A 56,300-nucleotide genomic window follows, 5' to 3' on the forward strand; every position below is an offset into this window, starting at 1 on the left:
CGTGAGCGTTCCTATAGCCGCCTCTTAGCAGAGGAAGCCGCACGCATCATTGAAGAATTTGGGGCAGAGGTGAAGTTTTTCGACTCGCGTGAACTCCCAATCTACGGCAGCGTACCTGACACCCACCCAAAGGTGCAGGAGTTGCGCGAATTAAGCCTGTGGTCAGAAGGGCAAGTCTGGTCTAGCCCAGAGTTGCACGGTCAGATTTCTGGTATAATGAAAAATCAGATCGATTGGATTCCCCTCACTATGGGAGCGATGCGACCGACTCAAGGCAGAACTTTGGCTATCATGCAAGTGAGCGGTGGATCGCAGTCTTTCAACGCCCTCAACACATTAAGAATTCTTGGGCGCTGGATGCGAATGTTCGCTATCCCCAACCAATCCTCAGTGGCTAAAGCATATCAGGAGTTTAACGAAGACGGCACTATGAAGGATTCGCCCTACCGCGATCGCGTCATCGATGTTATGGAAGAACTTTACAAGTTTACCTTGCTACTGCGTGACAAAGTTGATTATCTCACAGACCGCTACAGTGAACGTAAGGAAAAAGCTGCTAAAGAGACAATCATGATCAAAAAATAACCTCCTGGCTGCTTGAACCAGGGGTATAAAAACAAATGGATTCATCTTTACAAGCGTTGTAGCAGACTCAAGCCGTGAGTATCAGTACCACAGGTATTGAGAAGAAAGTATTCATCAGCTAACTTTTGCACTTGTTCTGATTCCAAGATGCTGGGTTTCCAAGGGGTAGGGTTATTGTAGGCGTAGAAAGTTTCCACACCATCGATACCCTTTTGGGACGCAGCTGGAATTAAGTCAAAATGCGATCGCTTGTAACGAGCTGGATGAGCCAAAACTGCCAATCCCCCAGCTTCATGAATAGCGGCAATCACGTTACTTGCCTGATATTGTTGGCCTATAGTCGGCCTTCTTTGCAGATAGGGTTTCATACTAGGGTGTTCTGTTCCAAAAGCGTAAGCCAAAATGTGAACTTCTATATCCAAAAGGTTGGCATTGATTTCCACCCCACTCCACAGGTGAGGAATGATTGCACTAGGATTACTCCACTTCCAGTCTTCTAACCAAGCAAGTGATGCTTGATAGCCGATAATACCATGATGATCGGTGATCGCTAACCCTTTTAACCCAATAGCGATCGCCTGCTCCATCAATCCACTCGGCTGCAACCTTCCATCAGAGTAGACAGTGTGCATGTGAAAGTTGAATAACCTTGGACAACTATGTGCATCAATGTTATGGAATACTTGCTTCAAAAGTTCTGCCGAAGCAGTAGTCTGAGCCAAATTTACAGCCATAACCCCCTCTGAATAAAAATATATATTCTCAACACACTAAAACGCCACATCTACAGATGAGAAAGACCTAGCACTAAAAATTAGTGTTGGCTGCTACTTTCTCAGCTTGATCAGCAAATTTTTCAATATGTTAAGACTACGTTAGCAAATCTTAATCTCAGTAGTCATGGGTGTTTTAGACTACTTTTGTTTTCGGTAGTAACAAATATTGCATCCAAAATTTCATCAATGCGCCTCTAGTATCTGTGCTAAATTACTTAGAGAGTAAAGCTTTAGTAGAGTAATTATCTCTAATCAGCCGGAAATGAAACTTTATATGGTGTGTAAAAAATATTATTTATCTCAATATTTACACTGATTTTATCTAACAGTAATGACTTGTGCGTAGGCGTAGCCTACCGCAGGTCTTACCCTGAGCCTGCGCCGTTCGCGCAGCGTCTGGTAGAGAAGGGCATCGCAAAACTAAGAGTATCCTGTAATTTTAAATGGATAATTGTCTAGAATAGCTTCCAGAAAACTGGCGATCGCTCCTAAATCACTATACCCCTCGCGCAATTCCAAAAGAATCCCCCTTCAAGGTGACTCCAAGCGGTTCTACCACCACCTCGCGGCTAAGGGACGCTTCAACCCTTCCTGCAATCACAGCCGAAAGCTGATGTTCTCTTGCGAGCATCACGATTCTCTCTGCATCCTGCTGCGAGTCTGTATAAAATGCAAATCCTGCACCGTAGTTGAACACGGAAAGCATCGTCTGAACCCCGCCCTCAAGATGACCCTCGACAAACGTAAATATCTCCGGCACTGGCAGCATTGTTTCGATGACATACCGGAGTGGCTTCACCGACCGCATCAGCTTTTGCCAGCCATGGCCAGTGATATTTTCCATTGCCGTGGGACGAATTCCCTCGCCAAGCACCGCCTGGACAAGCGGCGTATAGAGATGCGACGCAGCATTCATCGCTGACCAGAACTCCTGCCCACTCGGAAGTTTTGTTCTGTAGCCATCAGGGAGCGACTGGGCGAGCTTTCGCAGTGGGGTAAAGCCGTTCTCATGGGGTCCCGAACTTTCGACCAGAACAATGGTATTTCCGGCATCCAGACGCGAGCTATCAATGGGAGCGACACCAGCCGGCATGACCCCAAAAACCGAGCCTGCGATGTCGAGCCGGCCTGGAATCATCTTAGTTTTTAATTGAGGAGTTTCCCCTGAGAGATATACGCAGCCCACTCGTTTGCATCCCTCAACTACTCCATCTAGAAACCCATCAAGGAAAGCGGGAGTAAAGATCGTTTCAGGAGTACTCGACGGCAGATAAAGACCGAGAAGTATAGTCTGCATACCTGAGGTTGCCGCGTCGTTCGTCAGACATGAGATGATCTTGATACCGATATTCCACCAGAATCGTCGAAGCTCCTCTTCACAGAGATCGTCAGGCCGGGTATCGTCTGCGGTGCCCAGTCCTTCGGGTACAAGTGTCATCGAAAGTTCCCTAGCCCCCGCCTCTAGAAACGGAGCCAGGTTAAAACTAAAAGCGTTAGCGCTAGCTCCGAGACCGGATGCAGGCACGGTGCCATAAGCGCTTGCAAAGCCAAGTGTGCGTTTGGCGGCATCAATGAAGCGTCGTTTTGCAGCATCGAGAGTATCGTAATCGACTTGATCGAGAGCTTGAGGCATCAGGTTGCGTTTTAAGTTAAAAGTGAGGAGTTAGGAGTTAAGAGTTAGGAAAACTCATAGCTGATAACTCATCACTTTAAAATACCTCATCTTCAATACCATGCCACCATTCCCCCAAATTCATCAAGTCTTGGTAAATATCTTCTAATTCTTTGGTATAGACATCGTTTGTAAGGGTGGCTCGACGCTCTTGCAATTTCTTGAGGCGCAGTTGTACCAATAGCCAAGGTTTGGTAATGCTATTCGTTGCTTCGATGTATTGCGCTAATTCTTTACTATCCATATATTATTTTTTATCATCCATTAGAAATCAGATTAATATCCTTTGTGTTAACTGTGGAGAATTGCTATCTTTTAACTCAGACAGTAAAATCTCTGGTTGCGTTCACGAATTGGCGGCTTCCGCATCGCCTCAGATGTCCTTTAGCTGGCATAATCGTAGATACACTCTTTCTACGGTTACGATTATATGCATATTTAGATGTGAAATAGCTGATCTCACCCTAAATCCAACTACTTTATCCACTAAACAGCTTTGTAGCTAGCTAAGACTAGATTTACTTCCATCTGGCTAAATTTTAGAGTACTGACTCTTTAACTTTTGGTGAATTCTCAAGCTTGTTTGGATTCACCCAACGATTGACAAATTCCTTGTTATGTTTGTATACCTTGATTTGCACTTGCTTGGAACTTAACTTGACTACTTCGGCAGTGATTCTTTGGACATCGTTAGAATCCGCACGGGGCTTGTAAAGCCAAATGACTTTTTGTCCTACTTGAAAGTAGTTAGGATTGCTAGTTAAAGAAGGCGCACTTTCTGCCCAAGAGGGGAATACAATTGCTAAGTTGATCAAAAGTACTAAGACCACTAGAGTTATTTGGAAAAGTTTCATAATCATTGCACTTGTCTTGGGTCTGGTGGGGTAATCAATCTGCTGCTCTAGCATTTAGCTATTGTCCTTCTTTGCTTTTTGAAAGTTGATGTTGCTGGCTAATGATTTTGCCGGATTGATGTAGCACCTCTTTTTCACCTAAGTTTGATAGCTATAGAGATTTGGATAGTTAATTACTTAGCCTTTAGCTGTATCGCAAGCCAAGTCTGTATTTGTTCAAAGTTCAAATCTCTACTGCAAGACTGACGCAAACAATAGCCCAAAAGAATGATTTTTAGGTAGGGGCAATACCTTGCGGTCAGCTAAAGCTACATGAATTGCCCCGGAGGGCGTATAGTTTTGCGTAAGTCCTCTACTGAATTTCAGGATAAAGCGACTTTGAGAATAAAATCAAATAGTCTTGTTTGTTAAAACGATAAATTAAAATTATGACGAAAGTTGTGATGCTCTGACTTAAGATCACAATCTCTATCTCAGGAATACTAGGCGCAAAAGAACACTCTGTTGTCAAAATTGATAATATATAGTGCTTGATGTTTCTAAGAGTTTTGGAGAATAAAGAACACTTTTAAAATATCCTCTAAAACAGAAGATTATTTATTGAATTTGTGGAAAGCTTTTGTTCTTGATTTAGGCTAGATTCATTCTTAAGTAATATATATTTAATCTTAATTAATCCATCTGAAAGTTCTTGCTGCACTGACTAATTTTTGCTTTTATTTTATGATTTTCAATTGTTAATATAACTACTCGTTAATTTGCCTTATTGTAGAAAAGCTATCGGCAATTATTTGACCAGTTAATATCAAGCTTAGGATATGTTGGGAAATCACCTGATCAGCTAAAATATTCAGTTTGCCGAACTCATCAAATCTTCATCTATTTGAAGTATAGTTTATCTTTTATCGGATAAACAGTGGGAATAATAAACTAAATCGCATTAAGCAAATTAGTTAGCTATGAGTCAAACATGTCGCATCTCCAAAACCTGTGCTTGTCGCAATGTTGCACGCTGCCGGACTGAGGAGCCAGGTAAGCTCTTTCTCTGGTTCCCCGTTCCACATACTCTGCAAAAAGTTACCTCCTACCTACAGCAGTTTGCCCTTAAGTATGAACTGATGCACGAGCGACCAGGTTTAAGTTTGGACTGTAAACCCGGACAGTCGCTAAAAATTGCGCGTAACCTAGCCGAACTACTTGCACCGAGAGAATTAAAAGAGACGCAAGTCCTTTTCATTCGAGGCGCTATGCAACCTCAAATTCAGGATTTTAGTGACATAGCTTCATTACAACGCTTCATTAAGTTGAACCAATCTGACTGGCTGATTGGAATGCTAGCAATGGAGCGATTCACCACTTACTTACAACCAATTGTCTCAATTAAGGATACATCGCAGATTTTTGGATATGAATCGCTCTTGCGGGGACTGGATGAACAAGGCAATATATTGCTACCGAAACCAATTCTGGAGTTAGCAACGGAAGCCGGACTCCTACCACAACTCGACCAAGTTGCTCGCTTCAGCGCAATTACTCAAGTCAGTCGCTATCAAGTAAGTGGGCACATCTTCATCAATTTTGCACTAACGTCACTTTATGACCCAGCTTTTTGCCTACGTAGTACGGTAGAGGCAATCGATGCTGCCGGCATTTCCCATGATCGGGTTGTTTTTGAAGTCGTGGAGTCAGACAATCCTCAAGATTTAGACCATCTCAAGACGGTGCTGCAATACTACCGGGATGCTGGGTTTTTAGTTGCCCTTGATGATCTGGGTTCTGGCTATTCCAGCCTAAACTTGCTACATCAGTTACGTCCAGACTTTATCAAGCTGGACATGGAGTTAATTCGAGATGTGCATCAAGACCTTTACAAAGCTTCGATTACCGAGAAACTTCTTGAGATTACTCAAAAGTTAAATATCCAGACTGTTGCTGAAGGAATTGAGTGCATTGAGGAACTGAACTGGCTGCGAGAACGAGGTGCAAATCTTGCTCAAGGCTATTTGATTGCTAAACCCAGTGCAGTGCCTGTGACTATAACCCCTCAGTTTGATCCGATCGCATTAACTGTAGCATCAGCAAATTCTCAGGTAGTTAAGCAGCAGGTTCAACACCAAAGCGAGTCTGAGCGAATTGTCGCGGCTGTGACACAGCGCATTCGAGAATCGTTAGAGTTAGACGAGATTTTGCAAACCACAGCAGCCGAAGTACGACAACTGTTTGAGATAGACCGAGTACTGATTTATCAGTTTAAGCCAGACTGGAGTGGTTTAGTTGCTGTAGAATCCTTAGCAGAAGGCTGCATGTCCATTCTGGGATTTCACGTCATGGATACGTGCTTTAAATCAACCTGTGCAACTTACTACCAACAAGGCAATACTAAAGCGATTGAAGACATTCAAACTGCGGGACTATCGCCGTGTCATTTTGACCTGCTTCAAAGTTTGCAAATCCGGTCAAACCTGATCGTGCCCATTTTGCACCAAGAGCGTTTGTGGGGACTATTGATCGCTCACCAATGCCGTCACCCCAGACAATGGCAGCAATCTGAGGTTAATTTGTTTAAGCAGTTAGCAGGTCAAGCTGCGATCGCTATTCAGCAATCAGAACTTTACCAGCAATTACAACAAGCAAACCAGGAATTACAGCGCCTTGCCTCTTCGGATGGTCTAACCCAAGTGGCAAATCGACGCTGCTTTGATGACACGTTCAACGCAGAGTGGCAACGGTTGGCACAAGAGCAAGGCTCACTATCTTTGATTTTGTGTGATGTCGATTACTTTAAGCTTTACAACGATACGCATGGACATTTGGCAGGAGATGATGCACTCAGACAGGTTGCCAAGGCAATCTCTCAGACAGTTAAACACCCCGTTGATTTAGTTGCTCGTTATGGTGGAGAAGAGTTTGCAGTCATTTTGCCGAATACTCATATTCAAGGGGCGATTGCAGTTGCAAGAGATATTCAGACCAATGTTAGTGCATTACAAATGCCTCATCCGCATTCTGATGTCAATGAATTCATCACCTTAAGTTTTGGTGTGTCAACTATCACTCCTCATAGCCAATTATCTCCTGCAACCTTAATTGCTGCTGCTGACCAGGGACTCTACCAGGCAAAAGCACAAGGAAGAAATTGTGTGGTACAGATGGACTGTGAGGATGCTGATGTGAGATATCTCCTTTAGCACCAGTCTCCATTTTCTCTGCCAATTATCGTGAATACAGATCACAAATTTAATGTTGATGGCATTTTAACTGTTGGAGAGATATTTTGCGTAAGTCCTAATTGTATTGGATACCAGTCATCCAGATTTTGCTGCCAGTGGGTTAAATAAACCATCGACTATTAGGCTGGATCATTTGATCACAGTTCCGAAATCGCTGATTCAGCGTGAACTGGGTACATTATCATCGGATATGCAAGATTTGATTGCTAAAATGCTGTGCAAGTTATTAACATAGCGGTTCTCTCTTTGATGCAACACGCGTTAGGGAATATTGCTGTACGCCTACCAATGGTACGCTGGTTTGCTCAAGTCTCTTAACCCACCCATGCGATTTGCTCTTGTATTACACCCAACTAAAAACACAACAGCGATGACTCACTACATTTTAAAAGCCTCAAAAGAAACCGTGCATTTAGGCGGTTTCTCTCATCTGCTAGAACCAGCACTCATTATCGACTCTGGCGATACCGTTGACGTAGAAACTTATACTGGTTACTACGTTTATGACAAAGCACCACCAGAGTTTCTCACACCAGAATTTATCGACATCTGCCAAAATCTTTTACCAGAACGCAAAATTGCTGGGGGGCCGCATTTACTCACAGGGCCGATTTATGTGCGCGATGCCCAACCAGGGGATGTTTTAGAAGTACAATTGGATGCGATCGCACCTCGTTTAACTGTCGGCTTCAATGCCATTCGTACAGGTTGGGGAGCTTTACCAGATCAGTTTACTCAACCTGCTTTGAGATTCATTCCGCTAGATTTAGTAAACAATATCGCGGAATTTCCGGCGGGTGCTGGTATAAAAATTCCTCTCAAACCCTTTTTTGGGATTCTTGGTGTCGCTACTCCAGAAAACTCTCGAACTTCTGTCCCACCAGGTTCTTACGGCGGTAATATCGACAATCGGGAATTACAAGCTGGTTCTCGTTTATTTTTGCCGATTTTCGTACCAGGCGCATTATTTTCTATTGGTGATGGACATTCGGCACAGGGAGATGGTGAAGTAAATGTCACCGCCATTGAAACTTCCATGAATGGTAGAATTACTCTTAAACTTCGCAAGGATTTACAACTGACAACACCAATTGCTGAAACTCCAACTGATATCATCACAATGGGTTTTGCTCAAACCTTAGATGAAGCATTGGAACTGGCTTTAAAAAACATGATTATTTTTCTGAAACGCTTCATAAATTTGTCGCCAGAAGATGCTTATGTATTATGTAGTTTAGCTGTGAATTTTCACATTACTCAAGTTGTGAACAGTCCCCAAAAAGGTGTGCATGGAATGCTCCCAAAATCCATCTTTTCCCAGAGAATTAATTTATAATTGCCAATCTAGTAACCATTTTTTATGTCTAATGTCTTTATCCAACTGTTGTTAATCGGTTTATTTCCTGGCATTGCTGGCGGAATGTTTGGTATCGGTGGTGGCGCAATTATGATTCCGGCAATGGTGTTAATAATTAATTTAAATTAGAAGTTAGCTACAGGAACTTCTGTGGCTGCTCAAATTTTGCCAATCGGCATTTTAGCAGCTTTAGTTTACCAGCGCAGCGGTAATCTTAATATCAAATATGCCCTGATTATTGCAGTTGGTTTAATTGTGGGTAACTTCTTCGGGGCATTGTTTGCAAATCAGCCGTTTATTAGCAGTCAGTTAATGAAAAAGCTGTATGGTATCTTTGTGTTAATGATCGGTATTCGTTATTTACTGTCAAATTGAAGAGTTTAATTAAGCTTCAGCTTTTTCTTAAAGGAGGAGTGGAAAAAGTTGATGGCAGTATGGTCAAATACCTCCACCATTTCTTGAGCCAACTTTTAGCAAGTGTTCGCTAAACACGTACAATAATGGTCGGTTGTTACCCACACCAGTCTGATTGTTATTAGTCAGAATGTAGTGGTGCAATATATTGCACTCTTACAAAAGCTAAATACAGAGGTAGACTATGTTTCCTTTTTGGGGTAATACCTGTTATGGAAGCGAACCCATTTCGCACAAAGCTAGCTTAGAGCGGAAATTAAAATTCTTGATTTGGATGCGAGATGATTTAGAGTCCAAACTTGCTGGTATTAATGCTTCTATTGATACCATTCGGCAGCAGATAGAACGCTCAGATTCAGCTGTTTAGAACTTAGTTCTTGCAGACATTTGTAACTCTTTTGTGACTGGGCGCTGTAAATGGGCTGCATCAGTGTTGTAGGCTGTGTGCAGCGCTCTGTCACCAAGTGGCGTATAAAAAAAAAGAGGCAGTCTTGAAAAACGAAGCCCAGCCTTTTGTGCTGGGGACTGGTAGAACTAACCCTTAATATTTAACTCCAGACAGAGGGAAAGTAAGCAGAGTTGATTAATACCTTGAAGTTAGAGCCTTAATCGTCTGAAAGCGCCAAAACTTATAGAAATGAAAAATATTATCTCGATTGGTTGGAATAGCTGGTTAAAAGGCCACAAAGAATCTATTTTACTATTTGACTCAATTGCTGCCGCTAGTGAGATTGCCCTTATGCTTAACGGTCAGTGGGATGGCTGCAATGGTGTGATCATCGCTAAATGTGATGAGATAGCTGTTAACACTGCGTCCTTACTATTGGAAGCTACATGGTGTTATCAAGGCGCTTCAAAAGCTATTTTAGACAGAGTAACAACTGATGAAGTTTTACGCCGTTATGCAATCGGAGAAAGAAATTTTGTTAATGCTAATTTGAGGTGTGCAGTACTTGCATCAGTGAATCTGAGTGGAATTAACCTAAGTTATGCAAAGCTGAGTTGGGCAGACCTAAGTCAAGCCAATCTCAGTAAAGCTGATTTCATAGCAGCAGACCTAAGCCAAGCTAATTTAAGTGGAGCCGACCTGATTTCGGCATACCTAATGAGGACAAACCTAAAAGGGGCAGACCTGCAACAAGTTTCACTGAGGGGGGCTAACCTAAGTAGCGCATGTTTAAGTGAAGTTAACCTGACTCATGCAGATTTAACAGGAGCCAATTTAGCACTAGCAGACCTAAGAGGGGCAAATTTTCACGAATGCAATTTGAGAGGGGCTAACCTAACAGGTGCCAAGTTAATTGAGAGTGACTTGGCTTTTGCTCTCCAATGATCTCGGCTGGAAGCGAGGATAGCGGCGGGCTGTGACGCTCATAAGAGTTGCGTTAGCGCCTATAAGAATCTATACCGGTGCTAGTGGTAAAAGCAAGGATTTTGGTGTAGATGCCATAGTTAGAGGTTGAATGGGAAGAATTCGCCTATTGAGCTAGCTGCATTATCCTGTTTTCAGGCGATCGCTATTTGCTACCTTTAGATTTTCTTTACAAACTTTCTCTAAAGATTATGGCGAATTGGTCAGATTCTTATCTCGGCAAGTTACGACAAGTTTTAGGTGAGCGCCTACTTCTATTATTTGGCGCACGCGTAATTATCGAGGATAACTTGGGGCGCGTTTTGTTGCAAAAGCGAAGTGATTTCAAAGTTTGGGGGCTACCTGGTGGCTGTCCAGAGGTAGGTGAATCTGCCGAAGAATGTTCAGCACGAGAAGTTTTTGAAGAAACTGGTTTAACGGTTAAGCGTTTTGCACCTGTGGGGTTTTCTTCCAACCCAGCCTTTGAAACTGTAACCTATCCTAATGGCGATCGCGTGCAAAATTTCATTTTGATTTTGCGAGCTGTTGAATGGTCAGGCAGTCTCGCTTGCTTAGATGGAGAATCCCTGGCGCTGGAATTTTTTGATTTGGCAAACTTACCTACATTAATGCCAAACGAGCGCCCTGTTTTGGAAAAGTTTCAGGAATACAAGAGAAGCGGCGAATTTCTGATGTTCTAAAGCATTTTTTTCAAGAACTGCTTGGCGCGATCGCACTTAGGATTAGGGAATGTCTGGAATAATCCTGGTAAAGTCGAGATTCAATCCGCCTTTGGTAGGAGTTGAGGATGCAGGATTGGCGGTAGTGTTCTGTGAAAACCACTTCGCTACAAGTTTAGCTAATGTGCCATTCTCCTTCATTTGTTGAAGAACTTTGTTAAACGGTTCTGCTAAAGAAGAACCTTTGGGAAAAGCGATCGCTGATCCACTTACCTCCTCTGAGGGAATAATATTAAACTCTAAATCTGGGTTAGCTTCGGCGAATCCCTTAGCAGACAGTATCCTCAACAATTGCTGCATCAATTGCCCAGATTTGATTTTTGAAATGCACGTAGTAGACCCTCTAGGCTAAAATAGTGGATTAGACGTAGGTTGGGTGGAGCGGAGCGCAACCCAACTGATTATCAGGATGTTGGGTTACGCAAAGCCTCCACCCAACCTACAATTTTTTTGCAACTTGATAATTATATAATTTACATTCCGCACCTGAAACTGTCACATCAATCGAGCAGATAATACCTGTGAAATGCAGCAGCGAAAAATTCTAATATCCATTTTTATTAGGTAATACCATTTCACACAAACCCTGATACATATAGATTTCTCGTAGAAGCACAGCAATGCTCATTGGTGTCAACTTAACGTAGAAGTTAGGCAAGGCATGCTTTCGAGGTTTCACCCTCACCCCCAACCCCTCTCTCAATTTTGGGAGAGGGGAGCAAATTCTCTAGTTCCCCGAATCCCAACTTGGGATTCGGGGTTAGGGGATGAGGGCAAAACGTCTTCTCAAAGCAGATTTTTTCTGAAGTTGACACCAATGAGCTTTTTCTGTGCCCCTACCAACGTATTTGTATCATTATTAAAGTGAAAGGGTATAACGCGATGTGCGACTTATTCTTGGAACCCCGCTTCCATTCCTCTCCCCGTTGGCGTCAGCCTGCCGTTAGGCAAGGGTCGAGAGGCTTTTATTTTTGCTCCCCTTCCCTACAAGGGAAGGGGTTGGGGGTTAGGTTTCAGAGAAAGTCACAGATGGCGTTAGGTAAGATGTCTGCCTAATCCCATAAAAACTTAGGAACTGTCAAATTCTTACTTTAGTGGCTTCCAGCAACTTAACACTGGCATAAATAGCATCAATATAAGGTGTGGGAATTTGAGTAAGTTTTCCCAATTCTGCCACCGCACCCACAATCGCGTCTATCTCCGTGGGGCGTCCAGCTTCAATATCTTGTAGCATGGAAGTTTTATGGGCACCAACATTTTCTGCCCCATTAATTCGCTGTTCCAAAGTGATGCCAAACTTTATACCCAAATTTTCCGCGATCGCTTGAGTTTCAGTCATCATTTGCCGCGCTAATTCACGAGTCAGGGGATAGCGACAAATACTTTCTAGAGTAGCACCAGTCAGCGCACTAATGGGATTAAACGCCACATTCCCCCACAACTTGATCCAAATTTCCGTGCGAATTTGATTGCGGATTGGTGCTTTGAATCCTGCCTGTTTTAAAGTCTGTGCTAATAATTGGATGCGTTCTGTTTTAGTGCCGTCGATTTCACCGAGAGTAAAGCGATCGCCTTCAATATGTTTGATTACACCTGGTTCAATTATCTCAGTTGCCGGGTAAACAACACAACCGATGGCGCGTTCAGCACCAATATTAGCTTCAATAATCCCATCTGGGTCAACAGATTGAATGCGTGTACCTTCATACTCACCGCCATGCTGACGAAAGTACCACCAAGGAACACCATTTTGGGCTGTCACTACCATCGTCTGAGCATCGTAGAGTGCAGGCAGAAAAGGTGCGATCGCCGGGACACTGTGAGCCTTAACAGTTAAAATTACTACATCTTGTCGCCCCGCTTTCTGGATCTCGCTAGTTGCTAAAGATGGAGTAGCAATTTGGCTAGAACCGTCTGCCATAAGCAACTTCAGCCCATTTCTTTGAATTGCTTCCAAATGAGAACCACGCGCAATCACCGTCACTGCTTCACCTGCCAGTGCCAGTTTTGCCCCTAAATATCCACCAATCGCACCTGCGCCAACAATACAGATTTTCATTTTCTCAAAACAAAATGAAGGAGTTAATGTAAGTTTTTATTGATGGTTTTAGGAACCTTTTTCGACCTTCTTGTGAGTGAATTTGGATAGCTTGTGACGTTTGAGTGCTGAAGGTGCGCCGAGGGTGCCGAGGATGAGTAAACTAAGGATAGAAGTGGGTTCAGGGACGGTGATTATCGTTGCAGAAAAACTAATGGGTAATTCACTATCTTCCAATCCCAAATTTTCATAACCTGGTATGATTGGCGGCGCAGAAAAAACCTCTAAATAACCTGGTGTCGGCAAAAAACTAGCGAAAAATGTACTAGAATAACCTCCTCCCGAAGTGGAATACCCAAAACCGTCACCTGTTAACTGCTGAGTATTAAGACTAATTAAATTATCAACATCAAAAGGTTCGTTTCCTGGTATTGGAGTCCCGGCGGCTTGCAGACCAGTAATTGTTTCGCCATTTCGTGTACCAGTAATTCCAGAAATCAGGTAAAAACCCAAATCGTTAGGGGTGTCATTAGTGGTGAAAGTACCGTTCGCCGCTACGCCAGTACCAGAATAATTCCAGTTCCAACTTAAAGCAGAGGCGGTTTCCATTGTCCCGAAAACTAATCCAGATGTGGTGGCGAGGATTATGGCAGATACTAGAGCTACATTTTTCATGAAAGTCCTTAGTGCGATCGCGGATCTTGTCGAGGGTTCCCGTGTATTATAGAAATTGGGCAATAATAATTTAACAAGCATAAAAGGTTTGTAGTCAGGGCTTCAGCCTTTATAATAGGGCTAAAGCCCTTGCTACGAGCCAATTTAATTAATTTTACATTGAGTAATATAGTTTGATTAATTCTTGCCTACTTACTTAGCAGCGAGCAAATAGCCATGCCAAAGCACCATCAACATTCGTAACCTGCTCCCCTGGCGGTATGGCTGGACGATTTACCATAATAACCTTCAGTCCCAGTTCTTGCGCTGCAATAATCTTGGGCTTTGTGGCATCGCCACCGCTATTTTTACTAACGATGGTATCAATGTTGTTGTGAATCAGGATTTGCCTTTCATTATTCAGGGTAAAGGGACCGCGATCGCACAATATCATTCCCGGTGGCACTAAAGCATCATCGCTAGGAGGGTCAATCATCCGCATCAGAAACCAAATTTTCTCTAAATGAGCAAAAGCAGCGAGTTCTTGCCTCCCAACTGTCAAAAATACCCGTTGTGGCTGATTTGCTACAGATGCTGCTGCGGCTTCAACGCTGTCAACTTCAATCCAGCGATCGCCACTTACTTTTTCCCAAGGCGGACGGATTAACATCAGACGGGGTACTCCGACTTCAGTTGCAGCATCTGCCGCATTAAAAGAAATCTGACTAGCAAAAGGATGGGTTGCATCAATTAATAAGTCGATTTGCTCCCCTCGCAGATAGCTAGCCAATCCAGCCACACCACCGAAGCCTCCAACCCGGAAATCGCCCAAGGGAACTGATGGTTTCCGAGTGCGACCCGCTAGAGACGTGATTGCTTCTAACCCTTGGATATTCGCCACTCTGGCAGCTAGTTCTGCGGCATCTCCCGTCCCACCCAGAATCAAAACGCGGATCATTGAGATAAAGGTGGAATCTTTGCCAAAATGCCCTTTTTCAGTGCTTCTGGACGCTCTGACCAAGGTAATAAACCATCAGCTTTGACATAGTATTTACTAGCACATTCTAGTACCGCAGATGCACTACCATCAACGGCTAAATCACCAAATAAATATGTTAATTTGCCTTTGGCAGCAAAGGCGACTACACAAGAACGATTGCAAGCACTCATACATTCAACTTCCTGAATTGGGAATTCATCTCGTAAGTCCCAATCTTGTGCAAGCTGCTGAAGTTGATGTAGAAGTTTTTCACCACCACTTTCACCTAAGCGTTTTCCATCTTGCCAAACGCTAGCGCAAGTTTTGCAAACAAATAAAGTATGTTCAACAATACCCAAAGGACTAGTTGGGGAAATATTGACAGTAGTAGTCATCTGTACCTCGCAGATATGTGGGACTGATAAATCTATTTCGGCGGGCATCCTGACTCACTCAATTTAGAATTTTCGATTACATCTCAAATTGGTTCACAGTTGCTCCCAAGCGCCGGATTTGCACCGAACTTTAAGAGTTACCTCTGGTAGCTGACTCCCACCAGAACCGAATAACCTTATAGATCATACACTAGGGTCATCTAGGAAAAGGATATTACCAATGTTAGAAACGCGGTTTTTGCCACAGGTGCAAGATGTCAAATTATCGAGTTCGCCTGATTTGGGTATTTATCTTGCCTGTTCACAGAAGTATATGCTATAGTTGATAATCGTGTGGTTAAGGACGTATAGCTCAGTTGGTTAGAGCGCTACGTTGACATCGTAGAGGTCACTGGTTCGAATCCAGTTACGTCCATTTTATGTAGAGTGACTAATTAACTCTCCTCAGGACAGATTCAGTCTAGGCATTGTAATACTGGATGGTCGTGTGATTTGACCTCAGCCATCTGGTTTTTATCAAGGAAAATACCTGCATTTTGGAATTGGGGATTTTTATTTAAGCCGAGCAAAAAGTTTTTAAAGCTGGCTGCTTTTTCTCGTGTATCGGGAAGGTCATCTAGATAAAGCCTAACTCTTATTCTTTCCTGTTCTGAGTTAGAGTGTTGCAATCCGAAAGCATGTTTAATAAAGTAAAAAATACTCGTTATGATCCTGCTCAGTACTGAAATTGTTAGGAATATTACAATTTTGAGTAAACATAACTCTGATTTTGACGATATCGGCTTCGATGAAGTCAAAAAATACTTCGATCAAATCAATATATTTATCTAAATATTGATATGTTACTTTTGACCATTTAACCTCGTTGTGCAAATTTAAATCATTTTTCTTCGCGATTAAAACTTTCTGGACTTCGTGCAAGTCCTGAGAACGTACTAACGCACCACCATAAAAGTGAGAAAAGAAACGTCCTTTGTCAATCGATTCGTCACAATAAATTATATATTCTAAGGAGAGGGATTGAGGGTGAGGTAATCCAGGGACATAAATTGTATCTTATTTAATTCTTATTCCTTACAGTTGGGACACTTGGAAAGCAAAGGCAAGGGGAAGCAGTCGGCGACAAGGGAGAATCATTGAATAACGTTTCTTCCTTGTCTCTTGCCAATGCCCAATATTATTCAATTCTTCAGTATCCAGCTTGTTTGTCTACGACATTCCGCAAGGGCTGACCAGTTTGGTAACGTTTGAGATTGTCGATAAATAGTTGTGCTATGCGCTCTTTCAGTGGTGGCGAAAGGGCTGAACAATGGGGTGTGATAAAGGCGTTTGGCAACGACCATAAGGGACTTTCCTCTGGCAGAGGTTCTGTAGCCACTGTATCTAATCCAGCACCCGCAATCCATCCCTCACGTAGTGCGGTGAGCAATGCAACTTCATCTACTATTGCACCACGAGCAATATTAATTAGGTAAGCAGATTGACGCATAGAGCGCAATGCAACTTCATCGATCAAGCCTTTAGTTTCTGGAGTTAATGGTGTAGCAATAACTACATAGTCAGCTGTCGGGAGGAGCGATCGCCACTCATCGGCACCCACAACTTTGTCAAAATTCGGTAGGGGTTCAGGATGGCGGCGACTACCCCAAACTGTAACTCCAAAGGCTTTGGCACGAGATGCGATCGCTTGACCGATATTTCCTGTACCAAGAATTAATAAAGTCGCGTCTGCCAACTCTTCGAGAAACACTCCTCTTACCCAAGTGTGTTCATCCTGCAAAGTTTGCAATTTCCGTAGATTCTTGGCGTGATAGAGCATGAATGCCAGTACAAATTCTGAAATCGGAATTGCGTGAACTCCTGCGGCATTAGTGAGGATAATGTCCTTTTCCAAAAAAGTTGGCGTGAGGATGTGATTCACGCCAGCACTCGGCGACTGTTGCCAACGCAGCGCGGGTGCTGCCGTCAATACTTTGTCAAGGGTAGAAGTTTTCAGGTAAAATCCGTTGAGATAAACTTCTGCATCACTAGCATCACCATCAAGATTACCTTCACTATCCACCTTTACAACATCTATATCAGATAGTAGGTGTGGCTCAATATCAGCAATCAGATGATCGGCTAAAATTAGTTTCACAATTTGCTACTCCCTTATTCCATTTTGGATTTTCAATTTTGGATTTTAAGCTGAAAAACATCTAATTTGGAAGTTTTTACGGATAAGGTTGTCTAAATATGCTTTTCAATCAGAAGGTGTCAGGATTTTCGATAAACGCTTAGGAGATAGAACCCCAACTTCTGGTAAGAAGTCGGGGTTGTCGATACTATATTTGAGCATTTCCAGGTTCTATCTGGAAACTAGATTTTCAAAGTGTTTTGGCTTAAATTAACACCAATGTTGTTACAGAACCTGCAACAGTTGTTTAATTTTGCTGTCTTGGCGTTCCTTGAATTTTTCTGGAAAAATTAACTCGATCGCAATCTTGCCATTTGCCTGTTCTTCTACTGCATAAATTTCGGCAACAAATCGGTTAGATGAGAGATTTTCGGCATCCTGATTTAACAGTAAACCAACCAGTGGTTTAACAGTTCGCATCGTATGCAAATCCTGTTGTCCGATCATTTTGTGAGAAGACATGGCTTTTTTATCCTCTATTTCCAAGCGCAAACCCGTTGTTCCTAGTTCTGTGGCTACTCCAAAGAAGAAGTTACCATCCCAGTAGAGTTGACTATTCGTGTTTACCTGCTTGCGTACCTTTTTACGACTAGTTTGGTTGAGGTCACGCAAGGCCCGAGTCAAACTCGTGGCTAGAAATCCCAGGGAAGCTAGGGGCTTATCTACGTACTGGGCTTTCTGAGAATACCACTCCCGGACATCAGAATATAAAACTAGAGTTAAAGCATCACTTTGGGCACTGTTGAGCTTCACAAAATCAACACCCAAAAGCGTTTGTGTGTCATTTATAGGGGAGACTCGGACAATCTGCCCCGTTAAAGAGGCACTAGCAGTATAATCTCCCATCACCTCAACTTTTACTTCATCCACCAGTAAATTGGGCCAGGTTTCCAAAGAAATTAATGCACCAGTTTCGGAAATATTCACCGTTTTGCCCATGATTGTTTGACCGTTACTGGTAATTAAAATGGGGAGACGACGCTGTAAACGGTGGGCAGTACGTATTTGCGGTTGTTCAAAGCCAACCAGCAAAGCAGCTGAGAGCAAAACCAGATTAAAAATAGACCAGATGGTGTTAACTAGGACCGCCTGCCAATCTTCAGGACGTAGCAGCAGCCAATAGGGAACAGCCAGTAAGGAAGAGACTACAAATCCTGTCACCACCAAAAGACCACGCATTGATTCCCAATCAAAGATGCGTTTGTTAATAGATGTCCCCTTGTCGGTAACGTTAAATGAACCCAGCTTGGGGTTAAATAGCGCCAACATCGTTACCCACCCAGCCTGGAAAGCCATCGCAAATTCAAAAATTTCATTCCAGAAGGAGAACCGGACGTTTTTGTAAATGATGTAGTTAGTAAAAAGCGAGAGGAGAATATGGGGTAGGGCATAAGCTAGAGTTTCTAAACCCAAACCTTGAACAGAGTTAACGCCAAATAATAAAAATAGCGGCGGTGCGATCGCATATATTAGTCGAGGATAGCCATACAAAAAGTGCGAAGTCGCGCTAAAATAACAAATCCTTTGGGCAAATGTCAGGTTCAACTTCCGATTAAAAACGGGGTTTTCCAATCGCAGAATTTGCGCCATCCCCCTTGCCCAGCGCACTTGTTGCCCCACATAAGAAGAAAACGTTTCTGGTGCTAAACCAGCCACCATAATTTTGTCGTAGTAGACAGACTTGTAACCCAGCGAATGCAATCGCAAGGCAGTATGACAATCTTCTGTCACTGTTTCCACCGCAATTCCCCCAACTTCTAAAGCGTGGGATTTACGGATTAATGCTGCCGAACCGCAGAAAAAGGCGGCATTCCAAAAATCGTTACCTTTTTGCAGTACCTTGTAAAACAGTTGATTGCCTGCGGGGATTCTACCTTTTGTGAGTAAATTACGCTCGAAGGGATCGGGGTTATAGAACCAGTGGGGAGTTTGGACAAAGGATACTTTGGGATCGAAGAAAAAACCCATTGTATGCAGGAGAATTTGCCGCGATGGGATGTGGTCACAGTCCAAAATCAACACTAAATCGCCGTCGGTTTTTTCAAAGGCGGTATTGATATTACCAGCTTTAGCGTGATCATTACTATCCCGTGTCATGTGTATACAGCCGAGTTCTTCGCACATTTGCCGTAGCTTTTCCCGTCTGGCGCTAAACTGTTCTCGGCGGGGGTCGTTTTCTTTATACTTTTCTGGACGACCATCATCAAGAACATAAACGGTTTTTTTATCAGCAGCATAATCACAAGCTAAGGCTGCGACGGTAGTCTTACGCACAATCTCCACGTCTTCGTTGTAAGTGGGGATGTAGATATCGACTTTGAACCATTCTTGTTCAGGAATGTTTGTGAGATTAACTGGTTGGCGTTCTTGAATTTTCAGAGTTTGAAAGTATGCCAATACTAAGGTGAGGATGGCATAGAGTTCGGCGAGGAACAACAACGTACAAGCGATGCTGTTGATCCAACCATCAAAGTTGAGGGTATAACTGGTGCGGTAGAATAAATAACGCAGCGTTGTTACCATACTCAGCCAGACCAAAAATAAGTGGTAATACTGGCTGATTTCTGGAGAGTCCTCTTGAAACTCTGCGTGGATCACCAGTTGACCGAGTAGCACCAGAAATACTGCGACCAATCCTTGCTGCCAAACTTCTATCGGAGTAACAATCAGTGGCACTGATAGCACTAATAGGAGCAGGATTAACCACTTAAACTGTTTTACACCTACCTTTTGGAGAGTGCGGTCAAAAAATCGGGGAGTAATATCAATCAGCCAATTGCTCAATTTTAAGCGCTGGCGATCGCGTGATTTCCGGGGCAATGTGTCGGGGGAAGAAGACATTTTGGATCTCAATTTTGAAATTTAAATTTAAGATTGGCGATACCTGACCGAAAGTATCTACTTTTTGTCAGCAGTTAAGCGCTTGAGATACAACTGAACAATCCCGTAAAGAATTAGGGAAACACTCAAAATGCCTACAGGTACCAATAGCCAATTTTCTTGTAAAAAGCGTGATGCTTTACTGAGGAGAGTAGTATTTTCCCAGCGACGAGTGTTCGGGGCACTTTCAAAAAACTGTAGTTGATAGGCATCAGCATCGTAGGAAACTGAGTCTTTTTGATCACTACTAATTAGCACCGTATCCTTTTTAAGCTGGAAGAACCACGGGTCTTGATTAAGAACTTGTCGCACTCGCTCTAAACCAGTTTCGGTTTGAGATGTTAAAGCTAAAAGGACGCGATCGCTATTCCAAGGAGAGATAATTTGTTTAATCATCCCTTGTGTATCCTGTGGAGTCTGAACCACAGCATAGGCAGAGGAGCGAGAAAATGCTTGGTTTAAGTTAAAGCCACTGGAATTAAAGACTTCCGGGAAAGGAAACTCTTCTCGCGTTCCAATTCCTACCAAATGGTCATTTTTACGGGCTTTTGTTGGCAAAGCATCTGGTGTATAAACATTTAGTTTGACGGTATCTGCTTGACTGAGCCTGCCTAAGCGTTCGCTAAAAGCTAACAAAGTCAAAATATCTGTCTTCGAGGGTATTTGGGGCAAGACAATCGCCGTCTGAGACAAATCCTGTGGTGCGGCAAAGGGAAAACCGAATTTCAGCAGGTTCAAATCTGGTAGTTGTGTAGATATCTCCCGCTTCAGATCGAAGTTAGTATCAGAATGCACCGTACCTGTCAGTTGTTGATCTGGTGGCTGAAGACAGTTCTGTTTATCAAACGGTTCTCTGGGAGTCATCCGAAAGAAAACTTGCAGTTTCGAGTTAGGTTTAATCAAGTTTTCCGGCAAATTGACTTTCAGGTTTTTGTGAGTTTCTCCCGACTCAGAATCAAGACGTGCCCCACCGATGAAAACTCCATCCAGTAAAACTTCCAGCGCAGAAGTTCGGGGATTAAGTTGTGGCCCATAGCTGTACATCAGATTCATCGAACTACCCCGGAGAAATCGATCATCCGGTAAAGCGCGAAAATCAACTTCAATTGGTGGTGCCCCCATCCCACGTACAGTTACATCATTAAACGGCTCACCATTTACCTGAGTTTTGATGTCGCTGAGTTTAAAAGAATTTTGCTCTGGCAAATAACGAGGCCACTGGCGCAGTCCTGGTGTCGAGCCTTCCTTGAGGGTATTGACAAAAACTACCTGACCAGTCCCCATTTTGCGTAAGTCTGGCTGTGATAAAAATTCGGTGGCCTTTTCCACAGCTTTTGTGCTGTTGCCAGTGGCAATTAAAACTGGAACCCCAGTCTTTTCAGTTTTTGTGATCATCAACACCCCAGTTTCATCGGGTACGGGGTTGTTATCACGATCCAGAATTTGATTGCTGAGGACTTTCAGGGGCAAATTCTTCCAAGTATTTAGGGCTGGTTGCTCGGTGGGAGTGCCAATGATCACCAAGCGATCGCTTGCCTTCACATTTGCGACATCAGACACCAAGCTCGTCTGAATCGGGCGAAAATCTGCGATTCTTCCCAATCCTGCTTGGAAGCGAGCTGCTGCTGTCAGCCAGGATTGATCAATTTGACTCGGTTGCAAGTAAGCAATTTGGTTAGTTTCTAAGCCGAGTTCGTCAAAGAAAGGATAAGGATAGCGGCTGAAATTCAGGGGAATTGACTGCCGTTCATAGTTCAAAATTAATTTGGAATCTGGCAGAATCTCTGTCCACAAGTCGGGACTACTGGGGTCGCTACATTCGAGAGTGTTATTCTGCTGTGCCACCAATACGAGTTCGTTGTAGTCTTGAAGCAGCTTTGGTGGGATATTGAATAGTACTTGACCTACTTGGGACTCTTTGCGATTGAGTGGTACGCTACCAACACTGGTGCCATTGACTAACACGGTCAGGTTGGAGCGATTGGCATACAGTGATGGTGAGTGTTGAAAGCGGATTAAAGCTTGCACCTTACCCCGATCTAATTTCCACCCACGGGGACGGGTAAAAGCAAGACGACCTTCTGAGTAAACCCCGCGCAAGCGCATCCGGTTGCCCACAATCGGACTACGATTAAATTCTAGGATGTAAGTTGCCAGTTTTTTGGCGTTAGCAGTTTCTAAGTCTGCTTTACTACTACTTTCTGATGTCGTTGCTTGAGCTAATGAAGTTACTTTGGTTTGAGCTTGAGCGCTCAATAATGAACTAGGGAACAAAAAAAAGCAAGAACTAACAATAATTGCTTTTTTACTAACTTGGGAAAGATGAAACAACTGCTTCATGGTTGAGCGTGATTTTAGTGTTAATTTACTTAAGCTTTTTACGTAAAAATCAGAACTAATTCGTTACTTTGAGAACTGAAAAATCAATCCGGTTTAGTTAAGGCTTAACTCTTTGTCAAAATCAATTTTTTTAACGTAGACCCGGAGTGGCTTGCCGCAGGCTATCGGATGCTCCTACGGAGAAGCAAGCTACGTGCAGCATCTCGTTAGAGAAGGACGCAAAGGAACAAAAGGAAGAATTGCTTAACTAATCAGGAGTTTGGCAAGCCTGTACTCTAATTCAGCATCGGAGGATGTCATTTGCCTGTAAGCAGTCGTTGGGGTATTGTCTTTGGAGGTAGCAATCCTAACCAAGCCAAGTTCTGGGTGTAATAAGCCGATTCATCTCCCCAAACTCCCTGCTTGTATTGAGGCAGTATTTTTTTCACAAGCAGTTCTTGAGCTGTTGCTGGTTCTACTAATTGCATAGCGGCATACAACATGGCGTATTGGGATGTAGCTTCGTAATTCACTAATGCTTTTCCTTGGAGATCAATGCGGGCTGGTAAACTCGATTGTTTACTCCACAGTTTTTGCAGATGCTGAGTGGATGTCACTAGATAGCGCCGCGCTTGGGGTGAATTAAACCAGGCACCATCCAACGACAAACGCCACCACACTCGATAGGCGTCAAAGCTATACAAACTCTTCAGAGTACTAGATGCTGGTAGGGTTTGGCATTGTCCAGTTTTGGTATTTAGAGCTACCCAGTCACTAGGTAAACCCACGCTAGAAAGTTTTGCGGAATTTTCTAGCACTTGATAGCTGCTGTCTACCAAACTCAACCAATGATGTTGGGGGTCAACTTGTGCAAAGATCCGAAAAGCATAGGGAGCAAAATAAGAGGGATTGAGGTAATAGGTAGATTCATTCGGGACAAATGCAGCCACTGGTCCTGGTAACAGGTAGCGCTTACCTTGGGGTTCTGAGATGGTGGAGAGGTTCCACAAATCTTGCAATTTAAGTTTTGCCAGTTCCAAGTATTCGGGTCGATTCCAGCGCCGTGATGCCAAAATCAAGGCAGTAATCGCATCTATATCTCCATCACTGGCAAAGTTGGTGTCGATGATACCCCAGTTACCATCTTCCTTTCGTCCCCATTTCCAAGCCCACAAACTATCTGTACGTTTACCCCCTACTCGGTGCTGGAGGTTATTTTCCGACCAGTGTAAAGTGAGGGCAAAAGTTGCCGGATCATTGATCAGTACTGCTCGTAGTAAAGCATAGGCTTGACCTTCACTAGTTGAGCGATCGCTTGCTTGGTAATCAATCACCCGCCCATCTGACTGAATAAATCTTTGGCGGTAGCTATCCCAGCTTTGGGCTAGTAATTCCCGGTTAGGGGTGGATTCAGGAAGATCCGCTAAAAATTTAGGGAGATTTTGACTACTACCTTCAGTGGGGAGATTTGCCACCGGAGTTCGATTATCCGGTGTTTGGGGTTTTGCTGCCCAGTAACTAGAGTCACAGGTAGATAAACCAATCAGGCTGGCAAGAGCTGCCACTTTTGGGAAGTGCCACATCCTAAAAACAGTTTGATTTGTAAAACATTAGTTGATGGTGAGAGTGCCATCTCCTTGCCCTTATTGTTCCCTTGTAGTTGTTGAAAATTAACTTTCATGAAGAAATTTAAGCGATCGCTAATTCCTGCTACGACGTTCATAATCTTCCCAAGGGGGTTGAAATCCTCGTCGTAGCAGAAAGTCTGTTTGGATTTGCTGTATTTGCCGAGACGCATCACGATCAATTCCTCCTTCCTCGGCTGCTTCTAATTCCAATTGTTCTAGCTGCGCCAGCGCCGTCAAAGGCTGATCTAAAATCGCATTCAATCCAGCGAGGGCCTGGCGTGTGCCTTTGTCTTCTGGTTTTTGTGCTAACACTTGAGTATAAATCTCCTGTGCCGATTCAAAGCGGCGCTGTTCAAAGCGAATTCCGCCCAAACCAGCTAAAGCATCAATGTTATCTGGTTGCTGCGCCAAAATATTCTCATAGCTACTGCTAGCTAAATTCAAGTCACCTACAGATCGAGCCAACTCTGCCTGCAACTGGTATGAGTCAGAAGTCTTGGGAATGCGAGCAATCAACTGCTTCATCCGCGCTCGTGCTTGGGCTGGATTACGTTTTGCGATCACCTGTAATAGGCGCAATTGTAATGGTATGGAACTAGGATCAGCTTCTAGCAGGTAACTATATAAAGCTTCTCTTTGCGGATCTGTAGGCAGCGCTCCTAGCAAACTGTATAGTTCTGGAGGAGTATTGGTTGCGGGTTGTGTAGCTAACCAATTGTTTAAAACTGCCTCTGCTTCTGGTTGGGAGATTCGTTTGGCTTGATAGGCGATACTAGCACGCCCCAGTTGAATCGATAAATTTTGAGGATTGCGAGCTATTAGCTGGTCATAAATTGTTACAGCCTGATCAAAACGCTTTTGTTGCAGTCGCACTCCCGCGAGTCCGCCCAAAGCAGCATCAATAATATCGTTACTATTTGGCTTGCTAGCAAGCACAGCTTCGTAACGCTGGGCACTAGCTTCGATACTACCCTCACGACGCTCAATTTCTGCTGCTAGTAACTGCGGTGCCAGGTCTTTAGCACCTGCGGGCGTGGCTGTGTAAGCTGCCAATGCTTGCCTTGCAGCATTCAAGTCTTGACGCTGCACATACATTTGCGCCACCCGGAAATTCAAAAACGGTACGTTGACCCCTGTTTGCAAAATATTTTGGTACACAGGTAAAAATTCTGGGTCGGGAGCATCAATGTTGACTAAGGCATTAGCTAGCTGTTGTAACTGCACGCGATCGCTCGGTAGTGATTGGATTGCAGTCCCCAAACGCTGTTTCAAGTCATTTTTACCGAGTAAACCTAGCTGATTTTCCAAAGCTAATTGCTGCACCAGCAAACTTTGATCGTTGGGAAATTCTAACGCCACCCGCCGATATAGTTGCAGTGCTGTTTGTCGTCCTTCGGGGAACCCACTAAAGACATCAGCGACTTCGCGCAGCAATTTGGGGGAAGGGTTGGGATCGGTTTGGAGAGCTTGACGATAGAGATTGAAAACTTGCTGGGTGAGGGTGGGGTTATTGGTGTACTTGCGAATTTCATTGAGCGATCGCGCTAAGGGCAAAATCGCATCTGGTCTTCCCTGTAATACATCTAAGACCGCCAATGCTTGGGCTGGTTGTTGATTTACAAGGTATGCCACAGCCAGTTCTTTACGAGTTTCAATCGCTATGTTGTCAAGGCTCCTGGAGCGCTGCAACTGCGCTTCTAACACCTGTACTGCCCCCGCCGGATTGCCTGTTTCTCGTAAGGTGCGACCGTAGGCTAGTGCTGTATATCCTGTAATCGCTTTGCCAGTGGTGCGGTAGCGGTTAAACAACTCCAGTGCTTTCGGAAAATCCTCACTGTAACTATAAGTTTGAGCTGCATCAAGGACTGCCTTTGGTGTCGGGTTGTTGCTCAACACGATTTGATAATCTGCCAGGGACTCGCTTAATTGTCCTTGATAGGAGTAGAGTAGAGCACGATAACCGCGAGCTTCTGAGTCATTGGGATTCAACTCTAATAAAGTTGTCAGAGCCTCAATTCCTTTTAAATTCCACTCAGGACGATAACTAGCTAATAGACCAACCGTTTTTAAAGCTAGTTGGTTGTTGGAGTCTACCGCCAGCACTTGTTGATAAGCACTCCAAGCTTCGGGAATACGTCCGGCTTTGCGATAAGCGATCGCTAATCCTAACCTAACTGGCGAAGATTCCGGTTGACTTTTCAGGGCTTGCTGGAAGGCTGCGATCGCATCATTAATCAAGCCCTTTTTTAACAATGCAAAACCCTTTTGTGCCGATGCTGATAAGTTCTGTGCTTCAGCAGGGGCAATGCTACCCAAAGGCGGCACAGTTACCAAGTAAGTAAAAACCAAAAATGAACAAGTAAAAAGAGAAGGATATTTAATTTTTTTAGCTTTTGCCTTTTGCCTTTTATCTATGTTGTTTTGACTCATTGACTAATTCTCCCTCTGGGAGTCAGATCAAATTCTGATTTCACCCTGACCCCGAAGACTGTATCGGAGAAATTATCACGTTCTTGAACCGAGAAGCCTAGCCGCAGATTATCAAGAAATTTAAAATCATAATACGCTTCCAATACATCGGGACGGTCTCCACGACGCAGGCTATCGTTAGAAAGAGGAAGTCCATAAGCTACGCCTAGTCGGTCATCTGGGGTAAACGTATCTAATAAACTAGCTCCCAAGACGTAAGTATTTGCACCCTCTCCTAAAGTGCGATTTTCGTAATGACCATAGCGCCCAAACAAACCTAATTTCAGATTGGGAATAAAGACTTCGGCGTTGAGGCCATAAGCTTCTTCGCGATCGTTTAGAAGAGTGCCAAATTGATTGTTACCTCTGGGAATGCTGTAGCTTTCAAGGAAACTATCACCAACACCAGCGTCGCGATCGGTGGTATAAGTACCACGAATAATTGCATTCCCGTAACGGATGCCAATTTCTCCGGCAAATCCATCTAAGGAAAAGTCACCGATTTTGTTGGCTGATGAAAAGACAGCTGCTTTGCCTTCAATATTGTCGGTGACACTCCAATCGACTAATAAACTAGTGCGTGAACTAATCCCCGTTGCTGCCAGTGCTGGGTTGGTTTGAAATACCGGATTAAAGAATTGACTAGCCCCATCTTTAGCAAAGCTGTTGCGATCGAAATAAGACGTTAAATCTAATTGACCGATCACAAACCGTAGATTAGGCACCCCTGCTAGAGAAGTCGCCAAATAAAGCTCGTTAATGTTCAAACCCTCGTTTCGAGAGTCATCCAAGCTGCTGCCTTGGCTGGTTAAATCCAGGGTTGCCCCAACCACAGCTTGGGAAGAAAGTGGGTAGATTCCCGTGACTCTCGCTCGTGCTGTGGTGTCACTGCCTTGGGTGATATAAACTCCTTGGAATTGTAAAGAGGGTTGCCTTAAACTACTGCTAGTAAGCTGACGGCGTTGTTGAGTAGTTACTGATTGCGTAACTGGTAGTACTGTGCTGGGAGTAGGAGTGGTACTAGGGACTGATGGTTTTGCCTCTGGATTGAATAATTGTTGATTAAAAGTTGGTGCTGCTGGTGAAGTGAATTCTTGCGTTCCAGGCAAGTTGGGAAGTGGCGGCAGGGGAGCTGCTTGAGAACTGAGTAGTTGATTAAAAGTTGGTGCTGCTGGTGCAGTTGATTCTGGCGTTGCAGACGAGTTCGCTAGTGGTGGCAGTGGAGCTACTGGAGCTACTACTGAGCTAATTGGTGGCTCCAAGCCGTTCATCTGTCCCTGCAATCCTAAATTTAGGTCAGAAGTGTCCCCACCTGCTGCCACTCTTGGTAGAACAGAATTACGTGCTGCTGCTGGAGCTTTTCCAGTCACCTGCTGCTGGATAAAGACACTCTCCAGTTGTTGAAGATTGTTGGCTGGTTTCTGCTGTACAAATTTGGGCACTGGTAGCGTTTTTACTAAACCCAATTGGTAGTCGCTAGCTTCTAGCTGAGATGGGTTGACTTGAGCTGAAGACTTTTCGCTCACTGCCAGTACCCAGCAAATCGAAACGGCGACAGTGCAAAGCAGTGGATAAACCTTGTGGTACTGGCTTGGAAAAGTAAATTTGTAGCAATCGAGTACTGTTTGCCTCATCAGCCTAGTTGGGTAACAACTACATATTTATCTTAGTTAACGTCGCAACTTTAGCAAATTTAATGAGTATTAACCACTAGATTGCATAAACTTTGCAATTCTCAATTAATTTGCTGAAAAGTCATAAAAATTGTTATCTATAAAAAAAAATTGGGCACTATAGGTAAAAACGTGAGTTATTTAGAAAAAATCAAAAAAATACTGCCTTTTATCATGAAAAATCTTGATTTAAAGACTATTATTCCCAAATTTAAAGCTTTATCTTCTGCTAATTTCCAGGTAGCCATTTGCCTTATGCTTTTAGCTGCCAGTTATGGCTGTGTTCAAAAGGCACAAGAAAAGGTGGAGATGCAAATTCTAAATGTCCAACCTATATCAAGTAAAGGCGTATACAACGTAGTCGGTAGTAGCAATCTGCCTGAGTCTAGCAAGATTACAGTGGCCGCTGTGCGCTATTTGCATCCAGTATCAGGACAAGCAGAAGCTTTGCCCAACTCAGACACGAATACTAACCGTTCAATTCTGGCTCGTCAAATTGTGGAAGTGAAGCAGGGACAATGGGAGGCCGCGCTGAATCTGTGGCAAGTTGCACCCAATGGCAGTTTCCAGGAAGTCTGGCAAGTAAATCCAGCACAAATACGACTGTTTCCAGAAGGTGATGTTAAATTTGTAGCTATTTTCGATCCTGCCAGTCAGTGGGAACAGTCAGATAATCAAAACTCTCAAAAGTTAAAGTCAGAAAATCAACAGCTTGAAAAGCTTGAAAGCAAGTTGATTCGCTTTACTAACGAAGGTGAAAAGTATTTACAAGTGAGTCAAACCTTAACAATACCCCTACCTACAGGGAAAACAATAGCACCTCGTCCGCAACCGGAAGACTTGAATGGTGGCTGGGGAAACCGATATCAAATTCCGCCACAATCCATAGTTTCTAAAACTACCTTACTTCCACCGGGTAAAAATAGGCAGACGAATGCCTCTGTGACTCCTCCAGAGTTTCTCAAGTGAGAATATTGAGCATGGGGTACAGTAGCCCTCCATCCCTCTATGTTTGATAGATAAACAGGACTTATGCAAACAATAGCTGAAATTCTGATTTTTAGGTAGGGGCAATTCATGTAGCTTTAGCTGACCGCAGGGTATTGCCCCTACCGCGTGTAGTTTTGCGTAAGTCCTAATAAAAACTGGAATACCAGCGCTCATATTGAGGCTGGCATCCAGATATTAATTACCCAACAACCACCAATTCAGTGGGCATTGTCTGTAGAGAAAAGTTCTTTGTCCTGATTAAGAAAGTTGTGGCAATTTCGCAAGCTTCACGAAAGACGCAGAGAGGAAATTTATACCTAAAGCTACTTGCTCTGTACTTCTATGCTCTGAAGTGGTTTAAATCTTCTCCTGCTATCTAAAATACTCAACTACTTCTTGTGGGGTGGGCGACAGGAGGTCTTGTATACAAAGGCGGGCAAGACTTCGGCGTGAGCGCTCAGTCGAACGCTACCCACCCCACAAGATTGGGTAATTTATTTGTTGGAAGTCCCTAGATTTCAAAGAACAGTATTGTAGTATATCTTAAATTTAGCTGGGGATTCTACCTCAGCATTTATTGCTTGGGGCGTTACTTGCAAATTCTTCTGCATTGTCTGCATCTGTAACATCATCTCTTTAATTTGTTTTTGCAACTCTTCAAATTCTGATGGTATAATTGCTGTTTGATTCACTTCATCAATAGCAGCAATTTCTTTGATGTTGTTCGGATTTTCTCGAGCATAGCCAAGGAAAACTTGGGCGGATGCAAAGGCAGAAGTACCAGCAACATTTGTCATCGTCGTAGTGGTATTTTTTTGAGTTGCAACCTTTGCTACAGGATTTACTGGCTGTGCGTACATCGGTGTCGGGGTTTGCCCTTCAATAGGTTGAGATGCAGTTATTCCAGAGCTTTTTGAACTTAAAGCTTGATCAAAAGGCATCTCGTCATCTAAAAAAGCGTTCAATCCAGAAATTTGCAGCCGAGGCTCAGAAACTTGCCATTCTTTTAGTAATGCTTCTTTTTGCTGTAGATGTTGGTCTAGATTAGATAATTCCTGCTGAATTTTCGCTGATTTAGAGGAGGAATTTCGCCAACCACACAAAGCAAGTGCTAAAATTCCAGACCCTATACTAAGTGCAGTTGCAAAAATTACGTAAGGAATAGCAATATCTCTAAGTTTGCCATAGAAAATAGGTTCTTCCTGGAATTTGATGGCAATTTGTTTATCGCCTAGTGTAGCAAGGGGGAATGACATTAAAGAAAATACACTTAGAGAAGCGATCGCAGGTGGTAGTAAAAATTTTTGCAGTGCAGAAAGTGTCATAATCAGAAAGTTTTTGTTAAATAAAAGACAATGGGTAGATCGCAGCAGATATAATTACCGCTTCTAACATCTAGCTTGTATAGAGTTTTGACGGTCACTCAATATGCGTACTGCCTTAGTATCCAAATTATCTTCTATCCAAGATTGTTTCAATAGAAAAATGATGAAGAAGTCAGTAAATCTCGTAAATTTTCTGTAAACTAAATAACTCTCGCAGATTATATAAAGGGAAATGGAAAATCTAGAGAGAAGTTTATACATATTACTAGTCAAAGATTTTAGCGATCTTGACCTCTACTATCCAATTTTTGCGGATACAGAAACAATAGTAGCTAAATATTGCTATTAGGGTCTAAGATTACTAGGATGGTTAGATGCATGGAATGTTAATTTAATAACTAAAAAGCTGTCAAAAAAATCATTGTAATCAGAATAGAAAAATTTATCCTCGATGGAATGGTCAGATACCTAAAAATAATTTTTAAGTAAAAATAATTACAAGTAGAGTATTTTTTTGTTAGAGCAATATATACTTTACTAAGTAATTAGACTTAGGAGTTTATCTCCAGGAAAGGTAATAAAATTATGCGATTGATCTCAAAAAGTAAACCAAGAACACTCAGGTTACACAAGCAATTCCTGATATTTTCCTTAAGCTTAGTGGTATTTTTAGTCATAATTTTGACTAAAGCACCTGTTAATATCCAGCTAGATGCTTCTAGGGCTGCGACGCCAATAGAGCTACCACTTTCAACGATTGGTAGAACAATTGTGGATGCGAAAGGCAAGGCTGTATTGCCCAGAGGTGTTAACTGGTTTGGTATGGAAACTGATACACACGCCCCTCATGGTTTATGGAAACGAGATTATAAAGAAATGCTGGCGCAGATTAAAAGCTTGGGATATAATGTCATCCGATTGCCTTATTCTGTGGCAGGATTGCGATCGCCTAATGTAAGTGGCATTGACTTTGGAATTGGCAGCAACATAGAACTCCAAGGTAAAACCCCCTTAGAGGTAATGGACTTAGTTATTCAAGAAGCAGGACGCCAAGGATTACTAATCCTACTCGACAGCCATCGCCTCAACGACCAGCAAATTCCAGAATTATGGTATGGAGATGGGTTTACCGAAGCAGACTGGATCGATACCTGGAAAATGTTAGCCATCAGATATAAAAATCAAGCTAACGTTATCGGCGCAGACTTAAAAAACGAACCTCACGGGAAAGCTAGCTGGGGTGATAACAACATCAATACCGACTGGCGACTAGCAGCAGAACGCGCAGGTAATGCCATTCTCAGTGTCAACCCTAATTGGCTGATTGTCGTTGAAGGAGTAGAAAAGAATGTCCCCGGTCAAAAACTGCTACAGCATTGGTATGGGGGAAATTTAGAAGGTGTTAAGAGCTACCCAGTACGTTTATCGGTTTCTAACAAGCTAGTTTATTCTCCTCATGAGTACGGCGCTGGAGTGTACAATCAGCCCTACTTTTATGACTCTAACTTTCCTAAAAATTTAATTGATCGCTGGCAAATAGGATTTAACTATATCGCTAGTGAGAATATTGCTCCCATCTTAATTGGGGAGTTTGGGGGACGGAAAGTAGACTTAAATTCCAAAGAAGGAATTTGGCAAAATGAATTGGTGAAATACATTCAAAAAAATAACTTGAGCTTTACTTACTGGAGTTGGAATCCTGATAGTAGTGATACAGGCGGAATTTTACTAGATGATTGGCAAACTGTTGATCTACCCAAGCAGCAATTACTATCCCAACTGCTCTCACCTGTACAAGTTCAACCGCCAGACAAACCGAGTAATCCTCCTGTTTCCCCAACTCCGACTCCTTCTGTTTCCCCAACTCCGACTAGTACTGCCCAACTAAAAGTGACTACTGACATCAATTCCAACTGGAAAACAGGATTTTGTGTCAGTTTTAAAATTACAAATCAGGGCAATACCAAGGTTAGTAATTGGCAGCTGGTATTTAATATGAACCAAGCTACGATTAATAATTCTTGGAACGCAGATTTTAAGCAGCAAGGAGCGATACAGTATGTAGTAACTCCTTTGGACTGGGGAAAAATAATTGAACCAAATCAAGTACGCGATATCGGCTTTTGTGCCAATAAACTTGGTTCTGACTACCAGCCGCAGCAAATAGCCGCCGTCTCCATTTAAATTCAAAAGTTAAAAGGCAAATTCAAAACCTCTCTCGTGCAAAGAGAGAGGTTTTCCAGATCCCGTGAAAAGTCAGATGAGCAATACGTGTTTCTGCTACATAAAGAATAATAAATAATATAAAAAGTAGCATATAAGTAAGTCAGCGTTAAAAAATCAACCTATGTGACAAAATGTAAAATCAGCGAATAGCTTCTAAATCAGTGATTCCAAAGTTTTTACAAAACTAAACATACATAGGTTTTATCGTGCCGACCTAGTTATTACCAATATGGATATAATTACCAATCAAGAAATAGTTATAACTTGGAGATTAATATATGATAAGGACATTAGCAGTCTTTACCCCGATTTCTACCCCGATCACTCGGAGTTTTATATATTTTTAAAGCAACAAGTTATTCAGTTATTAAAAAATAATTTTTCAATAAAAATATTGTATAGATACAAGTATAAAAACATACGTTTTGTATTAGACAAGGGGCTTCCAAATAAAAAAATACTCAACTACTGATTGTGGGGTGGGCGTCTCACCATTAGTGTCAACTTAAGATTAAAACCCATTTGTCAACGATAGGTTTTGTGAGAAACGAAGTATAAAGGTGAACTTTTTTCTGCCTTTTATACGCAAGCTGGGAGTGATGCTAATAAACAAAGCATTAATAGTCCCTGAAAAAGTTCGTTTTTTGTCCCTTTAAAACCGAGTTTTTCAGCATAAATGCTTATTGACATAGTAAGTTTGAGCTTAACTTGACACCTATGGTGTCTCACCCGCCCGTAGCCAAATGCAGGCAAGATGCCCACCCCACAAGATTGGATAATTTATTTGTTGGAAATCCCTAATAGCACTTCTCGATCAGATGAGGTACATCCTCAAAATTAAAAGGCAAATTTGTCATGATGGAAAAAATTACCTATCGAGTATTAACTCAGCACACAAGATGACTGAAGCAACAGCAACTCGTCCCAATATCTACGTCCACGAAACCGGGCCAACGATTCATTACCTGGTGGCAATGCCCCAACCAGAAACCCATCTGTTTGAGGTAACTTTACGCCTTGCCGATTATCCTTCGGCGATTCTCGATTTAAAATTGCCGGTGTGGACACCCGGTTCCTACCTAGTCCGGGAATATGCCAAGAATTTACAAGATTTTGCGGCTTTTGCAGAGGATAAGCCTTTACCTTGGCGGAAGATCAGCAAAAATCACTGGCAGGTAGACAAAATAGGTGTTTCAGAATTAACTGTACGTTATCGCGTTTTTGCGAATGAGCTATCGGTACGGACAAATCACTTAGATCCAAGCCACGGTTATTTTAACGGTGCGGCACTATTTTTTAGAATACCAGGCTGGGAGAACCAACCGATTCGCGTCACTATCGTACCACCACACCCGGAATGGCAGGTAACTACTGCCCTACCACCCGTTGCTGAAGAAACGAATACTTTCTTGGCTAGCGATTTTGATACTCTGGTGGATACTCCCTTTGAGATTGGTAGCCACCAATTGTATAAATTTGAGGTTTTGGGAAAACCCCACGAACTGGCAATCTGGGGACAGGGAAATTTCCAAGCCCAGCAGATGATTGCTGATATCCAAAAAATTGTCCAGGTAGAAGCGCAGATGTTCGGCGGTTTGCCATACAAACGATACGTGTTTCTGCTACATTTATTTAGCCAAGCTTTTGGCGGTTTGGAGCATAAAAACTCTTGTTCCTTAATTTACCAGCGTTTTGGATTTCGCACTCAGGAAAAGTACGATCGCTTTATCCAATTGGTAGCACACGAGTTCTTTCACTTGTGGAATGTCAAGCGAATTCGCCCAAAAGCATTAGAGGTTTTTGATTACGACGAAGAAAATTACACACCATCATTGTGGTTTTGTGAGGGGACTACTAGTTACTATGACTTGTTAATTCCTTTGCGGGCGGGAATTTATGATGTTAAGTCGTATTTGAATAACTTGGGCAAAGAAATTACCAGATATGAAATGACACCGGGGCGGAAGGTACAATCGGTTTCTGAGTCGAGTTTTGATGCCTGGATAAAACTCTATCGCCCGGATGCCAATAGCGGTAATTCCCAAATTTCCTACTATTTAAAAGGAGAAATGGTATCGTTGTTGCTGGATTTACTGATTCGCTCTACTCACGACAATCAGCGATCGCTCGATGACGTAATGCAGAAAATGTGGCAGCAATATGGGCAAGCTGAAATTGGCTATACTCCAGAACAGTTGCAGGAAGTTATAGAATCTGTTGCCGGAATCGATTTGACTGATTTCTTTAAACGCTATATTGATGGCATTGACGATTTGCCCTTAAATCAGTACTTAGAACCCTTTGGCTTACAGTTGGTAGCAGATCAGCAGGAAGAACCTTATCTGGGTGTGAAAATAAATACAGAAAATGGGCGGGAGATGATTAAGTTTGTAGAGACTGGTTCACCTGCCCAAGTAGGGGGAATTGATGCAGGTGATGAGTTGCTAGCAATTGATGGGATTAAGGTAACGGGGAATAGTTTAAGCGATCGCCTGAAAGATTACCAAGCAAACGATACAATCGAAGTCACAGTTTTCCACCAAGACGAACTGCTTACCTATTCTATCACCCTCGCCTCACCACATCCCATTCAATATCAAGTAAAACCTGTTGAGCATCCTGACTCCACACAGGAGCAAAACTTTGCTGGATGGCTTGGGGTTGCGATCGTAACTATTTGATAAAGGGCATTGGGCAATTCAATTTTGGATTTTGGATTGACGATAGCCGAGCGTCTTTTGGATTAAATTTCAATTCTTTAATCCAAAATCCAAAATCTAAAATCTAAAATCTAAAATTCTTACTCCCCACTCCTAAGACGTTCTCACCGCCCCAGAATAAATCAAACCCCGTTGCAGATCCAGCGTTATAATCGCCCCATCTCGAATCGCCTTCGTTGCCTGCTTTACGCCGACAATCACTGGCACACCGAGACGTAAACCAATCACTGCTGCGTGACTTGTCAGACTTTCCTCTTCCGTAATAATCCCGGCAGCTTTCCGAATTGCCTCCACAAAATCCGCACTAGTTCGAGGTGCAACTAATATGTCTCCGGGATTAAAGTTACTAACATCCATGCCAGTATTTGCCACCCTTGCGCGACCACTAACTGAACCTTGTCCTAGTCCAATTCCGTGACCTAATATTGCCGTCACCACCTCAACCTTAATCAAATCTGTGGAGCCGGAAATTCCCTGAAGTGTGCCAGCAGTCATCACTACTAAATCTCCCTCAGACAGTAACTTCAGTTCCTGAGCTACGTTGATCGCAGCTTGAAATGTCTGACCAGTGGAAGGTAATCCTAGTACTAACAGTGGTTTTACTCCCCACACCATTTGTAGCTGTCGTGCCACATTCACATGGGGTGTCACTGCCAAAATCGGTGTCTGGGGACGGAACTTAGAAACATTGCGAGCTGTTGCCCCAGTTTGCGTTAGGGTCATGATTGCTGCTGCGCCTAGTTGTTCGGCGATTTGACCTACAGCTTGGCTAATCGCATTGGGAATGGAGCGGCGGGCATCTCTGGCAGAACGTAAGTTTAAGTGTTGGACTTCTTCCTGCTCCATGCGCTCGGCAATCCGCGCCATCGTGGCCACTGCTTCTACAGGGAAGCTGCCCACTGCGGTTTCATTGGAGAGCATCACCGCATCCGTGCCATCTAAAATCGCATTTGCCACATCCGACACTTCCGCGCGAGTGGGACGGGGATTGCTCACCATACTATCTAACATCTGGGTAGCGGTGATGATCGGAATTCCCAAACGATTTGCTGTGGCAATTAGCCGCTTTTGGAGTACGGGAACATCCTCTGCTGGCAATTCCACCCCTAAGTCGCCTCTGGCAACCATTACGCCATCACACAAAGCCAGAATCGCCTCCATTTGTTCGATGGCTTCGTGCTTTTCAATTTTGGCAATCACTGGCACTTGCTTGCCTGTACTGGAAATTAGCTCTTTAATTTCGATCATGTCCTGCGGATTGCGGACAAAGGAAAGCGCTACCCAATCTACACCCTGATCGAGACCAAACATCAGATCCTCTCGGTCTTTGTCGGTCATTGCCTTAACTGACAGGTAAACGCCGGGAAAGTTTACGCCTTTGTTGTTAGAAAGTTTACCAGGCACGGTGATGCGACAATGCAAATCACCTTTGTCGCGGTTAATTTCTTCCACGACCATTTCGACTCGTCCATCATCGAGGAGGATTTTTGCGCCAACTGGGACTTCTTCGGCTAAATAATCGTAGGTGACGCAGCTAATTTCTTGCGTACCTACAACCGGACGATTTGTCAAGGTGAAGCGATCGCCTTTTGCCACAACTATAGACCCGTTGTCAAACTTCCCCAAGCGAATTTTTGGACCTTGCAAGTCTTGGAGAATAGCCACTGGCTGATTTAATTCAAAGGCGGTTTGCCGAATTAAGCGAATACTACGCTGATGGTCGGCATGAGTTCCGTGGGAAAAATTTAGCCGCAGCGTCGTGGCTCCCGCTTCAATAATCGCCTTCAGCATTTCAGGACTGCTAGTGGCGGGGCCAATAGTAGCGACAATTTTTGTCCGGCGCAGAGAATCTCTTAATTGCATAGGGGCTGAAATTAGGGAGCTATCTGGGAAGTCATCGTAACTTAAGTGGCATCTCCTTTTCAGTCACTGCTATATCAATAATAAGCAGTTAGAGAGGGTTTATCGGAGAATAGGGGCTGTGGGTTAGACTAGATATAGTACATCAATCTTGTCTCCATCCTCCTGACAAAGGAGTTTATCCGATCAACCTATTGCCGATTGTCATACCCCACTTATCAGTAAAGACTTGGCTTCGTCTGGAATCATAGCGTTATTCATCTAGTGATATGCAAAGCTGTAGATAAATATTGGTATACAAAACTTAGCAAAACTTTATTATTCGCTAATCTTTTATCGTATATTCGTAATGTTTGGTAAAGAAGGAGTCAATGTCAAAAATGATCACATCGGAGGCACAAAAGCCACTGATAATCCCACCCAAGGAATTTTTAGCGCCTCCTGGTGATTTCAATCGCACGCTACTGCTGTTTTTCGTAGCTGTGGCAATGCTGGTGTTATCTAGCTTTGGTTACTGGCTTTGGGAATGGCCGCACTGGCTCTGCTTTAGCGTTAATACTATTGCCTTGCATTGTGCTGGGACGGTAATTCACGATGCCTGTCACCAATCTGCCCATCGCAATCGGGTGATTAATGCAATGTTAGGGCATGGCAGTGCTTTAATGCTAGCTTTTGCTTTTCCAGTATTTACGCGGGTGCATTTACAGCATCATGCCCATGTCAATCATCCTAAAGATGACCCAGATCATTATGTCTCTACGGGTGGCCCTCTATGGCTGATTGCGGTGCGGTTTTTGTACCACGAGGTATTTTTCTTTCAACGGCGACTGTGGCGTAAATATGAGCTATTGGAATGGTTCATCAGCCGCTTAATTGTCGGTGTAATTGTTTATATATCAGTGCAGTATCACTTTTTGGGTTACATTCTCAATTTTTGGTTTATACCGGCTTTTGTGGTGGGGATAGCACTGGGATTATTTTTTGACTATTTGCCCCATCGTCCTTTTGCGGAGCGCGATCGCTGGAAAAATGCTCGTGTCTACCCTAACCCAATTTTGAATATCCTGATTATGGGGCAGAATTACCATTTAGTTCATCATTTGTGGCCTTCGATTCCTTGGTATAATTACCAGCCTGCATATTATCTGATGAAGCCCCTGTTAGATGAAAAAGGATGTTATCAAACTTCAGGATTGTTAGAGAAAAAGGACTTTTTTGAGTTTGTTTATGACATTTTTTTAGGAATTCGGTTTGATCATCACAAAGAATAGAGTTGTTCGATTATTAAGCGATGCCTACGGTGGGCTGTGCGATCGCGTCAAAAATCTCTTGAGAATTTCTGCTGCTGCGACATAATTTTATGCGATCGCATTTGCTAAAAATCAAAAGAGTGATTTCTGTCTGACTTATTCCTTGTAGAAAACCTGTGGGATCGAAGTTGCTACAGGCTGCGCGAAACACCCAAACGTGAAGGCGGAAGCTGCTACAGGCTGCGCGAAACACCTAAACGTGAAAGCGAAAGTTGCTGCAAGGAAGACAGAAGCTCCTACAGGGAAGGTAATACCGTTTTACTTTAAGAATTATACATTTAGGTAAGCTGGAGAAGCTCACATTAAGTTAGAGGAGGAGTAAGCTATTCACACAGAACGCCAATTTTCGATTTGCAAGTTAGGTACTCTTTGAAATTCTCGGACATTAGATGTAACCACAATATGATTATTGATTACTGCGGTGGCTGCTATAAGTACATCATAAGCACCAATCGGTGAACCAGCTAATTTAAGAAAGCTTCTGATGTGGGCGGCTTGTTCTGCTTCTTTTGAATCAAAAGGTAAGATTGTAATTGAAGCTAATAATATTTCAATAATTGATTGGATTTTAATAGCGCGTTGTGGGTTTATAAATAATCCATATTTCACCTCCATAACTGTTAGAGATGAAACAAAAATTTCAGTAGGGGAGATTAATTTTATTCGCTTGAGGGTGTTTTCTTCTCCTTTGACAAAATCACTAATGACGCAAGTATCGAGTAGATAACCCATACATAATTAAAGTTCAATTTCCTTCGGTGGTATCAGTTCCTCTCGATATGATTCAAAGATAATACTTTCTTTTATACCTGAATATTGCATGATTATTTCTGACCATTGGGTGGATTTAGTTTCTAGGAAGGTGACAAACACTAAACTTTCAGTGATGCCTTCTGGTGTTTCAGCTAATTCAATTTTGCCGTTTTTATAAATTCCTTGAATTGTTTTTAACATATAGCTTACCTCCTATATAAATTTTAACCTATAGGAATCATATTTGATTTTTGAAAAAATTCAGCATAACTCAAAGAGGCTTCTTGACTGTTGCCTATTGCCCGACTACGCAAATAATTTTATAAATGAAATCGGATCGCTATAGCAGTTTTTATTCAGATGCGGTACAACATTACATCACGAGGTGTAGGGGCACGGCACTGCCGTGCCCCTACGGGTGTATCTGACGTAAACGAGAACCGCTATATATAAAAATAACCTCTGAAAGCGATCGCACCTTTAATTGGTACAATCGTACTCTTTAGAGGTTATTGTTCAATCGAACTATTAATTGTTGATCTGATCCTAACTTTCGTCGTCTGGGAAATCTCAGCATATATTCCATTGTCACTTTGCAGAGCGCGATCGCTGCCTGAGAAAGCTACATCATGATCAAGGCTAGCCTTCACAGTCAACTGAGCGCGATCGCTGCACAATTCCAGATTTTTGAATGCGTTCCCTGTGCGATCGCCTTGCGCCAATTCCTCATTGAGCAAAACATTTCTGGTAAACAGATTAGCCTGTTCACAGGTAGTAGAGAAGATCCCTTCTGCAACATTTACCATGAACGCCTGTGACAAAACATTTCCATTAATGGGCGACATGAAGCGATCGCCGTTGAAATTGATGGACAAGAACTCATCTTTGACAACATAGATCCTGAAGGAATTTCCACAGTAGACTGGATCAATAACCTATACTGCCCTGCCCAAGATTTAGGCGGCAATTTCCAAATCACCGAAACCAATTTTTAAGTTGGAGGGACAGATGGTTGATTTGTATGACCTAATCCACAATATACAGAAACGTCCTGCCATCTATTTGGGACGAGCTTCTATATCCAACCTCCGTACTTTTCTAGCAGGTTACTGCTTTGCCCGTCGCCAGATAGGAATTCCTCAAACACCACAAGAACAGCAATTTTCAGAATTTCAAACTTGGATTCAGCAGAGATTTCCTGTAAGTTCTGATCATACCTGGGATGAGATTATTCTATTTTTTTACCAAGATGAACACACTGCACTAGAGCAGTTTTTCAAATTTTTTGACGAATTCACTCAAACAGAACATTCCAAAGAACTTCAACCGAATACAACAAATAACTTGATAGTAGTTTCAGGAACTCAAGATTAAAAGAAACTTGAAATGGATGTTTTAGTCCAAGAACTCGACACAAAACTACGCCAATGGCAACCTGATATTGCTCAACAAGTGCAGCAATGCCTTGCAGAGATTATTGAACTGGCAGACCAGGATGCTCTAGATATTCTTCGTTCGAGAGTGGTTGAACAAGAAGTATTGGATTTGATTGATGAACCTGAAATCTGGTGAAGTGTGGCTAGCTGATTTTCCAGACAAACTTCAAGCGCCTAATCTCTTTCTCTAACATTGCTGTAAGACTTGGATAGTTAGGAAAACTTGTATCAAAGTCAGGTTCATCAGGCCATTCTTCTGAGTTGTACTGCTGCACCCATTCAACAATTTGATTTAGAAGCTCAGTCACTCTAGGCATGATTGACTGCCACATCCGCAAGAATTATAGAATCACTGCTGGCTGTGATACTTGTAATGATTGGGGTAAACTCCAGTCGGGACGCAAGCTGGCGGCGTTGCGTAAATAGATATGATGAATTGAGGCGGAAGCTGGCAGATAAGCGTGGATTAAGAACCGAATGCAACGCTGTAAGCTACCTTGGACGTGCATTTGCTGCACATCCAACATGGCCACATTATCCCAACCCGGACGCGCTCTGGCGATCGCAGCTGGAAAAATAGCATCCAAATCGCGTGTCACTGAGAAAGTCACACTAATCATGTCCCTCGGCTGGAATTGATTCCGGTTTTCTAGTTCATTTAGTAGTTCTGTCACCACCTCTCGCATTGCCTCAACGGTATTTTCTGAAACGGTTGTTGCTCCGCGAATCGCCCGCATTTGCCACTCCACGTCAAATCCTCCTTAAAACAGAAAAGTCAGGAGTTAGGACTTAAGAACGAGAAGTTAAGATTTTTAACTCATAACTTCTCACTCATAAACGCCAGTTGCTCCACTTGGGGAAACCCCATCGCTTTTAGCGTCTCCCCTTGGGAGAAGACCGCACTGGCTCCTCCTAACTCATATCAGGGTCGATATAACCACAACGGTAAACCACTAGTAGACATTTCAAATTCGAGCCAATCAATACCAGCTCCAATTCCTGATGAAAACTGACGACTCCCTGGAAGAAAGCGACTCAATAAGGGTTTACGTTCTTCTAGGGTATAGCAGAGAGTTTTTTCCGGATCAAGCCCGACTAGTTCTGCTGTCCAGCGACGGGCATCTTCTTCTGTGCCCAGGCGGTCTACAACACCCAACTCTAGGGCTTGCTGTCCAGTAAAAATCCGACCATCGGCGAAAGTTTTCACAGTTTCTACTGCTAAAGAACGGCCATCAGCTACTGTTTGGACAAACTGCTGATAACTTGTGTCAATCAACTCTTGCAGGATGTTTGCTTCTGGTTGAGTCAGTTCCCGGTCGAAAGCCAAAATGTCTTTGTAAGGACCAGACTTAATTACCATGAAGGAAACACCGATTTTTTCTAGCAAGCGTTCCAAGTTATTCCCACGCAGAATCACACCAATACTACCCGTAATTGTACCTGGGTTGGCGACGATGTGTTCGGCTCCCATACCGATGTAGACTCCTCCAGAAGCCGAAATATTGCCAAAGCTAGCGACGATTTTGATTTTTTCGCGCAAACGCTTTAGGGCGCTGTAGATTTCTTGGGAATCTCCGACTGTACCGCCAGGACTATCGATACGTAGCAATAATGCCGGAAACTTTTTTTCTTCTACAGTTTTCAGGGCTTCTAGGACGCGTTTGCGAGTAGCACCGGCGATCGCACCGGTAATTTCAATCCGCGCAATTTGTTTTCTAAACTTGGGCTTAAACGGCCAAACCATGAGCTGTCAACATACCTCGTAATAAATTCAATATAAGATGCCCAACGGTCAGATGCCCTGCTTTACTCTGTTAAGAAACATGAGCAGTCATTCTGCTCATCAGGATTTTAAGGAAAATTTTATATTTTACAGGGAGTTTTATTTGATATTCTCAATGAATACTAATTAAGTCCTAAAGTATTGCGGCTGACACAAAATGCCAAACTCTAGTCTAGCGTTCAACCTGATGATTTAGCAGGGATTATTTTAACTTTTTTGCGGAACTGAAAATTATAAAACCCTTGCTATTCTGACTTTTTGAGGATTGGTTTACTACGATCGCACACCTGCACTAGTTGTCAGTAATTAATAACTAATAACTAATGAATAATAAGTATTTAATCAATCACCTCGGCACTGAATTTAATTAATAAAAATTTATTCAGCAACACTAATCCCTATCTAAGTTAAGGGTAGTAGTACTTTCACCTTTGGAAATATGACTTTTTCCTCGCTTATACAGCCCATGACCATCTGACGAAGGTATTTCAATTACTCATGAACCTACTCGTAAAATTTGACCCCGATAATAAACGTACATATCAAAGAGTGCCCCAACGAAAGTACAGGTCAAGCTAATCACAAATAATCCGCGTAGGGGAGTTCCACTGCCAAAGGTGGCGAGAAAATGCCTAATCTGAATAGCGATCGCCTCAGTTAACTCTTGTAAACCAGGGAAGTGACTGCTCAGTGATAGAAGGAGCAATCCGCCGCCAACTAGGAGCATGGGAGCGACAAAACTAAAAATGATCGTAAGTAGTAAAGAGCGGAGAAAGTTTGTGAAAATAGTCATTTAGGACAAACTCCGTGAGTAGAGATGACAATAGCCCGATAGCGGTTTCTCATTTTCTACAATACGGGCGATCGCTTCCGAACAGACAATCTGTCAAAAATCTTAAGTTTTCATTAAAAGAAACGGCTATCAGTTACAGCAGATGGTGAAGTTATCAAAAATGACTTCAATCTCCCAAACCCTTGCAAAATCAATGTTAGAGCCAAGGCTAGCAGCTATTTATTGGTTTCAGCACCTTTAATAGCAGCTTCACTTTCTGAGAGCGTCTTTAATCTAAGTTAATGTTTAGTCTTCTTAAGGGAGTGGGGAGTAGGCTTGCCGTGAGCGTAGCCGAATGGGAGTAGGGGAAGAAGAAGCAGAGGGGAAAGAGGTCATTTTTCATTCTCCCCATTCCCCATTCCCCATTCCCATGACTTCCGCTATTCTTAAAGCAGTTACCGAGTTAGCTACAGAACATTGAACCAGACTACATCCGAATCCAGTTTAGGAAAATGGAGTCAGCGGCTGCTGTCAGCGATTTTTCTGGGTGGGCAAGTACTAGTTCACCTATTAAAGGGCAAAATCCATCGGCGCAACACCTTACAACAAATGGCAGCAGTTGGGCCAGATTCCCTATTTATTGCCCTCGTGACGGCTATTTTCGTTGGCGCGGTGTTTACCATTCAGGTGGCGCGGGAATTTATCAACTTTGGGGCAGGAAACGTTATCGGCGGAGTGCTTTCTATAGCCTTGACACGAGAACTCGCTCCCGTGTTAACAGCAGTGGTTTTAGCCGGACGAGTCGGTTCTGCCTTTGCAGCAGAAATCGGTACCATGCGAGTCTCAGAACAAATCGATGCCATGTTGATGTTAAGAACAGATCCAATCGATTACCTAGTTATCCCCCGCGTTCTTGCTTGCTGTTTGATGCTACCAATTTTAACTCTCCTGTCTTTGATAACAGGGATGTTTGGGGGATTAATAATTGCGACAAATATCTACAACCTGTCTGATACGGTATTTCTAGACTCAGCCCGTAACTTTCTTGGTATCTGGGATATTTTTAGCGCCATGATTAAGGCGTGTTGCTTTGGCATTTTAATCGCCGTAATTGGTTGCAGTTGGGGGTTAACGACAACAGGAGGAGCCAAAGGTGTAGGAGAGTCAACCACAGCTGCTGTTGTGACTGCCTTGCTGGTTATATTTGTGAGCAATTTCCTTCTTTCTTGGTTAATGTTTCAGGGGACTGGCAGTGCATTTATACAAAGCCCATAAAAATTAAGAGTTATGAGTCAAGAGTTAAGAGTTAGGAGTGAGGAGTTTTAAATCATAACTCTTAACTCCTTTACAGACGGGATTAATCACGTCTCTGACTCCTGTACAGACGCGATTAATCGCGTCTCTGACTCCTAAAATAGGAGAAATGCCTACTAAATAAAGCAGGATTTAAGACTGTGACCAGTTCATTTGCTCATAACTCCACCTCAACTGTAGAACTCAAGCCTAGTTACAATATACCTATAGTGTTGGTGATTGCCGCTATTCCACTACTGTTAGTACAACCGTGGGTAGGCTCTGTTTTCACACTGTTTGGTTTGTTTCTCATGTTTCAGGCGTTAACGCTGCGTTTGCAATTTACCGCTACCGACTTAGATATTTACAGAGGCGAAAAATTGATTCGGCGCTTTCCCTACCAGGAATGGCAAAACTGGCGGATATTCTGGAATGGAATCCCCATCCTGTTTTACTTTAAAGAAATTAAAAGTATTCACTTTTTGCCGATTTTATTTGACCCCAACACCTTGAAAACTTGCTTGGAACAACGTTGTCCACGTATTTAGTGTTGAGTGCTATCTGTGCTGAGTTGTTTTGCTTTAAACTCATAACTCAGCACTCAGGACTTTTATGGCAGGTCAATTGTAATATTTCTGAAAGCTATTTATTCGCGTCATCGGAATTACACTATTGTTTATGAACTCAGAGGCATCTCAAACCCCAGAACCAATTGATGAGCGGTTGGCAGAAAAACCAGAACAAAACAATGCATTTGTTCATCCAGTAAATCCATCTGTTGAGTCAGTGGTAAAAACAGAAGCCATTCGCTCATCAGAAGGCTACTCAACTTCTGAGCCACTCATCTCCAATGCAGAAGTGGTAGATTCTCCAGTAGAGCTAACAGAAAATTCAAATGGCGAGTTTGTAGGGCAGTTAGAAGCGGAAAATATCGCACTGGGGTCAGAAATAGGATCAGAAAATAATTCATTATATGCAGAAGCAGAGCAACGAGTGGCAGAGTTGCAGAGCGCTGAGACAGTTCTCAAGGAAGAAATAGCCAAGCTGCAAGCTTCTTACAAAAACCTTCAGTCCCAAGTAAGTGAAACTCAAACCTCGCTGGGACGACTTGTGCAAGAGTCGCTGGTGCAGTTAGAACAACGTAAACAAACCCTGCAAATTTCTGTAGAACAGCTAGAACGCCGTCAAGAACGTATTCGCAACGAGATGCGAACCACTTTTGCGGGTACATCCCAAGACTTGGCAATTCGGGTGCAGGGTTTTAAAGACTATCTCACGGGTAGCTTACAGGATTTGGCCTCTGCTGCTGAACAGTTGCAACTGACGCCAAGTGTGGTGGAACGAGAAAAACCATCTATAAAAGAGGCTAAACCAGTTGAATCCCAACCTGGAATACCCCAATTTGCCCAACAGCAGTTTCAAGATACTACAAAGCAAATTCGCCGCCTAATTGACCAATACCGCAATAAACCAGATTACTATGGGCCAGCGTGGCAACTACGCCGCACCTTTGAACCAATCCATGCAGAACGAGTCTCTAACTGGTTTTTTACCCAAGGGGGACGGGGTGGTTTGCGGACAATGGGTAGCCGCTTACAGAATATTCTGATTGCCTCAGCCACAATTTCGATATTACATAAGCTGTATGGCGATCGCGTCCGTACTTTAGTCTTAGCTAATACACCGGAGCGATTAGGTGAATGGCGGCGCGGCTTGCAAGACTGTCTGGGAATCGGTCGTCCAGATTTCGGGCCAGACAGAGGTGTGGTATTATTTGAGGCATCAGATGCTGTGGCTCAAAAAGCAGACCGATTGACGAAAGCCAATCAACTGCCCTTAATTATCATTGACGATTCAGAAGAGCAAATCAGTTTGTCACTGCTGCAATTTCCCTTGTGGTTAGCCTTTGCCCCTGACTCCAAAGCAGTGAGAAACTATGATGATGACTTCTAAATTAGTCATTAGTCAAGAGTAATACCTCTTGACTTTTTTAAATTTTGAATGCGTGAATTGGATTATGGCTATTTGGTTAACTCTGTGCGCGGCAATTGTAGTTATAGCTTACCTGCTGGGTTCTTTTCCCACTGGCTACATCGCTGTGAAGCAGCTAAAAGGTATTGATATTCGAGAAGTTGGTTCAGGTTCCACTGGCGCAACTAATGTATTAAGAACCTTGGGGAAAGGGCCAGGAGCATTGGTTTTAGTACTTGATTCCTTAAAGGGAGTATTAGCGATCGCTCTAGTTTACTGGTTGTTCAATTTTAAGCCAATTCATAATTATATCCCCCCAACGGTAGATGTACAACTGTGGCAACCGTGGATGGTAACAATATCTGGATTAGCTGCCATTCTGGGACATAGTAAATCGATTTTTTTGGGCTTTACTGGTGGTAAATCTGTTGCTATTAGCTTGGGGATTTTGTTGGCAATGAGTTGGCAGATAGGTTTAGCAACAGCAGGTGTGTTTGCCGTCGTCGTGGCAATATCGCGGATTGTCTCTTTGAGTTCAATTGCAGGTGCGATCGCAGGTTCAATTTTCATGGTACTTTTGCATCAACCGTTACCCTATGTTCTGTTTGGGATTGCCGGGGGATTATATGTAATTTTGCGCCACCGCACTAATATTCAACGACTGCTTGCGGGAACGGAGCCAAAAATTGGGCAAAATGTAGCGACAGAACCAGAACAAACTGCATAATTGACCAACCGGCAAATAGATATATTTTTTGCCTCCATGCTTCAGCCACGGCTAGGCTTACGAACGAACGTTTCCTTTAATTAAACGATGGAAAAGGCGGCAAGGCCACAAAAAAGCTCCACAGATACTTATTGAGGCGATGGCGGCCACAACTCGCCAACTCGAACTAGGCCCAGTCGCAGACTCTGAAGGATGAGCTTGTGTACTTTTAGGTAGTTCTGGCACTAAATGAGATAGCTGACTGGCTGTACTAACCCCTTCAATCGCTGCTCCAATTAGATAAGCTACCAGGGCAATTACTAGCCAGTGATTCATAATATTCAATTGTTTGAACTCTGAGCGTATAATTGGCAATGAGCAATCATTTGATTTCTGGTGCTAATAATTGCCGCCTTGTCCGAAGGATAATCGACCTTCAGCTGTATCACGAATCAGGGGCAATTTAGATTTTATATAAGTATTGAGTATGTTATCTGCCTGAGCATCAATCCCCTGCTTAACTTTTAACTGCTGGAGGAGCAATTGTACTAAAGCAGCATCGTCAAACTGTAGCAGGGTGCTGACCTGGGTAGACTCGATTACAGCCCAGAGCTGTTGCATCATTTTGGCACTGACCATGAGTCTGTAACCTCTTAAGCTTTTCTTTATATTTGCACGAATTTAAAATTTCTGGTTAGTTTTTGTCTAAAAATTTGTAAAGATGTCGGTTTAAACTGGAGTTTGGACTAAAAGCTCAGGCTCAGAAAAAGTACTTAGAGAATTAGAGATAAAAAATAGACAATAGTACTGAATTGAAGACTAAAGGGTTTAAACAAAAGCAAGCAGTAGTAATACTGACTGCTGTAGAGTCAATGAATCTAATCTATAAATCATTGACGTGATGATCCTGACACAATTAGAAGAATTCCGGCAAGCAATCTACGATTGTTTGGGCAAAGTGAAAGACGCCGTATTTGAACTGATGCGTTGGAGCGGATTTCATTTTCTTCAATCTCCAAACCGAGATATGGAAATCATCCGTGTCGAAGTGATTAAACCCGCAGGACGGAATCGGAAATTCAAACCCTTATGGTTAGCTTGATTGGGTAAGATAATGCCGTAAGCTACGCTAACGTAGACTCTAAGATAACACAAGTAATGTTAAAATTATATATCCATAAAGGAGAAATTTATGGGCAATCAATCTGTTCCTAAAACCAATAATCTTTATGCACAAGATTATCACTTGTGGTTAGAACACACTGTTTATTTATTAAAAAACAAAAACTTTTTAGAATTAGAGTTAGAAAATTTAATTGAAGAAATTGAAAGTATGGGGAGAAGTGATAAAAATGCTTTAAAGAGTAATCTTAGAGTGCTTTTAATGCACCTTCTCAAATACAAATTTCAACCCCAGAACCGATCCAATAGCTGGTTATATACAATCTATGAATATCGTCAAATATTACAAGAAGCATTTTTAGATAGTCCTAGCTTAAAATGCTATTACACAGAAGTTTTTGATAATTGTTACCAATATGCTCGAAAAGAAGCATCTATTGAAACAGGACTTCCTGTGTCTATTTTTCCTAAAGACTATCCTTTTTCTGTTGATGAAACCTTAAATTCTGATTTTTTCCTAAATTAATCATAATCGCCTTTTTTGTTTCGCGCAAAATCGCCAATTAACACTAGCCGCAATTACAGCTATTGCAGATTATGCACCTAGTAGTGAACTAAATATATTCTCAGACTTAGACGGAGAAGACTTTTGCGATGATTCAGATGAAGACTTCTACAACTCAGGGACTTATGTACAGAGGTGAAGTCTGGTTAGTGAATTTAGATCCAACAGTAGGGACAGAAATTAGCAAAAAACGTCTAGCTTACTGTAATTATCGTATTTATGAGAAACTAGAAGATATTACAAAAAATAATTTATGTTAGGTCTGGAAAGAATTACATTTAATCTTCACATTATGGCAGGACAAGCGTGCATTCGTGGGATGCGGATTCCAGTTTCATTAGTGGTTAATTTGGTAGCTAATGGCAAACCTGTAGAGGAGATTTTAGAAGAATATCCTGATTTAGAACCAGAGGATATTCGTCAATCTTTACTTTACGCAGCTTGGTTAACTCAAGAACGGGTTTATCCCTTCAAAACGGCTTAATTAAGTAAAATGAAATTTTTAGCTGATATGGGAATTTCTCTACGCACTGTGTCTTGGTTGCGTAATGCTGGTTATGATGTGGTACATTTGCGCTATGAAGGGTTGCAAAGACTACCAGATAATCAGATTTTAGTGAAAGCTCGTATAGAAGGGAGGATTTTATTAACTGTAGACTTGGATTTTGCCCAACTTTTAGCCACTAGTGGGGATAATTTACCCAGTGTAATTTTGTTTAGATTAGGAAATAAAAATTACAACGCAATTAATGAGCGTTTAACGGAAGTTTTAAGGGAATGTCAGGCAGATTTAGAAGCAGGGACAATTATTTCTGTCAGTAATGAAACTTTCAGAGTAAGGCGATTACCTATATAAGTTAAGTTGATTGTTAATGTAGCTTAACGTAGCGATGCCTTCGGCTGGCTTCTCTACGAGAGGCTACGCCAACGCCTACGTACTGTGGAGATTTTGCAGGCGATGCCTTGGGCGGGCATCGCCTACGCTTTTTTTAACGAACCACCAAGACGCCAAGGAAGAATAGAAGAGAGCGATCGCGTTTGTATCTCCCAGCTTGAATTTGGGATTGAATAAACTGCTTATGCTCAGGTTTGAGGGAGATATTCATTTCAAATAACCCTACTAACTTGACTATATTCAAATTTTATCGCTAATTGACTTGACGAACGAATACGGCTCAGTTTTCAACTGAAAGATTAATGCGATCGCGTTTCAAGATAAAAGCAAGCGATGCCTTCGGCTGGCTTCTCTACGAGAGGCTACGCCAACGCCTACGCACTGTGACATTTTGCAGGCGATCGCTCTTTTTAACGAACCACAGAGGCGCAGAGGACACAGAGTCAGAAGAGAGCGATCGCATCGTGGAGTTTTATTTTAGAAGTGCGATCGCTTTTTTATCTCACGCAGAGGACACAGAGGATTCAAGATAGTGATCGCTTAATTGATTACCTCGATCAGGAACCGATCCTTAATCTATTGGATACCATGTAAGCGTCGGGACTTGATCAGGGAGGTAAAAGAGCCATTCACGCTAAAATATAATATAACTGCCAACACTAAAACAAATTAATATCTACTCGTGTTATTAATTTATGTACTTGCAAGATACTTATGAACAATAATCAACCTATCACACCACAATCATCAACGACACCCCGCGCTGATTTATTATTAGAAATTGAACAAACTCCAGAAGAATATCTCCCAGAATTACTACAATTTGTACGTCTATTTCGTCAAACTCTGACGATGAAACAGACATCATTAAATCAGTGGGAAAATGCTATCAATGAAATTAATCATAGTGATACCGTTAAACAACAAGAAAGGAAAACAAATATTAAAGAATTATTTGAGTCATGGAATGAGTTAGATGAACAAGAAGAACAACAGAAAACCTTAGAAATTATAGAATCTATGAAAGGCATTTCTATTTAGAATAGGATGAGTAAGGTTATTATCTTAGATTCTGCACCTGTGGGATTAATTACTAATCCAAAAGCAACACCTCTAGCTGTGCAATGTCAAGAATGGTTTTATACGCTTTTTGAGAGAGGATATGAAGTAATTTTACCAGAAATTATAGATTATGAAATTAGACGGGAATTATTAAGGGCAAATAAATTATCAGGAATTAGAAAACTTAATCAACTCAAGTTAGAAATTATCTATCTTCCTATTACAACAGAAGTGATGTTGAAAGCAGCATAGTTATGGGCTGAAGTCCGAAATCAAGGTAAATCTACAGCAGATAATAAAGCTTTAGATGGTGATGTAATTTTAGCATCTCAATCTATTTTAGTTGCTAATTATGGACATGAGGTTATTATTGCCACAAGTAATAAAAAACATTTATCTATTTTTATTGATGCTAGAGAATGGGAAGAAATTTAGAAAATTAACCGAGCGATCACAGGAGATTTAACGATCGCTTTTCTATCTAACGCAAAAGCGCAAAGAAAGAAGAGAGCGATCGCACAATGGAAATTTTGCAGGCGATCGCTTTTTTTAACGAACCACAGAGGCGCAGAGAACACACAGTCAGAAGAGAGCGATGCCTTTGGCGAGCTTCGCCTACGCACTGTGGAGATTTTGCAGGCAATCACTTTTTTTAAAGCTCCGCCAAGGACGTTATTGGCGTACTTGGCGGAGCACCTGTTTCTACCCAAACTTCCAAACCTTGTTTTACCAATCGGCCAACGGCATCAGGAATTAATGTCACACGACGTTCACAAACTTCAATTTCTTTAGCAACTGCTATTCTCATAAAATCTCCTGAAGATAAATACCTAATCTCTGCTAAATAGGCGATTGTCCATATAAGGGGTGTCCCGCACTCATTGTATTTAGGCAGGAATATCAACCATGACTTTTATTTATAGATTGAACCTGGAATCTTTCCTCTTTCACTCTTAGTTCTCCAGGCAAAGCCTCACTTTGCTGCTCGCAGAGATGATATTTTCAGATAGTTGCAAACAGGGTTACGTATTGCATATCCTAAATTGATTCCCAAATTTGGCATTTTTATCTTCAACTGATTTTTGGGATTAAAAAATTTTGGTATTCCTTTCTTATAGAGTAATATTGAGCAAATTTTCAAAGCTTGATAATTTCCCAATCAAATTTTAAGGATTACGACTTTGATTCAAACTTCTTTTAATCAATTTAGCCCAACTTAACTGGCGATCGCTGATAGCGCGGCTCAATTTTTATAACAAAATTCTCAAATTTTAGATACACTTGTACATATTTTGAAATACAATCTAATCCTAACTGTGTTTTTATCTAGTTCAAATTTGACTAACTTAGTAATCTAAATCATGACTCTACAAGGATAATGAAGTAAATACTATATGTTTAATTTACTACTAAGTAATTTTACTGTTGTCCAAAGCTGAGAGAAGATGACACTTTTTATTGTTATGAAACGTCCATTGTTAGGAAGTGAGTAGTAAAGTTTAGTAAAGAATACTAACACACAGTTATTTTTAGATAACAGATTTACATTTTGGTAGAGGAAGCCCAATTATGCGACGTTTACTTTCTGCTTTAGCCGTGACTAGTTTTTTGGTTACTGGATTACCAGCCTTGACTTTGGCGCAAAGCTTACCTGGATTGACGCTGTTTAGCGGCATCAAAGGCGAAAATCAGCTGCCCTTTAGGTTAGATTTTGGTGGACAAGCTAATGCTCCGGATCGATACATATTGAGGATTCCAGCCAAAAAAATGAAATTGGCTGTTAGTCAATTTGCCATTACCTACCCTAATTATTACAAAGGAACTTTTGACTCGAAAGAAATTGAAGTCCGAGTCAGAGGCAAAGCAGTTCCGCTTTCTGAGGTGAAGTGGGACAAAGAAGGTAAACTGATTAATATTTTTCCCCAAGATCCGGTGCCAGCAGGTAGCCCAGTTGAGTTAGTCTTATCTAACGTCCAAAACCCATCCTTCGGCGGAGTTTACTATTTCAATTGTCAAGTTCTCTCCCCTGGCGATGTGCCACTACTGCGCTACATGGGAACATGGATTTTGAGCATCAATTAAGGTGGGGAGTAAGAATTTTAGATTTTAGACTTCGGCGTGAGCGCTTAGTCGAACGCTTTTGGATTAAAGAATTGAAATTTAATCCAAAAGACGCTCGATAGCATTCGCGTAGCGTCTCCTAGAGAAGCGTTAGCGAGTCTGCTCTGCGAACGTCTGACTCGCTCTCCGTGGCGCTATTGTCAATCCAAAATTGAATTGTCCAATTCCCAATTTCCTAATAAAGTGATAAAATATGAGATTGTGAGTTTTTATAAAAATCACCTAAGAGGAGAACTCTATGAAAAGAACACTGGGCGGCACTAGCCGTAAGAGAAAAAGAACCTCTGGTTTTCGCGCCAGAATGCGGACACCAGACGGCAGAAACGTAATTAGCGCTAGGAGAAGAAAGGGGCGTCACCGTCTGAGCGTTTAGGGTATATCAAGCTAAAAGAGCATCTGTGGCTTTGCCTAAAGCAAATCGGCTAAAATCCCGCAAGGATTTCCAGGCAGTTTTCCGGGAAGGAATTCGGCGTCATGGCTCTTATTTAACATTGAGAGCCTTAAAGCCATTATGTTTAACAAAACCTTCTTTGGATATTGCCACCCAGACTACACCAGCAACTAACTCAGCACATCTTGCCAGTACGCGAATTGGCATTTCCATAAGCACAAAAGTCAGCAAAAGGGCAGTGGTTCGCAACCGAATCAAACGGCAAATTGCTGGTGCTTTACACAAATTGCTGCCTAAATTATCACCAGGATGGCGGCTAGTGGTAATTGTCAAACCCACAGCAGGAGAATCTAAGTGCGTAAGCTCAGAATTTCTGCAAGAATTAGAGCAGTTGTTGGCACAAGCTGAGGTGTTCGATGGGAATTCGTGAAGATGTTTATTATGAAGGTGGACCCCATCTTGGGGATTTAATTATCAACCTCCTGATTGGGCTAACGATTGTCGGCATACCCTTAACAGTTGGGGCAATTGTCAGGGCATTGTGGCTGCGTTTCCGCATCACCGATCGCCGAATTACTGTGATCGGAGGTTGGCAGGGGCGCGATCGCACTGACATAATTTACTCAGAAATTGTCAAAGTCGTCACAGTTCCCCGTGGCATTGGCTTTTGGGGAGATATGGTATTAACCCTAAGAAACGGCAGTCGTCTCGAATTGCGTGCAATTCCCAAGTTTCGGGAAGTCTATGACTACATCAACGACAGAATTGCAGCGAAAAATCCCGAATATACTGTTGCTGCCAACAAATGATGGGAGCAAGAGGGGATGAGGGGGACGAAGGGAATAACCAATGCCTAATACTTCTCTACGAGAGGCTACGCCAACGACTTCTCTACTTCGGCGCCGCTCAGTACAAGTCAGTACAAGTGCCCAATGCCCAATGCCCCATTTAAATGTGCGGCTATCCGTAGCGAAAGATAGTCGCCGACAAATTATGATTTAGATAAATTAGATTCAGTTTACAGTAGCTCAGGTTGAATTCAGAATAATGGATTTTGGTATCGGCTTTCTCTCGAACAACGTGATGCTGCCAATCATAGATTTTTTCTATGGTATTGTGCCTAGCTACGGATTAGCGATCGTTGCTTTGACACTGATAGTCCGCTTCGCGCTCTATCCCCTGAGTGCTGGCTCAATTCGCAACATGCGGAAAATGCGAATTGTACAACCTCTAATGCAAAAGCGGATGGCAGCAATCAAAGAGCGCTATAAGGATGATCCGCAAAAGCAGCAGGAGGAAATGGTCAATGTTCAAAAAGAATTTGGGAATCCTTTAGCAGGTTGTTTTCCATTAGTAGTGCAAATGCCAGTCTTGTTAGCGCTATTCGCCACTTTGCGGGGTTCGCCTTTTGCGAGTGCGAACTACAGCGTTAACCTGCAAATCTTTCCCGCACAACAAATCGAACAAATTCAACCGCAAGCTTTTGCCACTGCTGCTCAAAATATTTACGTTGCGGATGGGGAACACGTTAAAGTCGCTGCAATCCTTCCCAGTGGTAATAAATTAGCGGTGGGAGAACAAACAAAGATACAATATCAGACTATTGAGGGCAAACCATTTCAGGTGCTCTTAGCAGAACACCCAGAAAATAAGCTGATTCCTGATTGGAAAGTCACCAAAGGGGAAGATCGGATAAAAATCGATGCCCAAGGCAATGTAGAAGCTTTGCAACCGGGAGAAGTGAGCATTCAAGGAACAATTCCTGGACTAGCAGCAGAAAAAGGCTTTCTATTTATTGATGCCTTAGGTAGGGTTGGCGCAACCGATCCAGATGGGACAATCCACTGGGATATCGTCGCCATGATCGTCTTCTTTGGAATCAGCCTTTATGTTAGTCAGCTGCTTTCTGGGCAAAATTCCAGTGGTGGCAATCCGCAGCAGGATACAGTGAACAAAATCACCCCAGTCATCTTTTCTGGAATGTTTTTGTTCTTCCCCTTACCAGCCGGGGTGCTAATGTATATGGTGATTGGTAATATTTTCCAAACCGCACAAACTTATCTTCTCTCCCGCGAACCTCTATCAGAAGAACTGCAAAAAATTGTAGAAATTCAGGAAAAAGAAGCAGCAGTCACAGAACAAAAGGCATTGCCCTTTGAACCAAAAAGTGGTAAGAAAAAGGCGGCAGGGGGATCATGAGCAACATTCCGATGCAGCGAGGTCAGCAATGGTTAAAAACACTGCTGGAACTCACCGGGATACCTGGTGAGATTCAAGGTCATTTAGAAACTGCCCAATCTCAAGACGGGGATGCCCCAGAACCAGATAATTACTGGTTGACAATTGACCAAACCAACTTTACTTCAGAACAAATCCAGATATTAATTGGTGCTGATGGTTCTGTGCTAGATGCGATTCAGTATCTAGCAAATTCAGTTTTAAACCTTAGCCAACCCCCGGAGGAACAAGCCTCTTACACCATTGAGTTGAATGGCTATCGGGTCAAAAGAGAAGCCGAAATTCGCGCATTAGCAGAAGCAGCAGCCGATGAAGTGCGATTTTCTGGTAGAGAAGTGGAAATAAAATCCCTCAGTTCTGCTGAACGGCGTCAAGTCCATACCTTCTTGAAGGAATTTGGAGATTTGGAAACATTCAGTCGCGGTAAAGAGCCGCATCGTCATCTGGTTGTGCGTCCAGCTTCGTTGGAAGAAGTTAGGAGTTAAGAGTTATGAGTTTGGAGTTAGGAGTTTGGAGTTAATTAAAAACTCATAACCATATAATTTCCAAATTTCTCTTGTTCTTAAGAGAT

At 42.6% G+C, this 56,300-nt stretch carries 63 protein-coding genes, 1 tRNA gene and 2 pseudogenes; 34 read left to right on the forward strand and 32 right to left on the reverse strand.

Features of this window, described 5'->3' with window-relative positions:
- Positions 1–585, forward strand: a 585-nt coding sequence (arsH, locus tag ACYTXL_RS20285) for an arsenical resistance protein ArsH (protein ID WP_461926291.1), incomplete at its 5' end; no start/stop codon positions are given.
- A gap of 47 nt (positions 586–632) precedes the next feature.
- On the opposite strand, the gene ACYTXL_RS20290 is transcribed toward arsH, so the two are convergent.
- The 4 genes from ACYTXL_RS20290 to ACYTXL_RS20305 form a co-directional block, all read right to left on the reverse strand.
- On the reverse strand, positions 633–1,319 hold the full coding sequence (locus ACYTXL_RS20290; RefSeq protein WP_461926292.1) for a PHP domain-containing protein: 687 nt from the start codon (positions 1,317–1,319) through the stop codon (positions 633–635).
- A gap of 538 nt (positions 1,320–1,857) precedes the next feature.
- Complete coding sequence (locus tag ACYTXL_RS20295; protein WP_461926293.1) at positions 1,858–2,994, reverse strand: AIR synthase related protein; 1,137 nt, start codon at positions 2,992–2,994, stop codon at positions 1,858–1,860.
- A gap of 76 nt (positions 2,995–3,070) precedes the next feature.
- On the reverse strand, positions 3,071–3,277 hold the full coding sequence (locus ACYTXL_RS20300) for a hypothetical protein (RefSeq protein ID WP_292793795.1): 207 nt from the start codon (positions 3,275–3,277) through the stop codon (positions 3,071–3,073).
- 295 nt (positions 3,278–3,572) lie between these two features.
- Entirely contained in the window at positions 3,573–3,941 is a 369-nt protein-coding gene (locus ACYTXL_RS20305) for a hypothetical protein (protein ID WP_461926294.1), read from the reverse strand.
- Between the two features lie 905 nt (positions 3,942–4,846).
- On the opposite strand from ACYTXL_RS20305, the gene ACYTXL_RS20310 reads away from it, so the two are divergent.
- The 7 genes and pseudogenes from ACYTXL_RS20310 (at position 4,847) to ACYTXL_RS20340 (ending at position 10,940) form a co-directional block, all read left to right on the forward strand.
- Positions 4,847–7,075, forward strand: coding sequence for an EAL domain-containing protein (locus tag ACYTXL_RS20310; protein WP_461926295.1), 2,229 nt, complete (start codon positions 4,847–4,849; stop codon positions 7,073–7,075).
- A gap of 106 nt (positions 7,076–7,181) precedes the next feature.
- Positions 7,182–7,352, forward strand: a complete 171-nt coding sequence (locus ACYTXL_RS20315; RefSeq protein WP_461926296.1) for a type II toxin-antitoxin system PemK/MazF family toxin — start codon at positions 7,182–7,184, stop codon at positions 7,350–7,352.
- A 135-nt stretch (positions 7,353–7,487) separates the two neighbouring features.
- Positions 7,488–8,453, forward strand: coding sequence for an acetamidase/formamidase family protein (locus ACYTXL_RS20320; RefSeq protein ID WP_461926297.1), 966 nt, complete (start codon positions 7,488–7,490; stop codon positions 8,451–8,453).
- Positions 8,454–8,477: 24 nt separating this feature from the next.
- Positions 8,478–8,849: pseudogene (locus ACYTXL_RS20325) on the forward strand (TSUP family transporter).
- A gap of 223 nt (positions 8,850–9,072) precedes the next feature.
- Positions 9,073–9,255, forward strand: a complete 183-nt coding sequence (locus ACYTXL_RS20330; protein ID WP_461926298.1) for a hypothetical protein — start codon at positions 9,073–9,075, stop codon at positions 9,253–9,255.
- Between the two features lie 270 nt (positions 9,256–9,525).
- Complete coding sequence (locus ACYTXL_RS20335) at positions 9,526–10,221, forward strand: pentapeptide repeat-containing protein (protein WP_461926299.1); 696 nt, start codon at positions 9,526–9,528, stop codon at positions 10,219–10,221.
- 230 nt (positions 10,222–10,451) lie between these two features.
- Positions 10,452–10,940 (forward strand): NUDIX hydrolase, encoded by a 489-nt coding sequence (locus ACYTXL_RS20340; RefSeq protein ID WP_461926300.1) that lies wholly within the window; start codon positions 10,452–10,454, stop codon positions 10,938–10,940.
- Between the two features lie 42 nt (positions 10,941–10,982).
- Here ACYTXL_RS20340 and ACYTXL_RS20345 read toward each other — a convergent pair whose 3' ends face one another.
- The 5 genes from ACYTXL_RS20345 to ACYTXL_RS20365 all read right to left on the reverse strand — a co-directional run bounded on the left by ACYTXL_RS20345 (position 10,983) and on the right by ACYTXL_RS20365 (position 15,045).
- The gene (locus ACYTXL_RS20345; RefSeq protein WP_461926301.1) at positions 10,983–11,279 is read right to left on the reverse strand and encodes a transporter substrate-binding domain-containing protein; all 297 of its coding nucleotides are present in this window, start codon (positions 11,277–11,279) and stop codon (positions 10,983–10,985) included.
- Between the two features lie 778 nt (positions 11,280–12,057).
- Positions 12,058–13,038, reverse strand: coding sequence for a 2-dehydropantoate 2-reductase (locus tag ACYTXL_RS20350; RefSeq protein ID WP_461926302.1), 981 nt, complete (start codon positions 13,036–13,038; stop codon positions 12,058–12,060).
- 48 nt (positions 13,039–13,086) lie between these two features.
- Positions 13,087–13,692, reverse strand: coding sequence for a PEP-CTERM sorting domain-containing protein (locus tag ACYTXL_RS20355; RefSeq protein WP_461926303.1), 606 nt, complete (start codon positions 13,690–13,692; stop codon positions 13,087–13,089).
- Between the two features lie 196 nt (positions 13,693–13,888).
- Positions 13,889–14,629, reverse strand: coding sequence for a cobalt-precorrin-6A reductase (locus tag ACYTXL_RS20360; RefSeq protein WP_461926304.1), 741 nt, complete (start codon positions 14,627–14,629; stop codon positions 13,889–13,891).
- Positions 14,626–15,045 (reverse strand): DUF1636 domain-containing protein, encoded by a 420-nt coding sequence (locus ACYTXL_RS20365; RefSeq protein ID WP_461926305.1) that lies wholly within the window; start codon positions 15,043–15,045, stop codon positions 14,626–14,628. The genes ACYTXL_RS20360 and ACYTXL_RS20365 overlap by 4 nt, the downstream gene beginning before the upstream one ends.
- Positions 15,046–15,386: 341 nt before the next feature.
- Here ACYTXL_RS20365 and ACYTXL_RS20370 point away from each other — a divergent pair.
- Positions 15,387–15,460 (forward strand) — tRNA-Val (locus tag ACYTXL_RS20370).
- Between the two features lie 40 nt (positions 15,461–15,500).
- Here ACYTXL_RS20370 and ACYTXL_RS20375 read toward each other — a convergent pair.
- The 9 genes from ACYTXL_RS20375 to ACYTXL_RS20415 all read right to left on the reverse strand — a co-directional run bounded on the left by ACYTXL_RS20375 (position 15,501) and on the right by ACYTXL_RS20415 (position 28,043).
- Positions 15,501–15,713 carry a hypothetical protein gene (locus ACYTXL_RS20375; RefSeq protein ID WP_461926306.1) on the reverse strand — a complete coding sequence of 71 codons (213 nt, stop codon included), beginning with the start codon at positions 15,711–15,713 and terminating at the stop codon, positions 15,501–15,503.
- Positions 15,714–15,726: 13 nt separating this feature from the next.
- Positions 15,727–16,095, reverse strand: coding sequence for a DUF3800 domain-containing protein (locus ACYTXL_RS20380; protein ID WP_461926378.1), 369 nt, complete (start codon positions 16,093–16,095; stop codon positions 15,727–15,729).
- A gap of 139 nt (positions 16,096–16,234) precedes the next feature.
- On the reverse strand, positions 16,235–17,182 hold the full coding sequence (locus ACYTXL_RS20385) for a D-2-hydroxyacid dehydrogenase (protein WP_461926307.1): 948 nt from the start codon (positions 17,180–17,182) through the stop codon (positions 16,235–16,237).
- Between the two features lie 264 nt (positions 17,183–17,446).
- Positions 17,447–20,062 (reverse strand): UDP-forming cellulose synthase catalytic subunit, encoded by a 2,616-nt coding sequence (bcsA, locus tag ACYTXL_RS20390; protein ID WP_461926308.1) that lies wholly within the window; start codon positions 20,060–20,062, stop codon positions 17,447–17,449.
- Between the two features lie 57 nt (positions 20,063–20,119).
- On the reverse strand, positions 20,120–22,441 hold the full coding sequence (locus ACYTXL_RS20395) for a cellulose biosynthesis cyclic di-GMP-binding regulatory protein BcsB (RefSeq protein WP_461926309.1): 2,322 nt from the start codon (positions 22,439–22,441) through the stop codon (positions 20,120–20,122).
- 296 nt (positions 22,442–22,737) lie between these two features.
- Complete coding sequence (locus ACYTXL_RS20400) at positions 22,738–24,003, reverse strand: glycosyl hydrolase family 8 (RefSeq protein ID WP_461926310.1); 1,266 nt, start codon at positions 24,001–24,003, stop codon at positions 22,738–22,740.
- Entirely contained in the window at positions 23,964–24,143 is a 180-nt protein-coding gene (locus ACYTXL_RS20405; protein WP_461926311.1) for a hypothetical protein, read from the reverse strand. The genes ACYTXL_RS20400 and ACYTXL_RS20405 overlap by 40 nt, the downstream gene beginning before the upstream one ends.
- Positions 24,121–26,478 (reverse strand): tetratricopeptide repeat protein, encoded by a 2,358-nt coding sequence (locus tag ACYTXL_RS20410; protein ID WP_461926312.1) that lies wholly within the window; start codon positions 26,476–26,478, stop codon positions 24,121–24,123. The genes ACYTXL_RS20405 and ACYTXL_RS20410 overlap by 23 nt, the downstream gene beginning before the upstream one ends.
- Entirely contained in the window at positions 26,475–28,043 is a 1,569-nt protein-coding gene (locus ACYTXL_RS20415) for a carbohydrate porin (RefSeq protein WP_461926313.1), read from the reverse strand. Before ACYTXL_RS20415 ends, ACYTXL_RS20410 begins: the two co-directional genes overlap by 4 nt.
- A gap of 321 nt (positions 28,044–28,364) precedes the next feature.
- On the opposite strand from ACYTXL_RS20415, the gene ACYTXL_RS20420 reads away from it, so the two are divergent.
- Positions 28,365–29,159 carry a hypothetical protein gene (locus ACYTXL_RS20420; RefSeq protein ID WP_461926314.1) on the forward strand — a complete coding sequence of 265 codons (795 nt, stop codon included), beginning with the start codon at positions 28,365–28,367 and terminating at the stop codon, positions 29,157–29,159.
- 539 nt (positions 29,160–29,698) lie between these two features.
- Here the strand turns inward: ACYTXL_RS20420 and ACYTXL_RS20425 are convergent.
- Positions 29,699–30,505 carry a hypothetical protein gene (locus ACYTXL_RS20425; protein WP_461926315.1) on the reverse strand — a complete coding sequence of 269 codons (807 nt, stop codon included), beginning with the start codon at positions 30,503–30,505 and terminating at the stop codon, positions 29,699–29,701.
- A 585-nt stretch (positions 30,506–31,090) separates the two neighbouring features.
- On the opposite strand from ACYTXL_RS20425, the gene ACYTXL_RS20430 reads away from it, so the two are divergent.
- The gene (locus ACYTXL_RS20430; protein ID WP_461926316.1) at positions 31,091–32,689 is read left to right on the forward strand and encodes a cellulase family glycosylhydrolase; all 1,599 of its coding nucleotides are present in this window, start codon (positions 31,091–31,093) and stop codon (positions 32,687–32,689) included.
- A gap of 941 nt (positions 32,690–33,630) precedes the next feature.
- Positions 33,631–35,412, forward strand: coding sequence for a M61 family metallopeptidase (locus tag ACYTXL_RS20435; RefSeq protein ID WP_461926317.1), 1,782 nt, complete (start codon positions 33,631–33,633; stop codon positions 35,410–35,412).
- 132 nt (positions 35,413–35,544) lie between these two features.
- On the opposite strand, the gene pyk is transcribed toward ACYTXL_RS20435, so the two are convergent.
- The gene (pyk, locus tag ACYTXL_RS20440; RefSeq protein ID WP_461926318.1) at positions 35,545–37,314 is read right to left on the reverse strand and encodes a pyruvate kinase; all 1,770 of its coding nucleotides are present in this window, start codon (positions 37,312–37,314) and stop codon (positions 35,545–35,547) included.
- A 377-nt stretch (positions 37,315–37,691) separates the two neighbouring features.
- Here pyk and crtR point away from each other — a divergent pair, with 377 nt between their 5' ends.
- Positions 37,692–38,582, forward strand: a complete 891-nt coding sequence (crtR, locus tag ACYTXL_RS20445; RefSeq protein WP_461926379.1) for a beta-carotene hydroxylase — start codon at positions 37,692–37,694, stop codon at positions 38,580–38,582.
- A 13-nt stretch (positions 38,583–38,595) separates the two neighbouring features.
- Here the strand turns inward: crtR and ACYTXL_RS20450 are convergent, their stop codons facing one another.
- The 4 genes from ACYTXL_RS20450 to ACYTXL_RS20465 form a co-directional block, all read right to left on the reverse strand.
- Positions 38,596–38,814 carry a hypothetical protein gene (locus tag ACYTXL_RS20450; RefSeq protein WP_461926319.1) on the reverse strand — a complete coding sequence of 73 codons (219 nt, stop codon included), beginning with the start codon at positions 38,812–38,814 and terminating at the stop codon, positions 38,596–38,598.
- 134 nt (positions 38,815–38,948) lie between these two features.
- A complete protein-coding gene (locus ACYTXL_RS20455; protein ID WP_461926320.1) occupies positions 38,949–39,353 on the reverse strand; it encodes a PIN domain-containing protein in 405 nt (134 codons plus the stop codon).
- A gap of 6 nt (positions 39,354–39,359) precedes the next feature.
- The gene (locus tag ACYTXL_RS20460) at positions 39,360–39,575 is read right to left on the reverse strand and encodes a hypothetical protein (protein WP_461926321.1); all 216 of its coding nucleotides are present in this window, start codon (positions 39,573–39,575) and stop codon (positions 39,360–39,362) included.
- Positions 39,576–39,883: 308 nt separating this feature from the next.
- A complete protein-coding gene (locus tag ACYTXL_RS20465; RefSeq protein ID WP_461926322.1) occupies positions 39,884–40,249 on the reverse strand; it encodes a hypothetical protein in 366 nt (121 codons plus the stop codon).
- Between ACYTXL_RS20465 and ACYTXL_RS20470 the strand changes: the two genes are divergently transcribed.
- From ACYTXL_RS20470 to ACYTXL_RS20480, 3 genes are read left to right on the forward strand one after another with little or no spacing between them, the layout of a single operon-like run.
- Positions 40,238–40,369, forward strand: a complete 132-nt coding sequence (locus tag ACYTXL_RS20470; RefSeq protein ID WP_461926380.1) for a papain fold toxin domain-containing protein — start codon at positions 40,238–40,240, stop codon at positions 40,367–40,369. The two genes, ACYTXL_RS20465 and ACYTXL_RS20470, sit on opposite strands and share 12 nt — an antisense overlap.
- Before the next feature lie 13 nt (positions 40,370–40,382).
- Entirely contained in the window at positions 40,383–40,748 is a 366-nt protein-coding gene (locus ACYTXL_RS20475; RefSeq protein WP_461926323.1) for a hypothetical protein, read from the forward strand.
- 12 nt (positions 40,749–40,760) lie between these two features.
- Entirely contained in the window at positions 40,761–40,946 is a 186-nt protein-coding gene (locus ACYTXL_RS20480; protein ID WP_461926324.1) for a hypothetical protein, read from the forward strand.
- 7 nt (positions 40,947–40,953) lie between these two features.
- Here the strand turns inward: ACYTXL_RS20480 and ACYTXL_RS20485 are convergent, their stop codons facing one another.
- The 4 genes from ACYTXL_RS20485 to ACYTXL_RS20500 form a co-directional block, all read right to left on the reverse strand.
- A complete protein-coding gene (locus ACYTXL_RS20485; protein WP_461926325.1) occupies positions 40,954–41,127 on the reverse strand; it encodes a hypothetical protein in 174 nt (57 codons plus the stop codon).
- A gap of 24 nt (positions 41,128–41,151) precedes the next feature.
- Positions 41,152–41,559: a chorismate mutase gene (aroH, locus tag ACYTXL_RS20490; protein WP_461926326.1), complete on the reverse strand. Its 408-nt coding sequence runs from the start codon at positions 41,557–41,559 to the stop codon at positions 41,152–41,154.
- 173 nt (positions 41,560–41,732) lie between these two features.
- A complete protein-coding gene (sppA, locus tag ACYTXL_RS20495) occupies positions 41,733–42,554 on the reverse strand; it encodes a signal peptide peptidase SppA (protein ID WP_334908535.1) in 822 nt (273 codons plus the stop codon).
- 535 nt (positions 42,555–43,089) lie between these two features.
- Positions 43,090–43,386 carry a hypothetical protein gene (locus ACYTXL_RS20500; RefSeq protein WP_461926327.1) on the reverse strand — a complete coding sequence of 99 codons (297 nt, stop codon included), beginning with the start codon at positions 43,384–43,386 and terminating at the stop codon, positions 43,090–43,092.
- A 456-nt stretch (positions 43,387–43,842) separates the two neighbouring features.
- Between ACYTXL_RS20500 and ACYTXL_RS20505 the strand changes: the two genes are divergently transcribed.
- From ACYTXL_RS20505 to plsY, 4 genes are all read left to right on the forward strand, one after another.
- Positions 43,843–44,640, forward strand: coding sequence for an MlaE family lipid ABC transporter permease subunit (locus ACYTXL_RS20505; RefSeq protein WP_461926328.1), 798 nt, complete (start codon positions 43,843–43,845; stop codon positions 44,638–44,640).
- Between the two features lie 179 nt (positions 44,641–44,819).
- Positions 44,820–45,206 carry a DUF3119 family protein gene (locus ACYTXL_RS20510; protein ID WP_461926329.1) on the forward strand — a complete coding sequence of 129 codons (387 nt, stop codon included), beginning with the start codon at positions 44,820–44,822 and terminating at the stop codon, positions 45,204–45,206.
- A gap of 130 nt (positions 45,207–45,336) precedes the next feature.
- A complete protein-coding gene (locus ACYTXL_RS20515) occupies positions 45,337–46,611 on the forward strand; it encodes a DUF3086 domain-containing protein (RefSeq protein WP_461926381.1) in 1,275 nt (424 codons plus the stop codon).
- Positions 46,612–46,675: 64 nt separating this feature from the next.
- On the forward strand, positions 46,676–47,356 hold the full coding sequence (plsY, locus tag ACYTXL_RS20520; protein WP_461926330.1) for a glycerol-3-phosphate 1-O-acyltransferase PlsY: 681 nt from the start codon (positions 46,676–46,678) through the stop codon (positions 47,354–47,356).
- Positions 47,357–47,413: 57 nt separating this feature from the next.
- On the opposite strand, the gene ACYTXL_RS20525 is transcribed toward plsY, so the two are convergent.
- Positions 47,414–47,671, reverse strand: a complete 258-nt coding sequence (locus ACYTXL_RS20525) for a hypothetical protein (protein ID WP_461926331.1) — start codon at positions 47,669–47,671, stop codon at positions 47,414–47,416.
- 63 nt (positions 47,672–47,734) lie between these two features.
- Positions 47,735–47,974: a hypothetical protein gene (locus ACYTXL_RS20530; RefSeq protein WP_461926332.1), complete on the reverse strand. Its 240-nt coding sequence runs from the start codon at positions 47,972–47,974 to the stop codon at positions 47,735–47,737.
- 262 nt (positions 47,975–48,236) lie between these two features.
- Here ACYTXL_RS20530 and ACYTXL_RS20535 point away from each other — a divergent pair, with 262 nt between their 5' ends.
- The 7 genes from ACYTXL_RS20535 (at position 48,237) to ACYTXL_RS20565 (ending at position 51,231) form a co-directional block, all read left to right on the forward strand.
- Positions 48,237–48,437: a hypothetical protein gene (locus ACYTXL_RS20535; protein ID WP_461926387.1), complete on the forward strand. Its 201-nt coding sequence runs from the start codon at positions 48,237–48,239 to the stop codon at positions 48,435–48,437.
- A gap of 90 nt (positions 48,438–48,527) precedes the next feature.
- Entirely contained in the window at positions 48,528–48,983 is a 456-nt protein-coding gene (locus tag ACYTXL_RS20540) for a DUF29 domain-containing protein (protein WP_461926333.1), read from the forward strand.
- A 292-nt stretch (positions 48,984–49,275) separates the two neighbouring features.
- On the forward strand, positions 49,276–49,506 hold the full coding sequence (locus ACYTXL_RS20545) for a DUF433 domain-containing protein (protein ID WP_461926334.1): 231 nt from the start codon (positions 49,276–49,278) through the stop codon (positions 49,504–49,506).
- 9 nt (positions 49,507–49,515) lie between these two features.
- Positions 49,516–49,878: a DUF5615 family PIN-like protein gene (locus tag ACYTXL_RS20550; protein WP_461926335.1), complete on the forward strand. Its 363-nt coding sequence runs from the start codon at positions 49,516–49,518 to the stop codon at positions 49,876–49,878.
- A gap of 341 nt (positions 49,879–50,219) precedes the next feature.
- Positions 50,220–50,450, forward strand: a complete 231-nt coding sequence (locus ACYTXL_RS20555) for a hypothetical protein (RefSeq protein ID WP_461926336.1) — start codon at positions 50,220–50,222, stop codon at positions 50,448–50,450.
- A 181-nt stretch (positions 50,451–50,631) separates the two neighbouring features.
- Positions 50,632–50,958: a hypothetical protein gene (locus ACYTXL_RS20560; RefSeq protein ID WP_461926337.1), complete on the forward strand. Its 327-nt coding sequence runs from the start codon at positions 50,632–50,634 to the stop codon at positions 50,956–50,958.
- A 6-nt stretch (positions 50,959–50,964) separates the two neighbouring features.
- Complete coding sequence (locus ACYTXL_RS20565) at positions 50,965–51,231, forward strand: hypothetical protein (protein ID WP_461926338.1); 267 nt, start codon at positions 50,965–50,967, stop codon at positions 51,229–51,231.
- 179 nt (positions 51,232–51,410) lie between these two features.
- On the opposite strand, the gene ACYTXL_RS20570 is transcribed toward ACYTXL_RS20565, so the two are convergent.
- Positions 51,411–51,626: a hypothetical protein gene (locus ACYTXL_RS20570; RefSeq protein ID WP_461926339.1), complete on the reverse strand. Its 216-nt coding sequence runs from the start codon at positions 51,624–51,626 to the stop codon at positions 51,411–51,413.
- 44 nt (positions 51,627–51,670) lie between these two features.
- A pseudogene (locus ACYTXL_RS20575) lies at positions 51,671–51,814 on the reverse strand (NAD(P)(+) transhydrogenase (Re/Si-specific) subunit alpha); the annotation flags it as partial.
- A gap of 734 nt (positions 51,815–52,548) precedes the next feature.
- Between ACYTXL_RS20575 and ACYTXL_RS20580 the strand changes: the two are divergent.
- From ACYTXL_RS20580 to ACYTXL_RS20610, 7 genes are all read left to right on the forward strand, one after another.
- Entirely contained in the window at positions 52,549–53,061 is a 513-nt protein-coding gene (locus ACYTXL_RS20580; protein ID WP_461926340.1) for a DUF2808 domain-containing protein, read from the forward strand.
- Positions 53,062–53,338: 277 nt separating this feature from the next.
- Positions 53,339–53,473, forward strand: a complete 135-nt coding sequence (gene rpmH, locus ACYTXL_RS20585; protein ID WP_094327629.1) for a 50S ribosomal protein L34 — start codon at positions 53,339–53,341, stop codon at positions 53,471–53,473.
- A gap of 25 nt (positions 53,474–53,498) precedes the next feature.
- The gene (rnpA, locus tag ACYTXL_RS20590; protein WP_461926341.1) at positions 53,499–53,921 is read left to right on the forward strand and encodes a ribonuclease P protein component; all 423 of its coding nucleotides are present in this window, start codon (positions 53,499–53,501) and stop codon (positions 53,919–53,921) included.
- On the forward strand, positions 53,908–54,300 hold the full coding sequence (locus ACYTXL_RS20595; RefSeq protein ID WP_461926342.1) for a PH domain-containing protein: 393 nt from the start codon (positions 53,908–53,910) through the stop codon (positions 54,298–54,300). Before rnpA ends, ACYTXL_RS20595 begins: the two co-directional genes overlap by 14 nt.
- 40 nt (positions 54,301–54,340) lie before the next feature.
- Positions 54,341–54,493 (forward strand): hypothetical protein, encoded by a 153-nt coding sequence (locus ACYTXL_RS20600; protein ID WP_461926343.1) that lies wholly within the window; start codon positions 54,341–54,343, stop codon positions 54,491–54,493.
- A 45-nt stretch (positions 54,494–54,538) separates the two neighbouring features.
- A complete protein-coding gene (gene yidC / locus ACYTXL_RS20605; protein ID WP_461926344.1) occupies positions 54,539–55,690 on the forward strand; it encodes a membrane protein insertase YidC in 1,152 nt (383 codons plus the stop codon).
- Positions 55,687–56,214, forward strand: coding sequence for a Jag family protein (locus ACYTXL_RS20610; RefSeq protein ID WP_461926345.1), 528 nt, complete (start codon positions 55,687–55,689; stop codon positions 56,212–56,214). The genes yidC and ACYTXL_RS20610 overlap by 4 nt, the downstream gene beginning before the upstream one ends.
- Positions 56,215–56,300 lie beyond the last annotated feature (86 nt).

It is taken from the genome of Nostoc sp. (assembly GCF_054880495.1).

Bases quoted from the DNA above. Each gene is read 5' to 3' on its own strand.
- ACYTXL_RS20290 (WP_461926292.1), bottom strand. From the start codon at position 1,319: ATGGCTGTAAATTTGGCTCAGACTACTGCTTCGGCAGAACTTTTGAAG.
- ACYTXL_RS20295 (WP_461926293.1), bottom strand. From the start codon at position 2,994: ATGCCTCAAGCTCTCGATCAAGTCGATTACGATACTCTCGATGCTGCA.
- ACYTXL_RS20300 (WP_292793795.1), bottom strand. From the start codon at position 3,277: ATGGATAGTAAAGAATTAGCGCAATACATCGAAGCAACGAATAGCATT.
- ACYTXL_RS20305 (WP_461926294.1), bottom strand. From the start codon at position 3,941: ATGCTAGAGCAGCAGATTGATTACCCCACCAGACCCAAGACAAGTGCA.
- ACYTXL_RS20310 (WP_461926295.1), top strand. From the start codon at position 4,847: ATGAGTCAAACATGTCGCATCTCCAAAACCTGTGCTTGTCGCAATGTT.
- ACYTXL_RS20320 (WP_461926297.1), top strand. From the start codon at position 7,488: ATGACTCACTACATTTTAAAAGCCTCAAAAGAAACCGTGCATTTAGGC.
- ACYTXL_RS20330 (WP_461926298.1), top strand. From the start codon at position 9,073: ATGTTTCCTTTTTGGGGTAATACCTGTTATGGAAGCGAACCCATTTCG.
- ACYTXL_RS20335 (WP_461926299.1), top strand. From the start codon at position 9,526: ATGAAAAATATTATCTCGATTGGTTGGAATAGCTGGTTAAAAGGCCAC.
- ACYTXL_RS20340 (WP_461926300.1), top strand. From the start codon at position 10,452: ATGGCGAATTGGTCAGATTCTTATCTCGGCAAGTTACGACAAGTTTTA.
- ACYTXL_RS20345 (WP_461926301.1), bottom strand. From the start codon at position 11,279: ATGCAGCAATTGTTGAGGATACTGTCTGCTAAGGGATTCGCCGAAGCT.
- ACYTXL_RS20350 (WP_461926302.1), bottom strand. From the start codon at position 13,038: ATGAAAATCTGTATTGTTGGCGCAGGTGCGATTGGTGGATATTTAGGG.
- ACYTXL_RS20355 (WP_461926303.1), bottom strand. From the start codon at position 13,692: ATGAAAAATGTAGCTCTAGTATCTGCCATAATCCTCGCCACCACATCT.
- ACYTXL_RS20360 (WP_461926304.1), bottom strand. From the start codon at position 14,629: ATGATCCGCGTTTTGATTCTGGGTGGGACGGGAGATGCCGCAGAACTA.
- ACYTXL_RS20365 (WP_461926305.1), bottom strand. From the start codon at position 15,045: ATGACTACTACTGTCAATATTTCCCCAACTAGTCCTTTGGGTATTGTT.
- bcsA (WP_461926308.1), bottom strand. From the start codon at position 20,062: ATGTCTTCTTCCCCCGACACATTGCCCCGGAAATCACGCGATCGCCAG.
- ACYTXL_RS20395 (WP_461926309.1), bottom strand. From the start codon at position 22,441: ATGAAGCAGTTGTTTCATCTTTCCCAAGTTAGTAAAAAAGCAATTATT.
- ACYTXL_RS20400 (WP_461926310.1), bottom strand. From the start codon at position 24,003: ATGTGGCACTTCCCAAAAGTGGCAGCTCTTGCCAGCCTGATTGGTTTA.
- ACYTXL_RS20405 (WP_461926311.1), bottom strand. From the start codon at position 24,143: ATGAACGTCGTAGCAGGAATTAGCGATCGCTTAAATTTCTTCATGAAA.
- ACYTXL_RS20410 (WP_461926312.1), bottom strand. From the start codon at position 26,478: ATGAGTCAAAACAACATAGATAAAAGGCAAAAGGCAAAAGCTAAAAAA.
- ACYTXL_RS20420 (WP_461926314.1), top strand. From the start codon at position 28,365: ATGAAAAATCTTGATTTAAAGACTATTATTCCCAAATTTAAAGCTTTA.
- ACYTXL_RS20425 (WP_461926315.1), bottom strand. From the start codon at position 30,505: ATGACACTTTCTGCACTGCAAAAATTTTTACTACCACCTGCGATCGCT.
- ACYTXL_RS20430 (WP_461926316.1), top strand. From the start codon at position 31,091: ATGCGATTGATCTCAAAAAGTAAACCAAGAACACTCAGGTTACACAAG.
- ACYTXL_RS20435 (WP_461926317.1), top strand. From the start codon at position 33,631: ATGACTGAAGCAACAGCAACTCGTCCCAATATCTACGTCCACGAAACC.
- pyk (WP_461926318.1), bottom strand. From the start codon at position 37,314: ATGCAATTAAGAGATTCTCTGCGCCGGACAAAAATTGTCGCTACTATT.
- crtR (WP_461926379.1), top strand. From the start codon at position 37,692: ATGATCACATCGGAGGCACAAAAGCCACTGATAATCCCACCCAAGGAA.
- ACYTXL_RS20455 (WP_461926320.1), bottom strand. From the start codon at position 39,353: ATGGGTTATCTACTCGATACTTGCGTCATTAGTGATTTTGTCAAAGGA.
- ACYTXL_RS20460 (WP_461926321.1), bottom strand. From the start codon at position 39,575: ATGTTAAAAACAATTCAAGGAATTTATAAAAACGGCAAAATTGAATTA.
- ACYTXL_RS20475 (WP_461926323.1), top strand. From the start codon at position 40,383: ATGGTTGATTTGTATGACCTAATCCACAATATACAGAAACGTCCTGCC.
- ACYTXL_RS20480 (WP_461926324.1), top strand. From the start codon at position 40,761: ATGGATGTTTTAGTCCAAGAACTCGACACAAAACTACGCCAATGGCAA.
- ACYTXL_RS20485 (WP_461926325.1), bottom strand. From the start codon at position 41,127: ATGCCTAGAGTGACTGAGCTTCTAAATCAAATTGTTGAATGGGTGCAG.
- sppA (WP_334908535.1), bottom strand. From the start codon at position 42,554: ATGGTTTGGCCGTTTAAGCCCAAGTTTAGAAAACAAATTGCGCGGATT.
- ACYTXL_RS20500 (WP_461926327.1), bottom strand. From the start codon at position 43,386: ATGACTATTTTCACAAACTTTCTCCGCTCTTTACTACTTACGATCATT.
- ACYTXL_RS20515 (WP_461926381.1), top strand. From the start codon at position 45,337: ATGAACTCAGAGGCATCTCAAACCCCAGAACCAATTGATGAGCGGTTG.
- plsY (WP_461926330.1), top strand. From the start codon at position 46,676: ATGGCTATTTGGTTAACTCTGTGCGCGGCAATTGTAGTTATAGCTTAC.
- ACYTXL_RS20525 (WP_461926331.1), bottom strand. From the start codon at position 47,671: ATGAATCACTGGCTAGTAATTGCCCTGGTAGCTTATCTAATTGGAGCA.
- ACYTXL_RS20530 (WP_461926332.1), bottom strand. From the start codon at position 47,974: ATGGTCAGTGCCAAAATGATGCAACAGCTCTGGGCTGTAATCGAGTCT.
- ACYTXL_RS20535 (WP_461926387.1), top strand. From the start codon at position 48,237: ATGATCCTGACACAATTAGAAGAATTCCGGCAAGCAATCTACGATTGT.
- ACYTXL_RS20540 (WP_461926333.1), top strand. From the start codon at position 48,528: ATGGGCAATCAATCTGTTCCTAAAACCAATAATCTTTATGCACAAGAT.
- ACYTXL_RS20545 (WP_461926334.1), top strand. From the start codon at position 49,276: ATGTTAGGTCTGGAAAGAATTACATTTAATCTTCACATTATGGCAGGA.
- ACYTXL_RS20550 (WP_461926335.1), top strand. From the start codon at position 49,516: ATGAAATTTTTAGCTGATATGGGAATTTCTCTACGCACTGTGTCTTGG.
- ACYTXL_RS20555 (WP_461926336.1), top strand. From the start codon at position 50,220: ATGCGATCGCGTTTCAAGATAAAAGCAAGCGATGCCTTCGGCTGGCTT.
- ACYTXL_RS20560 (WP_461926337.1), top strand. From the start codon at position 50,632: ATGAACAATAATCAACCTATCACACCACAATCATCAACGACACCCCGC.
- ACYTXL_RS20565 (WP_461926338.1), top strand. From the start codon at position 50,965: ATGAGTAAGGTTATTATCTTAGATTCTGCACCTGTGGGATTAATTACT.
- ACYTXL_RS20580 (WP_461926340.1), top strand. From the start codon at position 52,549: ATGCGACGTTTACTTTCTGCTTTAGCCGTGACTAGTTTTTTGGTTACT.
- rpmH (WP_094327629.1), top strand. From the start codon at position 53,339: ATGAAAAGAACACTGGGCGGCACTAGCCGTAAGAGAAAAAGAACCTCT.
- ACYTXL_RS20595 (WP_461926342.1), top strand. From the start codon at position 53,908: ATGGGAATTCGTGAAGATGTTTATTATGAAGGTGGACCCCATCTTGGG.
- ACYTXL_RS20600 (WP_461926343.1), top strand. From the start codon at position 54,341: ATGCCTAATACTTCTCTACGAGAGGCTACGCCAACGACTTCTCTACTT.
- yidC (WP_461926344.1), top strand. From the start codon at position 54,539: ATGGATTTTGGTATCGGCTTTCTCTCGAACAACGTGATGCTGCCAATC.
- ACYTXL_RS20610 (WP_461926345.1), top strand. From the start codon at position 55,687: ATGAGCAACATTCCGATGCAGCGAGGTCAGCAATGGTTAAAAACACTG.